The following is a 45,380-nucleotide window of genomic DNA, read 5'->3' on the forward strand; positions in this document are numbered from 1 at the left end:
TTCATTCTGCTGAACAAGAGTGGTCGCCTTCTCCGACAGCCGGGGTTGACCGCCGCTTTCTGGAACGCGACGGGGCCGAAGTTGCCCGGGCAAGCTCGGTGGTCCGCTATGCGCCGGGAAGTGCGTTTCCGGAACACACCCATGACATGGGCGAAGAATATCTGGTGCTTGAAGGAGTGTTTTCTGATGGTGACGGGGATTTCCGCACCGGGTGTTACGTGCGCAACCCTCCGGGCAGCAAGCACGCGCCCTTCACGAAGGATGGATGCACGATTTTTGTGAAGCTGCGCCAGTTCCAAGAAGATGATCGCCAGACCGTCCACAAGCATATTGACGACCTCGCATATGAGCCAACCGGAACGGACGGTCTGACCCGCGCGCAGCTCCATCAGGATGTGTCCGAGACGGTCGTTTCAGAGAGGCTTGCGCCAGGAACCAATTGGGCTGACCGCGGCGATTTTTCCGGCGAAGAGATTTTCGTCATCGAAGGGGAGCTGCTTTACGGCGACACCCTATGCGGCGCGGGCACATGGCTGCGGTTCCCGGCTGGGGCAGAATTGCCCATCCAATCCCCGTCAGGCTGTCGCATCTGGGCCAAACGGGGCCACTTGGGGCATCTCACCTGATCGGCCGGAAAACGCGCCGCCCTGAAATCGGGTTGCTAGAGCGACCCGCATTTCAGGCTGATCTCGTCATCGAAAGGAAACAATAATGACTGAAATCCACTGGATGGCTGCAACTGGCCTCATGACTGCCCTGTTTTGGATGGTCTATGTCTTGAACCGCTTTGCCGTAATCGGGATACCAGCATCGCTGGGAAATCCGAACCCTGAGCATAAGCCCTTGTCGGACTGGGCGCAGCGCGCGACGGCGGCCCATCAAAACGCGATGGAAAACTTTCCGATCTTCGCGGCTCTGGTGTTGGGAGTCGTCGCCCTGAATTTGTCCTCTAGCCTCACGATCACACTCAGCATGCTCTACTTCTTCGCCCGTCTGGCGCACTTTGTCGTCTACACGCTGGGTATTCCGGTCGCTCGGACATTGACCTTCGTCCTTGGGTGGATAGTCCAAGTGGTTCTGGCCATGGTCATCCTCGGGGTCGTTTGATCGTGGCAGCGAAACTCAGAGCGCGCGCCACTCGCTCCGGTGACGTGGCGCATCTCCTAGCTAGAGTCGTCGCGTCCTGTCGCCCTCCCCAGTCGTGCAGCAACGGGGTGGAGTTAGTATTTGTTGCGGGATTGCATCGTGTCTCGACGCCTTAAATTAGGTGCAGGGGAACCGAGTTCTGGCATACCTCTTTGTATATCTGACTTGCAGTGTTTTCTGTCTGTCTGCGAGGCAGGTAGCATTCGTAAAGCGGCAGAGGCTATTGGCGTTGGCCAACCGTCTTTGAGCAGACGCATTCAGAAATTGGAGGAAATGCTTGGGTTGTCGCTCTTTGAAAGGCGTACGACAGGAGTGCGCCTGACGCCTTTTGGATGGCGTTTTATGTCACAATCCCGGATGCTTGTTGCCGGGGTTCAGGACGCTCTAGAATCCGCCTCTATGGCTGGGACTGCTATGACTGGAAAACTGGACGTTGGCATTACAGCCTGCCTTTCCGGCGGACCCGTGCGAAACCTGTTTTCGGCTTTTATCGAAGCCCATTGCGATGTCGCCATTCAGGTGATTGGAGCGTCCAGCAACGAACTCTCCACTCTATTGAACCAACGCCTCGTGGACGCAATCATCACTTCACGTGCGCCAAAGCCAAGTGTCGAAGACAGTGTTTTACTTTCGCGCGAGCGGATGCTTCTTGCGGTCTCGACGGACCACGAATGGTCTGAACGTCATCAAATACTCTGGGAAGAGTTGAATGAGGCTTCTGATGTTCTTTGGGTGACGGAGCCATTTACGGCTTTCGATACACACAGGCTAGGGCACGTTGCGGCTTTCGCAAAATCAGAACTCGTTCACCGAAATCGGCTGAGTCGCGAAGAGATCATGGGTTTGGTCGGTCTGGGGTTGGGCATCACATTTGTCTACGAGCACTGTAGAGGGATTACCTACCCTAATGTCACCTATGTTCCCATTGGGGGTGATGGTGAGCCAACTCCTTTTTCTCTGACATGGCTTCCAGAAAACGATAACCCGGCACTTCGACGATTCATCAGTCTGGCGAAGATCGAAGCAAAGACGAACGGTTCTCTTTCTTGAGCTTAGCGAACCCGCGATCGGTCTTCATGAAACGCTCCAGCATGGGCGCGATGAGCTTGGCCGGTTCGAGTTTGCGCCCGTTCTCAGCCGCAAGAATCTCCGCATAAGCTGTCAGATCCCGATGCACCTGCGCTGGTAGCTCGATCGTCAGCTTGACGGGCTTGTCGTCGCGAATGTCGCCTAGCTTCAACTTGCTCATCGGGCATCTCCTTGCGGTTCGAGGATTAGATCGCGCGTCACCATCACGCGTACCGGAAATCCTGGCCGGATCGTAAGTGTCGGCGGAATCTGAAGCTGGCGCTGGACGATGGCCTCGCCGGCGCGTCCGATCGTGTCCTGCGTGCCGTCTCTGATTGCCTTGGCGATCTCGTCGCCGCCATCTTCGCCGGTCTCAAGCCCAATATTGAGGATGGTCGCCAGACCCGCCGCGCGGAATAGTTGGCCCCAGTGATTGTCGACACCGTCTTCGAGCCCGGCGTATCCGGCCTGATCCGTGCCGGGCTGGCGTTCGAGGACGATGGAGCGACCGTCGGGTAGGATCAATCGGGTCCAGGCGAGCAGCAGACGACGCTGACCGGTTTCCACGCGGCTGTCATATTCGCCCAGCAGGCGCGCGCCTTGTGGGATCAGCAGGAATTGCCCGGTGGGACTGTCATAGACGTTCGCTGTGACCTGCGCGGTGATCTGCCCCGGAAGGTCGGAGCGCAGGCCTGTCAGCAGCGCTGCCTCGATGACCGATCCCGCTTGCAGGACGTAGGGGCTCGGCGGGGATTGTAGCCGATTTGCGGCGGTGGTTCGTCTATCGACCTCACGATCTAGGAAGGCTTCCTGTCGCTCCGTCGTGTCCGGCCTCCGTGCCTGATCGGCAGAAGCCGGGAAGAGACCTTGTAGCCCGGTGGCCGCGGCCGCAACGGGGGCTGCCTGTGGCCTTTCAGCCCCGGTGCCGCTCGATCTCGCGTCGGCAAAGAGCGTCGCGAGCCGCGCGGCTTCGGCCTCTTGCAAGCGCAGTTGTTCTTCCGGATCGACGGCAGGACCGGTCGCAGGAACGACGGGCACGGGCTCACCGCGCCGCTGCGCAGACAGAACCGGACGCCCGAGCTCACCCGGTAGCGGTGGGCCAAGCCGTGGGATCGACGCGTAGTCGCGCGGCAGCCCCAAAAGGCCCTCGGCCTCCTGGACTCGTTCGGTCGAGAACAGTTCGGAAGGTCCATCGCCTGGATCGGAGCCTTGCAAGGCTCCGATCAGGATCGCGCCGATGCCGAGCCCACCGGCGACGACCAGAACCGTGATCGCCTTGCGCGAGAGCCGCATGACACGCGGCGGATCGGGCCGTAGGCGGAGTTCCTTCGCGATGTCCTGTTCGGTGCGTGGCGGCTCTTCGGCGCGGTCGTCTTGTTGCTGATCTTCAGTTCCGGTCATGGGTCAGCGGTCCTCATCGGGACGCCAGGCGGACACCACGCGCTCTTCGCGTTGGGTGCTTCGCTGGACCCCGTCCGTCCGCACGATCCGCACCACCCGCTGGCGATCCCCAAGCCGCAGTTCGGCGGCGGCGAAGAGCCGATCGACGATCATGTAGTTGCGCCGGATACGGTAATTGACGAGCTGACCGTCCCCTTCAGGTCCGATCACGAAGAGCGGCGGCATCTCGCCCTGGCCAATCCCGCGCGGGAACTCGATGAAGACCTGCCGCCCGTCATCGAAGGCGCGGCGCGGCCGCCAGGGCGCGCGGTCGCCGGTGATCCGGTAGCGGAAGTTGAGATCGTCGAGATCGACATTGCGCCCGATGGGAAGGCTCGCCTCTGCACGATCGTTCTGGCGCCGAAGCGCGATCAGGTCGTCTTCGGGGTATTGCCAGGATACGGAGGCCATATAGGCCTGCGGCGTCGCGCGCAGTTCGAGGTGATAGGTGCGCCGGTCGGTGTTGATGACGAGATTGGTCACGAGATCGGGCCGGGTCGGTTTCACGAGCACATGGATGCGGCGGCTGTCGCCGGAGCCACTTTCGGTATCGCCGATGATCCAGCGTGCTGTGTCGCCCACGGCGATCGGGCCGGCGCCGACGAGACTCTCACCCGTCTGTAGCGCGATGTCCGTGACCTGGCCGGGTGAGGTGTAGACCTGATAGAGCGCCCCGGAGCTGTAGGGATAGAGCTGGACGGCGTTGATGAAGCCGTCGCGCACCGGTTCGATCCGGGCGGCGGCATTGGCGTTGGTCACGCGCTCGGTCGGTTCCGCAGCTTCTGCCGGACGGTCGTCGGCATCGACCCGCATGAGCTGGCCGGGCAGCGGTAAAGGCTCGGGTGTCTCGACGATCCGGACTGGGCGCGCCGGTTCAGCAACCAGCGTTGCGGCGACCGGATCATCGTAGCTGATCTCAGGCGGTTTGAAGGTGGCGCACCCGGCCAGCATCGAACCGGCGAGAAGTGTAGTGATGGAAAGTCTGGCGGGCATGCAGGTTTTGCGTATGATGCAATCATTCATTGGGCGTTCTCCCTTGACCAGTTGATGGCGTGGACGAAGACGCCGAGAGGGTTTTTGCGGAGGCGGTCGGCGTCGCGGGGTGGTTGGACGACGACGCTGAGTATGCCGGTCCAGCGTTCGGTGACGGCGAGCTGCCCGTTCACGTAGCGGCGTTCGGTCCAGGCCACGCGGAAGCTGTTGTCAGAAGCCCGGATGACACTGGAGATTTCGGCGGTGACTTGGACCTCGCCGACGCGGGCGAAGGGATCGTTTTCCCGGGCGAAGTCGTTGAGCGCGACGGACCCGCGATCGGTGGTGAAATCGTAAGCGCGGAGCCAGTTCTCGCGGAGCACGATCGGATCGGCGGGAACCTCGCGGACGTTCTCAATGAAGCGTGCGAGGTGGAAAGCGATCTGCGGATCGGTTGGGCGGTAGTTGGCGGTTGCCGGTACCACGGCTTGGGCTGCCCCAAGTCTATCGACCTCGACCACATAAGGGACGATTGTGCCTTGGGTGGATTGCCAAACCAGCGCGAGGCCAAAGGTCGCTGTCGTGGCGAGACACCCGATGGCCATGAGCCGCCAATTGCGGGCTTGGACGCGGGCCGAACCCATCCGCTCGTCCCAGACCTGGGCGGCCTTCCGGTAAGGGGTCACGGGTTCGGGGGTCTTGGCGTATCGCACGCTGGTTCTCTTGAATTTCATGATCTCTCCGAAAGGCTGATGGCAGTGCCCGCGCCGCCGCCATCGCCGGAGCGGATGGCGTGGGCGGCAACGGCGGTGCCGTGTTGCAGGCTCTGCTGACGTTTCATGCGGCGCGCCCAGGCGGGCGGACCGTCATTGGCGGGGGTCGGCATGGATGACGGGGAATTGCTGAACTTGCCGCCGGTGGCTTCGAAGGCAGCGCGTGAGCCGGAGCGGTAGCTGTCGCCGACAGCGCGCTTGAGCGGGCTGACAGCTGTGTTGACTCCGGCCTGGCCGACTGCGGCCATGGCGCTCGCGGCTTTCCCGGCCGTGGACGTGCCCGAGGCTGCGCCGATCCCGAAGGCAGTCGAAGCACCGCCTGCAACGGCAGATCCACCGCGCAGGGCGGCTCCACCGGCGGCCCCGGCCATCTTCGCGCCCGCGAGACCACCTGCGACCACGCCGCCTGCTGCGAGGCCGGCACCGACCGCCGCGCCGGCACCGAGCTGCGGTCCGCCAGAAACGATGCCGTTGGCGATGCCGGGGCCGAAGATGCCGAGCGCGAGCAGCGAGAGCGCCGCGAGCACGACGGCCATCGCATCCTCGATGGTCGGTTCGCCGGTGAAACCGGCAGTGAACTCGCCGAAGATGGTCGAGCCGATGCCGACGATGACGGCAAGCACGAGCACCTTGACACCGGACGATATGACGAGCCCTAGCACGCGTTCGGCCATGAAGGCGGTCTTGTTGAAGAGGCCGAAGGGCACGAGGATGAAGCCCGCGAGCGTCGCCAGCTTGAACTCGATCAGCGTCACGAAGAGCTGGATCGCGAGGATGAAAAAGGAGAGCAGGACCACGATCCAGGCGAAGAGCAGGATCGAGATCTGGATAAAGTTCTCGAAGAAGGAGACGAAGCCCATCAGGTCAGCGATGGACTCCAAGATTGGTTGCCCTGCTTCAAGCCCGACAGCGGCGATCCGGCCCGGCTGCAGGAGCTCGCCCGCACCGATCGCGCCGCCGGTGGCGATGAGGCCGAGACCTGCGAAGCTCTCGAAGACGATGCGCGCGAGCGCATTCCAGTTGCCGATGATATAGGCGAAGACGCCGACGAAGAGCGTCTTCTTGACGAGGCGACCGATGATGTCGTCATCCGCCCCCCAGGCCCAGAAGAGCGCGGCGAGCGTGACGTCGATAACGATGAGTGTGGTCGCGAGGAAGGCGACATCGCCGCCGAGCAGGCCGAACCCGCTGTCGATATAGGTCGTAAAGACCTCCAGGAACCGATCGATGACGCCGACTCCGTCCATGACCTACTCCGGGTCCGAATTGTCGGTGGACGTGCCGAAGAAGCGGCGGCGGTTCTCCTCCCAGGCGGCCTGGCACTCTGTGTCGGCTTCAAGGGCTTCCGGGGTCAGCGAGCGGCAGTGTTGCAAGGTCTCACGCAACGGATCGTCCGAGACCACGGCGGGGCGCTCCATCCGTTCCACTTCCAACGCGCGCTGAAGTTCCATCGCCGCCATGAGCGCGGCAATGGCGCCCAAGGCGATGGCGATGGCTTTCAGCGTGGTCTCAGCGGTCAGCTTCATCGCGGCTTACCGGAACATCCGCACGGTGGTCGGCTCGTAGCCGGAGCCGTAATCGAGGAAGCGCGTGAGGTTCTCGCGGGCCTGCGCTTCGGCAGTTGCGACACGCGCGGCTTCGAGCGATTGCGCCCGGTTCTGCGCGGCGATGGCCGCCGTCAAGTCAGAAATCTGCTGGCTTTGCAATGCGAGGAGTTGATTACCGGCTTGGGTCGCCTGCAAGGCACCGGTCGCGGCCTGGCTGCGGCCGACGAGCGCCTGCATTTCGGTGCGGGCGGTTTCGATGTTGCCCACGACGCCTGCCTGCACCTTGAGGGCGTCTTCGAAACCGGCGACCGAAGTGCGCCAGCGATCCTGTGCGCCCGCGATCATGTCGTCGAAATCGCCGCGCGCGGCTGCCGCGCCGTAATCCTGGGTGAAGGCTTCGTCGATCGTCGCCACATCATGGGCGATGCGCTGTGCTTCGTCCAAGAGCTGCTGGGTTTGCTGCACCGAAGACTGCAGTCGCGACAGCGACGAATATGGCAGGCTCGCGAGATTGCGCGCCTGGTTGACCAGCATCTGCGCTTCGTTCTGGAGCTGGGCGATCTGGTTGTTGATCTGCTCCAGCGTCCGGGCGGCGGTCAGCAGGTTCTCGGCATGGTTGGTCGGATCGTAGACGATCCCGCCGAACCCGCCGCCGAAGAATGCGTGGGCGGGCGGCGCGGTCGCCGGGGTCATTGCGATCGCGCTCGACAGCAACAGGGCTGCGGCGGCGCGCCCTGCCAGTTTACGTGTCTTGGTCGTGAACATCAGTCTTCTCCTTGTCGTCGTTGGCTTCTGGGGTTGCGGATGGGGTGGCTTCGATCACGGCGTCGGAAGGACCGAGCAGTTCGGTCGCCCATCCGAGATCGCACCGGGCGAGCCAGGCGGCGGCAAAACCGTCACGCCCGTGTTTGTCGAGGATCGCGTCGATCGCGGCGTGGTCGGCTTTGGAAGAGGCCGCGGTAAAGGCGAGCGCGACTTCGCCGAGGCCGAGAGCGAAGAGCCGGTTGCCGCGGCGCGACTGGCAGTAATAGTCGCGTTTGGGCGTCGCGCGGGCGACGATCTCGATCTGTCGGTCGTTGAGCCCGAAATTGCGATAGGTCGCGGCGATCTGCGGCTCGAAGGCGCGCTCGTTCGGCAGGAAGATGCGTGTCGGGCAGCTTTCGACGATGGCGGGCGCGATGTCCGAGCCGTCGATGTCGGCGAGCGATTGGGTGGCGAAGACGACGGAGGCGTTCTTCTTGCGCAGCGTCTTCAACCATTCGCGCAGTTGCGATCCGAAGGTCGCGTCGTCCAAGGCAAGCCAGCCTTCATCGACGATAATGAGGCTCGGGCGTCCGTCGAGCCGCGCTTCGATGCGGTGAAAGAGATAGGCGAGGACGGCAGGCGCAGCGGCGGAGCCGATCAGCCCCTCGGTCTCGAAGGCCTGGAAATCGGCACTGCCGAGTGCTTCGTCTTCCGCATCAAGCAGACGGCCAAACGGTCCGCCGAGGCAGAAAGGGGTCAGTGCGCGCTTGAGATCGTTCGATTGCAGGAGGACCGACAGACCTGTCAGCGTGCGTTCTTCGATCGGGGCCGAGGCAAGCGAGGTGAGCGCTGACCAGAGATGATCGCGCGCCACCGGGTCGATCATCACCTCTTCGCGGGCCAATAATCCGGGGGTATGCGGATTTAATGGTTGATATGTGAAGTAGAAAGCGGAAGGGAAAACTAAATCCACAACGGACTAAATGGTTGATAGCTAACCGTGCCGGTCTTTCCAGATCCCCTTCCCTATAGCCATATGTAGGGAACACTTGAAAACTAGGCATATCTGTCTTGACAATAGCCCCGGTACAAGAAGCGGGTGTCGTTGTGCTCAGCCAGCCTTTCTTCGCCAAAAGCAATATTGCCACGAAGAGTGGTAGCCTACGGGCTCAGTACCTCCCCAGTTGGGTCATCGCCCGGCTAGAAGGTATTGAGGCGGCTCGGGGTGCATTGCACCATGTCGCGCCGGTCGGCAAGATGGAAGACTACATTGAGCGGATGTTGCGTAATGTCACGCCCTACTTGAACGAGGTGCACTGACCATGCATATCCAACCTACTCCCTTGAGGTCACAACAAAGCTAATGATCGATCTACTTGTTTTCCTCCCGGCATGTTTCGCACTGAACCTGGCGTTCGGCCCCAATAACCTCGTTGCGATGACACACGGTGCGCAAAAGGGCGTAGGGTTTTCCTTTATGGCAAGCACAGCACGGCTTGCCGTCTTCGTGCCCATGATTGCTGCTAGCGCGCTTGGTTTAGGGATGCTTTTGTCTGCTTCGGCGTTGGTCTTCAACGTGATCAAGATCGTTGGTGCCGCCTATCTGGTCTGGATGGGCATCAAGCTCCTCAGAACAACATCTGGCTCGACTAACCTAAACGCAGATGCAATGAAACCTTCGCTTCGTAAGGCATTCCGTAGTGAGGCGCTGATCGCCATCAGTAACCCCAAAGCAATCCTCATTTTCGCGGCATTCTTCCCGCAATTCGTGGATATAACGAATTACTGGCTGAGCTATGCAACTCTTGGGACGGTTTTTATCGCGCTAGAGGCCGTTGCAATAGCGATATATGCGTCAGCAGGGCGTTTTGCAGCAGCTTTCGCAGCAAACAAGCTGCACTGGTTTCAACGCGCCTCAGGTGGAGGAATGATTGCTTTCGGCATCCTGCTTCTTCTTAGTCGCCAACCTTCGCGTGTTGCCTAGGTTCTTAAGAACGCTTTAGCCAGTTGCTAGTCGTCTTAAGAGAATAACGTATGACCGAAATGCCCGACAACATCCTGCACCTGCCCTCATACCAGGTGCTGGGCTGCAAAGCCACCGACGATGAAATGCACTTCCAGGTAGACGCGCCCGATCCCATTGCTTGCGAGGAATGCGGGGTGCAGGGTGAGTTCGTGCGTTTCGGCAAGCGTGATGTTCCCTATCATGATCTGCCCATCCACGGCAAGCGGGTCACCCTCTGGGTGCTCCGCCGCCGGTACATCTGTCGGGCCTGCGAGGCTACCTTCAGGCCCCAGCTACCGGAGGTGGTGGACGGCTTCCGCATGACACTGCGGCTACATGAATACGTAGAGAAGGAGTCCTTTAACCACCCCTACACTTTCGTGGCGCAGCAAACCGGATTGGACGAGAAGACGGTACGGGACATCTTCAACGCCCGCGCCGCGTTCTTAGGCCGCTGGCACCGCTTCGAAACGCCTCGCATTCTGGGCATCGACGAGCTGTACCTGAACAAGCGCTACCGCTGCATCCTGACCAACATTGAGGAGAAGACCCTGCTCGATCTGCTGGCCACTCGCCGTCAGGACGTCGTGACTAACTACCTGATGAAGCTGAAAGACCGGCAGAAGATCGATATCGTCAGCATGGACATGTGGAATCCATATCGAACGGCGGTCAGGGCGGTGCTGCCACAGGCCCGCATCGTGGTCGATAAATTCCATGTGGTGCGCATGGCCAACGATGCTCTGGAGAAGGTGCGCAAGGGGCTCCGGAAAGAGCTGAAACCAGCCCAGATCCGAACCCTCAAGGGAGACCGGAAAATCCTGCTGAAGCGCGCTCACGAAGTCTCAGACCGGGAGCGGCTGATCATGGAAACCTGGACAGGCGCATTCCCGCAACTGCTGGCTGCCTACGAGCACAAGGAGCGCTTCTACAGCATCTGGGACGCCACCACACGACCCCAGGCAGAAGCCGCCCTGGACGAGTGGATATCCACCATCCCGAAGGGCCAGAAAGAAGTCTGGAGCGATCTGTTTAGGGCGGTGGGCAACTGGCGCGAAGAGATCATGACCTACTTCGAGACGGACATACCTGTCACCAACGCTTTCACGGAGTCCATCAACCGACTGGCCAAGGACAAGAACCGTGAAGGACGAGGTTATTCCTTTGAGGTGATGCGGGCGCGAATGCTCTACACCACGAAGCACAAGAAGAAGGCCCCGACTGCGAAGGTCTCTCCGTTCTACAAGAAAACCATCGGTTACGGACTGCCAGACCTCGCAGAGGAGCTCAACTACGGGGTCGATCTATCAACCATCTGAGGGTAGCATCAGGTTGGTGAGGGGAAGGTGCCCCATCAACCATTAAATCCGCATACCCCAATTTCTCAAGCTGGGTCGCCGTGCCAGAAAGCGCCGTTTGTTGGGCCTTCAGGCTAGCGGCGTTGTAATACTCCAGAACGGCCAGGACATCCTCCGCGCTGATTCTCCAGTGAATTTTATCTTTTCCCATTTTCACTCTTCGCTTGTCCGGGCAGCCAGTGCGTTCAATCCAGCTTCAGGCCAGGTGCTTGGGTTGTGCCTGGCAAGTGGGATAATCCATAGATCTTAGTAGCTCTCCAACAGGAAACCTATGCGCAGCGGACTAGATTCGGCTGAGGATGACTTCAAAAAATGGCTCAGCCCTTCCGTGGTGGTTGACTCCTCGGGTTCTCCTTTGCTGCTGGAACATCGAACCAATGAGGAGTTCGACACCCTCGATCCGTCCAAAACGGTAGACGGTGGGCTTCATTTTGGTACCGCAGTACAGGCCTCCATGCGAGCTGGCAAGGGTTCTCGTGTGATCCGGGCCTATCTGAAGGCGAAGAATATTCGCCGAAGCAAAGATCGCGGCGGAAACTGGAAATCCATTATCGCGAGCGCGAAACGTGCGGGGATGGATGCAATCGTCTATCTCAATCGCTACGAAGGGCTCACCACTGAGGTGATTGAGCGGCTAAGCGCTAGTGGCGACCTCAGCCGGCTCGACGACATGACAGATGCGCAGTTTAGAAAGGTAGTGCCCGAGGCTCGGGACAGTTACATCGTGTTCAGTCAGGATCAGCTTTGGATTCAACGCGAACGCTCTGAATAGACACCCTAAACCCAACCGATAGCGACACCCAACCACAGAAGGAGAATGACCAAATGGCCGATCAACTGGATTACCTCGACGCATTGGCGCTGCGCGTGGCCAAGGGCGACCTTGACTGTGTTGGTGCCCTGAGTCGTGGCGAATACCTCTATGTCGCACTGGCCGCGAACAGCGCCGAGCTGCTGAACCAGAGCAATGACACTATCGCCGAAGCACTGGCCCGCCTGGGGCCTGAATGGACTGCGGCGCTGATCGAGCGCTGGCAGTACAAAGGCAATCCAGCCCGCTACTGAGGGAACTCGTGCCATGCGTGCCGACCTGCTAGACCGCTACATTGCCCGCCTGTGCGCCGAGTCGGCGGGCCTCGATTCACTGCATATTGACGTGCCCTATATGGCCGGCCGCAAGCGCTACGAAGCCGGCAGGCCCTGGCCCAACCCGCTCGGCCTGGTCTACCGCGCGCAGCGTATCGCCCGCCTGGGTTATGCCGACGCCGCGCACGGCCGCCCGGTGCGGAAACTGCGCGACCGCGCTGCGCCGGTTACTAACGTGACCTACCCAGCGCCTGACCCCGTAACCGTAACGAACTGAAAGGAACCCGCTCCATGCGAACCCTGACGCTGCCGCTCAAAGGCGAGTATTTCGACGCGATCAAGGCTGGCGTCAAGCTGGAAGAATTTCGGGCTGCCACACCCTATTGGCGTCGGCGTTTGGAGGGGCAGGGCTTCGACCAGATAGAGCTGACACGTGGCTATCCGAAGCGCGCAGATGACGCACGAAGACTTGTGTTGCCCTGGAAGGGCTATCGCTTGACGACGATCGTTCATCCGCACTTTGGGGCAGATCCAGTCGAGGTTTTCGCCATTGATGTATCGCGCTAAGGAAACGGTTCAGTGAATCCGATCAAGCAGCACTTCCGACTGAAAAAACCATGTGCGAATTGCCCGTTCCTGAAGGAGGGAGCCATTCCGCTAAGCCGCGGGCGCTTGGAGGGGATTATTTCTACCCTGATCGAGGATGATCACTCGACTTTCCAGTGTCACAAGACCGTGCATTCAAACCGGGGTGGCAACTGGGACGATGAGGGGAACTATGAACCCTCGGGGCACGAGTCGATGTGCGCAGGCGCTGCGGCATACCTCATGAAGAAAGGCAGGCCGACCGTGGGTATGAGATTTGCCTTCGCCACTGGAGATGCTGCCCCCAGCGACTGGGATTCAGCGAGAGAAGTCGTGATCGACTGACAGCTTGGGATTTTTCGGGACAATGAGAAGTTGGTGGAAACCAAGGAGGTTTTCACTTATGCAGCTTTTCGAGAACGACCGTCATTCCAGTCCAGTCCTTCATGGCGATGTCATCGACCAATTTTTTGCCCCCGTTCAGTTTGACGCGCTGACGTTGCTGGCCGGCGATTACGAGCGCGAGAAGGCCCGTGTCATTGAGGTACATGGGATCATCACCCAGGAAAAGGTTTCTGGTGTGCTGGGTTATTTCTTCGATGGTAATGGCAATGACCAGTACGGTCGTAGCGCAAGCATTCGCCATACCAGCGCCTTCGGCGAAATATTCCAGCTTGAGGGCGCGCTGAACGAGTTGACCGCAGCCTATTGGCAGCGTGCGCTCAATCAAACTGACCTTATGGAGCACATGCCGCAGGCCCGCCGTAGCCAATGGCACAAAACCCTGAACGCCTGGCGCGACCACAACTACAAACGCGGCGAGAACCCTGAGCTGGATATGCCAGAGTTCAATCTCGACAACCTGCGTGCAACGATTCAAAGCCTCCTCTCCCGCCGTGTTGAATTCTTGGCCGAGCGTGTTGATGGCATCTTCCGAGCCCTGTCGCGTACCCATGTGACCAATCAGCCAGAAGGCTTTTACAAGCGCGCAATCATGAGCCACGTCTATAACGACTGGGGATCGACCGATCATGACCGTGAGGGCTATATCCACGATCTACGCATGGTGGTAGCCAAGTTCATGGGCCGCGATGATCCGTGCCGTGCTTCTACCACTCGCATCCTGCACCTGGCACGGGCAAGCCGGGGCGAGTGGGTTGAGATAGATGGCGGCAGCGTTCGCGTTAGGGCATACAAGGTGGGTACCGCTCACCTTGAAGTCCATCCGGACATGGCATACAGGCTCAATAGCGTGTTGGCGTTCCTGCACCCGATGGCCATCCCGGAGAGCTTCCGCAAGCGCCCAGCAAAGCCGAAGGCATCTGGCTTCAACAGCAAGACACTTTACGAGCGCCCCCTATCGAACGCTGTGACATCGCTGTTCAGCAGCGCTGAGACATACTGCTACCTGGAGAAGACGACCAACTTCCGCCGCGAATACGACCAAATTAACGTACCCAATACGCTGTGTATCTCCGTGCGCGAGCGTGCGGACAGCAAACACCTGCTTGATGAGGTGGGCAGCGTCATGGCGGCTCTGGGCGGGGTTCTGACCACCTGCCCCAAGCATGGCCGCCTAACCTACTGGCAGTTCGACTATGACCCGCGTGACGCTGTTGCAGAGGTTGCCGCACGTGGCAGCATTCCCGACCAGAAGAGCTATCAGTTCTACCCGACCCCTCCGAATCTCGCACAGCGCCTAGTGGACTGGCTGGATATCAGCCTGCTCGACACTGTATGCGAACCTCAGGCTGGCCAGGGCGGCATTGCTGATCTGCTGCCCAAGGATCGCACCCGTTGCGTCGAGGTCAGTCCGCTGCATTGCCAAATACTGAGAGAGAAAGGACACAACGTCATCGAGGGGGATTTCCTCGCCTGGAAACCTGGTACCTCCTTCAGCGTGATCGCGATGAATCCGCCATACAGCGAAGGCCGCTGGCAGGAACACCTCCGTCACGCCGGCACACTTATTGAAACCGGCGGACGACTTGGGGCAGTGCTGCCGACAAGCGCCCGGAGGCTCGCTGCCGATCTGCTACCTGGCTTCAAGCTCGAATTCTCCGAGGCGATTGATAACGCATTCGACGGTACATCTATCAGCGTTCTGCTGCTCAAGGCCACTAGAAAGCCCCTGTAATCACCACACCCGCTTTACCCAGACGGGCGACGGCTATAGCGCGGTGCAGTAAATGCACCTACTTGAGTTGGCAATTTCTCCCGCGCTGGCATGCTTATGCGACAAATCACTGGAGCTTCATCTATGCGCAAATTGTTCATCTACGCCCTTGTTGGCCTCTCGCTGGTCGGCTGCGATTCGTCGCGAGATTCGGGGGGCGCAGCCGGTACCGCTGCTGTCGAGCACGAGCGCACTCTGCGCTACAGCAAAGCAGAAGACGGCTCGACGGTGATTCAAGCTATTCGCATCACAAACGGCCAGCGTGCGGTCGATACAGCAGCTGGGAAGGACGCAGTTCAAAGCAGGGGGGGATTCATGAACCAAGTCGCCTTCAAAGAATGTGGCCGTGTGAACTTTGCCAGCACGGGGCCTGGTGAGGGCGTTGTTCAAGGCATCCATACAGGGCGTGGGATGACTGCTAAATGCAAAATCCGAAACTGGGACGGTCAGTGGCATATTGTTGAAAGCAGATAATCGAAGCGAGCACAAAGGAGTAATCATGGAAGTTGTTGCAATCAAAAGCCTTAGAACACTTAGTCATTCGCAGAAGGAAGAAATACTGCGGATGGCTGAACGCTATAGCCTAGATTTGGTCAACCGACCAATCAGCGCTGATCACCCCATGTTCGGCGTAGTTCGCGCCTGGATGCTGACTGATATCGCCCTTCAGCTTGATCCAGCAATTAGCCTTCAGATCAATTCTGAAGTAGTAATCGCTGTAAATGTTGCATCAAAAGTTATAGGTTTCATGACCCTGAGCCGAGCTAATGACTCCGCAACTGCTTGTGGAATAAATTATATCTGCGTTGATTCAGCACATCGCAATCAGGGGGTCATGACTGCGATGATTGACAGCCTGAAACCACGCTTCACCGATATAGCACTCAGCTGCTTTCCAACACTCGTAGAAGCGTATGAAAAGATCGGATTCGTAATGTGCGAGTCCCAAGGAGCTCAAGTCGCTATGCGTATTGGCGACTCGTACAATATGAATGTCATAGACCCCAATTACTTGAACAGTCAAAGAGCCGTTTCGCTGGAAGCACAACGCTTGATCAACGAGCTCGGCCCTAAGCGAGCAGTCGCTATCAATGATGAGTATGACGCGGAAACAAAGCGCATCTCTAAAGAGGTCACGGCTTTCGTTGAGAAACGCAAAACAGCGGCATCGAAAACGGGCTACTGACCACGGTCGGACTTAGCGGTTCATGACCCATCTACATAGGTTGGTCAGGCAACGACCCGGCCGAGAACTTAGGCCACCTGCCGGGTTGGTTGCCCCTCCCCCTCCCCCTCCTCCCCTACCTCTTCTATTCCAAACATACATGCTCTCGCCGGGCTGGGTCCTCTTCATTCCTGGTAGGGTCAAACAGCTCGAGCGCAACTGTGGGCTATGGTGTGGGACATATCATTTGGGATTTTCCAAACGTCTTATAGGTTCTGGCCTGTAGCCGATTTGTATGGGGATACCTTATCCTCCTACATTCCGGCGAGATCTGGCGCGACCGCAGTATCAGCGCGCCTGCGAACCAACGAGCCGCGAGGAATTCGTAGTGAAAACCCATGATTCGAATGAGCACGCTCAAAGCGAGCCGATTTCTGGTGAGATTTACCACGTCACGCCAACCCGTCATCTCGAGTCCATATTTCGTGATGGCTTACGGCCGCAGATTGGGCCTCGCTCCGCGCTACTCGGTGAGGCCAAGGAAATGGTCTATTTCTTCGGGTCGATGCTGGCAGTAGAGGACGCACTCAGTAACTGGCTTGGTGAAGCGCTCGATGACGAGCCTGGAGCGATTTCCGTTCTTGCCGTCGATCGCTCAGGTTTACACCTCGTTTCAGATGGTGGGTACGAGCTTGCGTGTCCTCACCTCATTCGGCCGGAGAACATTTCTCTCGCTTTTCAGGATGATGTGCCGGCGGATGAAAGGAACGGCCCGGTGACCGGGGGGGCACCTCATGAGCAAACTAACCCCTAAGTTCGTCAAGGATGTCGACCAGCCCGGCTCCTACCAGGACGGAAGGGGGTTGATTCTTCGTGTATCAGCTACCCTGCGGAAGAGCTGGGTCTTTCGCTATATGCTGGCGAAGCAAAGGCACGATCTTGCCCTGGGTACGTTTCCTGCCTTGAGCCTCAGAGACGCACGACTGGAGGCTGACAAGTACCGACTCGATATCGCACGCGGCGTTGATCCAGCCGCTGAACGCGCGAAGGCCAAAGCTGCCAAAGCATCGCGAGCCACAACGAGCCACACATTTCGGGCGTCGGCAGAAAGGTACATACGCACGCATTCGTCGAGCTGGTCCAAGAAGCATCACCAGCAATGGCAGAATTCCCTCACGAAGCATGTCTACCCTGTCATAGGCGGATTTCGGATAGCCGAGGTCGACACGGACGATATCCTGGATGTGCTGACGCCGATCTGGAGCAAGATCTCGGTTACTGCGAACCGCATCCGGAATCGCATTGAGCTCGTGCTCGATGCAGCCAAGGCACTGAAGCTTCGGCAAGGCGAAAACCCCGCACGGTGGCGCGGTCACCTCGACAAGCTCTTGCCCAAGCAATCGCATACGGTAGTCCCCTTCCCGTCTCCGACACCTTCACGAACGGCCGAGCTGCTGGCCAGGCTCGACTCGCTGGATGGTGCAGCAGCTCGTGCTGTTGAGTTCGCAATTCTGACAGCAACACGTAACCAGGAGGTGAGTGGGGCCCAGTGGGCAGAAATAGATTGGGAGGAGAAAATCTGGTTGATCCCGGCAGAACGCATGAAAGCGGGCAAGGCTCACCGGGTACCACTTACTGACCAAATGATCGAGGTGCTACGGCAGCAGGTCGGAAAGCATGCCAAATGGATATTTCTCAACTCCTGGCGCACAGGCCCGATTCCCGGCAACGCAATGGCAAGGGTGCTCGATCAGCTCAAGGTCGATGGAGTGGTACCGCATGGGTTCAGATCTACTTTTCGGACGTGGGCCGCGGAAGAAACCGATCACCAGCGAGAGGTTTGCGAGATGGCTCTCGCACACACCCTCAACAGTAAGGTCGAAGCAGCATATAACCGAGGTGACTTGCTGGATAAACGCCGCGCTCTGATGGAGGATTGGGGTAGATTTCTTGCCGCCAATGCTACCCAGGTGAGGGGTAGAGTGTCGGAAGTTTCGGAGATGCCCCCTGATCCGGGGTCTGACCTGGCCAAGGTCCAGCCGGCTGCCTGACGGAGGAGATGATGGGCGCTCTGCTAGGAGCGCCCGAGTAACAGCCAGCTTATTCGCTGGCTTGGCCGAAGGTGGTGCCTCGAATATTGTTTGCCTCGTCGCAGATCCGAGCTACCTCCAGTAGTGCCTTCAGCGCTCTATCCTCCGTCTCCCTCGTGGCAAAGGCAATCATGAACCCATGCAGCAGGCCGGTGAGCATTGCCCCACTGTCAGCAACGTTTCGGTTCCCTGCAACGGCGGAAAATTGCTCCAGGAGGGCAGCAGGTGCCTTCAGAAGAAATTCCTGGCCGAGGGATTTTCCGATGCTTGCTGCATGAACACACTGGTGAGCCAAAGCTTCTTCAGGCGACATCGGTGTACCGTCATAATGCTCGAATGACGCCTTTACATGGTTGCGGCCGTGCATGCCGGCGGCGATGCTTTCAGCTCCCTGACGGATCTTCTCAACTGCAATACTGGCTATGCTGAAGTCTGTTTGGGCTTCATCCATAACCGCGGCCAACAGGCGTTCATCGACGTTTTCAGTGCTATCCATCTGATCCTCCGTTGATAGTTATTTACCTCCATTTCAAGTTCTCATTCAATTGGAAAAACCCAAGTTCCCGTGGGCAAATCGAGCTCATAAAAAAGGCCGGGATCACCGGCCTTGTATTCTGGAAGCTCAGCGCACGCGCCGGCTCACTGGGTTCGCCATGTCTCGACTACATCAGCGCCATGCTGTTGCTTCCACTCCTTGAGCGTCTTCTGGTTGCCGCCCTTGGTCTCAACGATCTCACCTGTGTTGGGGTTCCGATAGATCTTGACTGCTCGTTGGGCACGAGGTTTGCCAGGCTGATGGGAAACCTGCTTTCGATAGTCCGGGTCAAGAATCGCGATGATGTCACGCAGGTTCTTGCCATACTCAGACATCAAGGATCGCAGCTTTTCCTCGAACTCCATCTCCTTCAAAAGGGCTTCATTTCCGCTCAGCTTCTTCAGTCGGTCCTGAAGCTCCTTGATGGCTTCTTCTGTGGCTCGGTACTCGGTGATGAGGGACATCTTGTCTCCTTGGTTTTGGTTTCATGGCCTGAGCCGTGACGGGATGCGCCAGGCTTGCTAGGGCTGCTGGTTAAATCATGCCTGCCGTTGCAAGGAATGCATAGCCTGCAAGGAATCCGGCGGAAGGCCAGAAGGCATAAAACTGAATGTTGGCGAAGAGTTTCTTCTTCATGTCGTCCAGGAGGGCTAACCCTCCTCCTCCAAGCGGTTGATTTCGGCAATTACGCCCTGCATGTTTTCGATCGCAATTTCGGCGGCTTTCCGGGCCTTGCCGAACAGTGATTCCTTTCCTTCAAGCAGGGAGTCGAGGCGGTTGTTCTCGCGCCGGAGCTGCTTAGCAATGGCATCAAAGTCTTCACCCTCAGGGGGTTTCTTGCCCTGGAGCTTGAGTTCCATGGCTTCGGACTGCTTCAGCATCAGATCGCGAACAACGGTACGCTGAGTCGCGCTTTTTTCGTCGAACCCATTGATGCTTTCGAAAACCTTCACGGCCGCTTTCACACTGGACAAGGCTTTGGTGCCTACTTCGGACTTCCCTGCCTTGGTTTGAGTGGCTGCCTTCTCAGTATTCACGCCAGATGCACCATTGCTGCTCGAGGGAGCATTGTCACCTCCCGCCTGGCCGCCGGCGGCCTCGGCTGTCTTCTCTTCGGTGCAACCTTCAGCCATCTGCTGAGAAATACTCGCCGCCCCATCCGGAGCATCCGGAGCATCCGGAGCATCGTTCGTAGCATCTGAATCATCAGCCGAAGAATTGGACGCGGAGCCACCCTCGCCACCGAAGAGGTTCGGGCCAAAATCCATTATTGTGTCGTCCTGAGGTGTTTGCATGTGGGGTACTCCTTTTCTGTTCGGGCTTTAACCTATGAAATCACCCTTCCAAAAAATCCCAACCCTCACGTCTCCTCAGCGTATCTGGCCTGCATTTTTGCCTTCACCCGATTCTCCAGCCTCTTTGCTACGTCCACAACAAACGCAAGGAACTGAAGATCGAGGCCTTCCTCAACCTCATTCATGATGTCGTCGGCAACGCCCTCAGCTTCTCGACCAAACTGCATTCCTGCATCAGCCATTTCGAACAGTAGCTGAGCCGCTGGCTTTCTCTCCGAGGTATAGAAAATGTCCGACTCTTGCTCGATCGCGGCTATTTGGTTAGCCGGCGCTTCGTGTGCTGAATCAGCATCTTCATCATCGTCAAGCGGCACCGGCGGTGGCAGGTGACTGCTTTTTTCTGGGGGCGGAAGTGACTTATTGGACAACGCAGGTTTCGCTCTGCCCTCCTCTCTCATGTCCTTCGCGGCCTTACGTATTGCCTTAGGCCCGCGGCTACACAACTCTTGCTGAGCCTCTTTCTCGAGCTTAGCCACCTGTTCCGCGGCGGATACGCTCACTTCACCAGATTTGACAGCATCTAACAGCTCTTTGGTGCCGTCCCGGACAACCTTGCAGGCAGAAGACACAGAGCGTGGGCTGATACCCAGGACTTTGGCTGCCTCCTCAATAGCCATCTTTGCGGCTTCCAACTCCTGCCCGGCTGCTTTCTCCAGGTCAACAGTGATAGCGCTGTTCCCACGCAGTGAGGACAGCTCGGCAGCGATCAAAGCCCGTTGTGCTACGGTGAGCTGCCGGCGGTAGAGGTTCAAAGAGAGGACGTAACCCAGGGCATCATCTCCTGTGTATTCCTCTGTTCGTGGTTCGATCAGCAGATCCTTGCAAACGCGATATCGGTTACGCCCATCAAGGATCTTTCCTTCATAGAGAACGATCGGTGCACGCTGTCCGTTGGTATCGATATCTTCAAGCAGGGCTTCGTAGTCATCACCGATGATTAGCGGAAAAAGCTGAGCGTAATCGTGAAACGCCAAATCATAGCTTTGCATAAGCAGCTTCTCGTTCCGGGTTTTATCAAGGAACGATAAGTCGAACACATAAATAAATGACGCCTTTTCAGGTCGTTTTTGCGTCTGAATTTGCGGCCATCTTGCTGGCCTGCCTTCGACATTCGCGCAAAAAAAACCCTGCCGTTTAAGCAGGGGTTGTGATCTACAGAAGCCTAGGACAATAAATCTAAATCAATATTAAATCTTCTCTTGAAGTTGGCTTATTAATTCCTCGAGAGCTTCCTGATCTGGTTTGGTGTCAACGAATCTAAGCGACTTGTCTGAAAGGACTTCCATGACGCCCCATTTCAATTCATGTAAATCCTGGCCCGGCTCCGGTGGCGTCTCCCAGTAGGGAAAGCTTCTGACTACATGAGGCGGCATCTTTGTGATCATGGCTGAATCTCGGTATTTTCTGTCAAGGCAAAGGCTGCATGCTAATCAGTGTATAAATATACAGTCCTGCATCACTACACAAAAACGGCGTCAAAGGTTCGTCATCTTTTCAGCTCGTAAACTGGTTGCAGGACGGCAACACCTATAAAAAGTTGTCTCATAGCACAGCATAAGCTAGGGCCATGTCTACAGCAAACATTAGGCCATCACAGACCATTTAAGGCGTGATAAGTTTCATTAATTTGATGCTTTTTGAGCTTTTCTGACCGCCGTTAAGCCGACCCGCTCCTACAGAAGGAAAGCGAACTGGCGGTGGTAAAAGCATAGGTTATCGCGGAGATCTATGTGGATCATTTCCCGTCCGGAGTATGGGATGGCCCGCGGATAGCCACCCTTTGAGCTTCTGTGCTAAGCCCATCGCGCTCGCCCTACTCTTCGCGCGCGCTCAAACAACAAGGGAAGCGAATGAGCTTGTGCGCGCCCTAGATATCGACTCCAATCGGATCTAGGCATTGGCCACGGTTCATTCGCACTTACTCACTGACACCTTCGGCCTGAGCCAGCCTTGCTTGCGCACCTCTGCCATCGCCGCTTCCAGCTCAGGAATCGAGGAGATGTCGCAAGACACCGTTGGTTTTTTTCCTTTGCGGTCTGTGGGCAACTGCAATATGACCTGTTCAGGATCGCTCAGGGAGACCTTGAATTTTATGCTCGGGAGTGCGCTAAAGATGATGCTCGCCTTCGTTAGGTTCAGCTCGGCTGAAGCCTGCCGCACCTCACCTTCGTGCTCATACGCCAGTGAGATACGGTGTCTGGTTGAATTGCTCATAGATAATCCCTGGCGCTTGGTCTGCGCAAATTTGCGTGACGCTTAATGCTTTGTTTTGAGCCCGCGCCTCGCCTCGGATGAACCGATCCTCGCTGCTCAACATGTGAATCCGCGCAGGGGCCGAACACTTCAGCCAGTGCTCTGAAATCACAGAAAACAGCTCGATACGGCTCAGGCCGAGCAAATGCTCAGGCTCAATCTTTGACAGCTGTGCGAGCGCGGTGAATCGTGTCTGCGGTTGCACCCTGAGCTCTGGTTGCGCGACTGCGGTTGCCATATATCCCTATCTCGAAGTCTGAAAACCATATTCTGTCATGGCATTTCGCCTTCGTGTTCTCGTTTTCTAACCTGTTTCGCGTCTGAAATAATTCATTACAATATTATTGATAATCATTCGTTTGTGATCAGGGAGCGGTCTATGGTCTTCAAGAAGGCCTCAAACTGTTCAGCCAGCCGCTTCGCGTCGACCGTTTTCTCGCATCGAAATTCGACTTTTTTTCCATCTACACGAACCTTGCCTATCCCACTGATTTCTTTATCGGTGAACTTGCCCGGGGTCTTCTGCTGATCACGCGAGGCAACCTCCTTCGCTAACCACCGTAGGGCATGCTCCTGCGTCCATTGATGATCGCGCATAGAGGTAACTGCTTGAAGAAGCAACGCCGGCTCGGTGCGACTGAATTCAATGAAGTCCTTTGCCCATTTCCCGCCGATAAGCCCCGGATTCGTGTCTAGTATTGCTCGCACTTCCTCTGGCAGATCCATAAGGAGAAGGCATCTGCTAACTATCGAATGGTTGACACCTACTCTGCGCGCGAGAGCACGAATCGAGCTTTCCTCCCCTGCTCGCATGATCGCGGCATAGGAACGTCCGCGCTCATACTCGGTTAGAGCTTCCTGTCCCTCGTTGTCGGTCAGGGCCAAGATCTTCGCCATTGCATCCGTAACGGAGCGCACATAGGCAGTCACAGTTTCCCTGCCGAGCAGCTTGTGAGCACGCCAACGACGCTCACCGCCGATCAACTCATAAGCTCCATCGCCTACAGGTCGGACCGTCAACGGCTTCACCAACCCAACAGAGGCGATCGAGTTCGCTAGGTCCTCAATAGCTGCTTCGCTGAAGGTCAAGCGAGGCTGAAAGGGAGATACCCGAATCGAATCGACCTTTACCTCAGCGAGAACGCCGCTGTCACTTGCGGCAACAGACTCATCATTATTAGCTGATGCTGGAGCTAACACTGCGCCCGGACTTGGAGCACTGACCTCCTGTTCTGCCCGCTGTGCGGCAAGCATGTCTGCAACGGAAACCCTGAGATTGGGCTCAGCAATTTCCGTGGGTGGGCGAACCCCCGTGACCCACTGAGGGGGGGCCTTTTTTTGACCTGGGTAATCCTCCGACTTGGCCATATTTCCTCCGAAACCAAGTGGTGGTGCTCCGAGCACCACTGAAATTCTCAAGTTTTAAGTGGTGCTCCGAGCACCAATATTCTTCGCATACACTGCTGGTGCTCGGAGCACCACTTAAATCTAACGGCCCTGGTGCTCCGAGCACCACCTCAATCACTGAGCGGCCAGATCGCGTATTCGTTTCAGCGCCTCACCGAACACGCTGCGCATCGAGTCAATCGTTTTGGAAGACGCACCTTTCCAGACAAGCAGGGGAACGCCTTGATCAAGTGCCTTTCCGTAATCCTCGGAGTAATAGAGTTTTTCCTCTGATACCCGACCAGGGAAAAGATCGTTTAGGACGACCAGGTTATTGAGGATGCGTTTGCGGTTACGGATGAACATCGTAGGGATAGCAAGCACCCCTGGAGAGCGCCGATATGCTTTCGCAAATCGAACCATCCAGTCGTTAAGCCGCATCAGAGCCCTGAACGAAAATTTGTCCATCCGCACGGGGCAGAGGACAAAGTCGCTGGCAACGATGGAGTTCTTGGTGAGCCTGGAGGCGGTAGGCGCGTTGTCGAACAAAATCACATCATACGAGGAGATATCGACCCCTGGGATTTCTCCGCTACGCGCCCGCTCAAGCCACCCGGCATACCAGAAGTCCATGTTGTTTTCGGCATCGAGTGCGACGGCCAGGTCTTCAAGGTACGCATCCGCCGGAATCAGGTGTGGCCCATTTTCACCGAATGGCTTCTTGACGACCTCCTCGAAAGTCATGGGATCAAAACATCTCACCCGGAGATCTGGACTCAGGAGGCTACCAAAGTGGCCGGCGACATAGCGATCGGCAGGTATTCCCATTGCCTCGAGATCTGATAGCGCGAGATCGGGATCGTAGCCAAACACGCTGGACGAATCGCCCTGGGGATCGTTATCAACGCAAAGCACACGTAGACCTGCAAGCTGAAGGAATACCGCAAAGTTGACTGAGGTTGTCGTCTTTCCAGTACCGCCTTTCTGCACGAACGTCGAAATCACAATCTGGCGAGGCAGACCCTTTGCGTAGCCTTTCGCTCGGCGAAGCGCTGCGATGTCAAAAATATCGCGAAGCGTATAAGCCCTCGACGTGACAGTTCCGCGCGGGACCCGTCGAATTTCGATGCCGTTTTCGTCTTCAATGTCTTTGAGGCGACGGGTGGTAAGGCCGAAGCAGTCGGCCGCGAACTGGGGAGGGTAGAGGAGGGTGTCGAAGTCGGTGTAATTGACCGTTTCTTCTTCAAACTGCTCGTTTGACTGCTGCATGACAATCCCTGCATTTGCTGAATACAGGGTGGATGATAATACGTAAAGCCGTATTTTCAAGGCTAAATCACGGTAGGGGTCTTTTTTAGGTTGCTTATCCCGAACTGAAGGCTGCTGGTTCTGCCGGTCAGTTCGGGTTAATGGCTGTTTTTTAAGTATGGACGCGAACTAGATTTTTCATGGAGAGGGCAGGGCAGTTCTATGATCTGGTTAGGCGTACTGTTTTTGAGCTTGGGTACGTGCGCGTTTGAAGTCAGCGCTGATGTAGTTGACTGTGAATTGAGTGTCTAGGGGATGCGATTCGACAACCACCTCGGTGGTGCCAGAGAAGAAGGTCACGTTCTCAAAGCCAAGGCCAAATTCATCAGTGCTGATTTGTAGTTGGTTCCTGAAGCTATCTAACACCTCCTCCAGATGGAGCTTGTCAGCCTTCACCGTAGCGACATCCAGGACCCCTTCAGCGTTAAAGGCCAGCTGGATGTCAGTAACACCATCGAGGTTGACTTCCCACTCTGAAAGGTTCAGTACCGGCCCGCCGGTGTAGGACGTACCAATCTTGTCAATGATGGTGTAGCGCTGCTGGACGTCTACGATCGTCGTAACGCCTACAGCTAGGCTTACCGGCTCCGGCGCTATAGCCGCCATGCTGAGCAGATAAGCTGCGACGCCCGCGTAAGCGGCAGTGTTCATTGGGTTCCTCCAGGTCGTGTTCGGTTTGGATCATTTTCTCCTCACCGACCTGGCGGGTGTGCTGCTTTCCAACCGAATTGTCGTCGGAAAAACGGCACTTGGACTCTGAGTCTGCTTTTGGCTTTGGCTCCTCAACCTCAGAAAAATTAGCTTTCCAGTTTTAAAAGCCTTTTAACTGTTTTTCTCTTGTTGTTCTCTTGTTTTTAAGGGGCTGGAGCCCTAGTGCCACGTGGCTTCCAGAGGAGCATCGACTACAAATTACGGTATTGCGACTACAGATTCCGGCTTTGCGACTATGGATTCCGGCTGACGCGACTACAGATTCCGGCTATGACGACTACAGATTCCGGCCGTTATCCACAGCCTATATGAGGGGGCCTGGGGCTGCGTCTAACGACTACAGATTCCGGCTGTAGGCTTGTGCGCATAGCACGAGTTTGAGTTTTTAAGGCTCGATTTCAAGCAATTTTGTGTGCTGAATTTGCCAAAGCGGCCTGTGTACGCGGGTGTTGTTTTGTAAGTCGTTGTTTTATAAGAATATTTTATTCTTTCCGTCGTTTCTTTGACGTTTCCCCTCGCGTTGCCTTGATTTGGTGTGGAATCGCCAATAAACAGTCCTGCCTGCCCTTCTCGGAGCCAATCGACTACAGATTACGGCTGCTGTGCTAGCCATTTGCTCGATACGACTACAGATTACGGCTATGCCTAGATGGGCGTTACCAGGCAGCAGTGACGCCCAATTCTTTGCTATCGACTACAGATTACGGCTGCGGATCGGAGGTATCGCGCGCCATCGACTACAGATTACGGCTGTTGTACGCGCCGGAGGGGAAGCTAATCGACTACATATTACGGCTGCCACCTATCGACTACAGATCCATGCACCTTCGAGCTATCTGAACAGGTGGTTGGCTGTAAGGCCCATGGTTACTGGAGGTTAGAGATTAGACGACTCCTGGGTATCGACTACAGAGGAATCTCTCTGTAGGGTTCCGTTATTAATCGTAGGGCCAGACATGTCCAATTTACCCAAACCTACTAAACCTGAACCTAAGCCGCTCCGGGTCACGAAATCCAATACGCTGATTACCGCGTCGTACCGACTGACCCTCAACGAGCAGCGGTTGATCCTCGCGGCTATCAGCAAGCTCGATCCACGAAGGCCCATGCCGAAAAAGGTGTCCGTGTCGGCCGTGGACTATTCGGATATCTACGGCGTCCAGCTCAGGCATGCCTATGAGCAGATGAAAGTGGCAGCTGATGAGCTGTACGAGCGCGACATCAAGACCTTTGACGGGTCCGGCATGGAGCGGAAGCGCTGGGTTGATCGGGCCAAATACCTGGATGGTGAAGGTCGCGTTGAGTTGTCGTTCACCATTCATGTCATGCCCTATCTCACGATGCTGTACAGCAAAGTGACTAGCTATGATCTACGTCGGGTAGCCTGCCTGGACTCGAGCCATTCATTCCGGCTGTTCGAGATGCTGATGCAATTTCGGAAGACTGGATGGGCCTACATCGAGGTTGAAGCCTTGCGGGTAGCCCTTGGCTTGTCGGATGCATATCAACGATTCAACAACCTCCGCCAGAGGGTCATAGATCCGGCAGTTGAGGAGCTGAAGACAAAGAGCAATCTGGATGTCAGCTACGAGTTGAGAAGGGAAGGGCGGAAGGTGATCGCAATCAAATTCACCTTCTGTGATCTCGCACAGCTCCCGCTTAATCTGGAACTTGACCCTGAGGATCTTCCACCGCTTCCTGAGTATGACCCTGCCGAAGAAAGCGAATGGCTGGTCACTAAGCCCCTGGGCGAGTTGGCTGAAGCTCAGGAAGCTGGACTGCTGTTCGCTGTTTCGGCGGATGAAGAAGATCAGCCTGATTAGCATGCGTCGTCATCTGACGACCGTTTGTGCCTTTGTGAGCAGTGTCGTCTGTGCCTTTTTTCCGCCCATGTCGTCATTTGCCGCCCTTTTGGTGCCGCTCCCACAAAAAACCCGCCTTAATCAGACTGTGTGAAAACACACTGACGGTGGTTCCAAACAAACGCCCCGACTTGTTCGGGGCGTTTGTTTTTGTGCGCACAGCAGTGAAAAAAGGCTTTTCAGCCCATCAACGCCATCAACTGACGTGTACCAAGCACGTTAATTGCTCTTTTCAGGTTGTAGGCGTTCACCGCCAAGGCCATTTCGGCTCTCGTGCCTTCGAGTTGTCGCAACAAGAAGCGAGCGTTGCCAAATAACCACTGTTTAAGATTGCCGAAGGGGTGCTCCACGATGGATCTTCGGCTGACCATCATTTCGGGGTGCGCCTGCATGCGCCGCTCCATTCGTTCGAAAGCCTCTTCGTGAGCATGGCGTGAGACATAGCGACGCTTGGCTTCGGTGCATTGCGCTTTCAGCGGACAATCGGCGCAGTCACTGACCGCCGCCTGGTAGATACGATCACCCTTGCTGGTTTGCTTGAGTGTCAGCCATTTGCCGGCAGGGCATTGATATCGATCCCGCGATGCATCGTAGGTAAACATGGTTCGGTCGAAGAACGCCTGTTCCTTGCCGCTGGAATTGATTGACCGATTCGGCGGCACATAAGCCGTGATGTTCTCATCTTCACAAGCCCGGAACTGCTTGCCATTCGAGTAGCCCGCATCGGCAGTGACCGTCAGCTCATCTTGCTGCAATTGTTCCTTGGCGGCCTTGGCCATCGGCTCAAGTTGCTTGCGATCATCACTGTCCTGAGTGACTTCATGATGCAGAATCAGGCAATGCTCAGCGTCTACGGCGGTTTGCACGTTGTACGCGACCCGCGGCCCTTTGTGCGTTCGCATCATTCGGGCATCGCTTTCGTGGGTATTGAATTGCTCAAGCTCCATTGATTTCATCAGCGCCTGGCACGTCAGGTTATTGGAGTGCCTGACTTCAAGTTGCACCAAAGCCGTCTTGACCGCACTGCGATCAACCACCTCATTGGCTTCGGTTTTATCCGCCTCATCCAGCTCGGCCAGGTATTGGGCAATGCGTTTATCCAGTTTCTGCTCCTGGTGCTTGAGCCGCTTCAAATTCATATGACGCCGCGAGGAAGCAACCGCTTGAAACTTGCTGCCATCGATGGCCACCAGCTCGCCTGCGATGAGACCTACCGTGCGGCAAAACTGGACGAAGGCACGACAGGTCGCGATAAAGGCTGCTTTGTTGTTTTTGCGAAAGTCGGCGATGGTCTTGAAGTCGGGTTTGAGCCGGTTGATCAACCACATCACTTCGATGTTGCGCTGGCACTCGGCTTCGAGCCGCCGGGATGAGCGAATCCGCTGGAAATAGCCATAGAGGAATAGCTTGAGCTGATCGGCGGGATCGTAAGAGGGGCGCCCGGTACCTTTTGGCAGGGCTTTATCGAAACCCAAGCGCACAAGATCAAGCTTGGCGACGTAGGTGTCGATCACACGAATGAGGTGATCCTCGGGGATCAACTCTTCCAGCGAGACCGGGAACAGGCTGGTCTGGCTGCGGGACTCTCCTTGGATGTAGGTCATAACGAAAAATGCTCCGTATCTTTCGATACGGAGCATTTTCTTGGATCGCCAGGCAGATTGCTAGGTTTTCACACAGTCTGTTAATGGCGGGTTTTTCTTGGCCCGGTCTGGAGCGCGCAGAGCTCAGTAATTAGGCACAAGCGTAAAGAGGCTTCGCCGCCATTGGCATACATCCTCGCCTGTTGCTCGGCCTGCATTTTTGAGTGCGTCGAAAACGCTCAGGGCAAACGACATTGCAGCCTGGTCGTCTTCGTGGAGGTCGACAATCACAACCGGAAACTGGTCGCCGTCATCGGCATCAGGTGTTGCTATGGCGACTGTCTGAATCCCCCAGGTGATGCCATCATCGTAAGGTTCAACAACAAACCGCTTGAGCCGGCGAATCATGCCGTCACGAATCATCTGAATCAGATCGGTGCATGCCGGCTCCGATTGGCGGTGCTGGAAAAGTTGGATGGCTGTCATAAGCTACGGCTCCCTTGATATGCAGTCATCCTGCCAGCAATCCTGTAAATCCCAAACGGAATTCCCCTGGCGTTGTTCTGCGTCGGATTGGTGGCGAACCCTAGCATTCTTCTCCCTCCTGGTTGGGCGTGCTATTTCCCGCGGGAGGTGGTGGGAGATCAACGAGGGTGGGAGTGGCTACGCAAAATGCTGTTTGCATGCCAGAAACATCTCCGTCCCAGCACTCGCATTCGGCATCCCAAGATTCGCGATCAAAGTCGAAGGTTGTCCCGAGATCAACAGCCCCATCCAGGGTGGTGTATGCCCCGCTCAAGGTTCCGTTGATCAGCACCGCGTAGCAATCGTCGCCGATTTGCAATGCTTTCCCTGGATTGGCTTCAAGAAGACGCTGATAGCAAGAAAGGATCTCGTCGTAATTCATGATTGCTGCTCTGATTCCGGGTGTGAGAAGACATTGCCAGCTCTCCAGAAATACCCAAATCCTGTAAAGGACAGAGCTAGCAGCACCCCGCTTGGGTTTGTGCGTGGCTATGCAACCATGGAGCCATATCAGAACGGAGATCCAAGGGATGAACTTCACCCACGAACAGGGGCCAGCGATTAACTCGTTGGCCCGTATCGTCAAGCTGGTGGCTTTTGCTGGAACTGGGAAGACCACCACGCTTGTTGGCTATGCCAAGGCTCGGCCTCAATGTCGTCTGCTCTACCTCTGCTACAACAAAAGCGTCGAGATTGCTGCCAAGCAAAAATTTCCGCCGAACGTGACGTGCAAAACAGCCCACGGCTTGGCTTATGCGTCGATCGGATCGAAGTACAGACACAAGCTCACGAGCAACCTACGCCTGACCGACATCGCAAGGATTATCGGCTCTCAGAACTGGGAATTGGTGCGCAGCGTGCAAGAAACGCTGAATAATTATTTGGCAAGCGCGGATGACGACATCGAGCTCTGTCACTGCCCTGTCAGTAAGCTGAAAACGGAGCGAATGAAGCGCGCCGCCGGCAGCATCGTAGAAGGAGCCAGGCAGCTTTGGGGGCAAATGTGCGACATCCATAACGAGGCTGCGAACATTACGCACGATGGGTACCTAAAGCTCTGGGCTCTCTCGAAACCAAACTTGCGGGACCGTTACGATATCGCGCTTGGAGATGAGGCACAGGACATCAATCCAGTGATTGCAGGTGTGCTTGCGCAGCAGGCGGCATACGGTATGGGTGTGGTCGTTTGTGGTGATGGCCATCAGATGCTGTACCGCTTCAGGGGGGCCGTAGATGCTCTCAATGCAACCTGGCTCGACAAAGCGGAAGTCCATTACCTCACTCAGTCGTTTCGGTTCGGGTCTGCCGTTGCGCACGTCGCCAACATGGTTCTCGCGTTCAAGGGTGAATCCCGCCAACTGGCTGGGCTTGGCGGCGAGACTCGTGTTTCCAAGGCACTACCTGCTGACCTTGAACATCGCACCGTACTCTGCCGGACGGTGGTTGGAGTGATCGAGACGGCGCTGGCCAATGTAGAGACTGGCGCAAAGATCTACTGGGTTGGGGGGATCGAGGGTTACAACCTCCAGGATCTTGAAGACCTACATGCGCTATCGAAGGGGTGGCGTGACCGAGTGAAGGGGAAAAAACTCCTCCAGGAATATCCTGATTACGATCTCTACAAGCAGATTGCCGATGAAAGCCAAGACCCTGAGATGAACCGCTCGATCAAGATCATCGAGCAGTACAGCGCGGATCTCCCAGAGTTATTTGCCAAGCTGCGGCGTAATGCTGTCACCGATGAGCTTGAAGCCACCATCACTCTCAGCACCGCGCATCGTTCGAAGGGCTTGGAGTGGGATGCGGTGCAACTGGCTGAAGATTTCACCTTCGATCCATTCAATCCAGAGAACGAAAAGGAACCATGGATTGATGAGATGAACCTCCTCTACGTCGCGTGTACCCGCGCCATGCGAGTTCTTGCTGTCAACTCGACGATGTTGGAGATCATGAAAGAGTTCGTCGACCGGCGTGACGGCCGCAAGCCAAATACCCCGATGGTTTTCAAGAAGAAGCAGGTAGCTGCCGCGTAGTGCTCCTCGAGCATGCTTCGACTTTCGAAAACCACCCACTGATCACAGGAGATATTCTCATGCCCATTTCTACAGGCCAGGCAGCTTTGCTTCAGCAGCTGCGGGATCAAGGCTATGTAGTCTTGCTCGTTGAGCCGAGCGAAACTGAACACATCAGTCGAGAAAGGTTGGAGAGCCGTTTGCGGGCCGATGCTGCGGATCACATTGAGGATCTGTTGTCCCTTGAGGCAGTCCGAGTTCGTTGAGCTGACACGTAGCAAATAAAGCCCGCCTCGAGCGGGTTTTTTGTGAGCGGATTTTGGGATACTCGATAATACCACCCCTTCAATCGCGAGATGGCTTTCGCACCCTCGGCGTCGCTTCTGGTTAACATGGAGCGGAGGGGGAGGAGGGCGCAAGGGATAGCCGGAGTGAAGGGGTGGTATTATGAGGATGCCTAAATGACTGACGCAATTGTTTCCGCTTACGAGCGCTTGGTCGAAACCGTTGGGGCTTTCAATGAGAAGTGGCCCGCATTGGTTGTCGGCGGGATGATATGGCGCATCCCGCTCCTCACTGAACAGAGGACGCCATCTCGAATCAGTGTCCAGGTGCTGACAGGAAGTGACGCAATCAAGGTCGCTGTAGAGGCGTTACGCGAATTTGAGCGCGATCTCGGCCAGGCTCCAGGTACCGTGCTGCGTTTGCCGGGGTACTTTATCCTCTCCGGATCGATACTCGATGAGGGTAGGGCGGTGAATCGCTGCAAGAGCGAGCTGGTGGACGCGATCGAGGCTGAGCGCGTGTTTCGCAACGTCGCCGTTAGCCGCCGCTCCCACATCATGCGCCAGGCCCTGGGGAAAAATTTCTCTCTCAACCAGCTGAAGCGCGCAATCCAGGTGTTTGATGCGGCCCCAAGACAGATCACATTCACCTGGGCCGGTCACACCTCAGGAAAAGAGCGTGTCACTGTTGGCCACGTCCGTGAGGTACTGCTCGCCGAGGCCCATGAAAAGGCTATGGCCACCGGCGAGCCGGTGGTAAATAGCCCCCAATGGATCGATCTCCGCAGCATCGCGAACATGGCTGAAACCGATGTGTTGGATGTGCCAAAGCCTATCGCTCCGCATCCACGGGCCATGCTGTGGTTTTCCGAACGCAGCCGTTACGACGCAATGCTCCATGCCAACCTCCCATTCTTCGTACTTGACGGGCAACCTGCTGCAAGAATCGTTGGCCTCAAGGACTTCGATAGAGACGCACGATCAGCAAAACGGCCTGACGTAAAGCAGCGGTTACCGGCACTCCCTGGGGGGCGCTTTTTCGTAGCCTCATCCAGTGCGGAATCAGTTGCCCACGAGCCCAGCGCGCCGGATGGGCTTGAGGTGCTATCGACGTACCGAGAGTCGGTCAAAGACGCCGCAGGCCGGAAATAGATTTTCCTTATTTATCAATCAGTTATTCGCATAATAGGGATTATGTTAAACGAATAGCATCCTAATAATTAGGACGCCACGAATATCCCTCATTGATCTGAGCTGTTCAAGCCCCTCTTGAACCGCGTACGCTCCGCTGAGGCCGCTGCATCCCGCTAGCGGCCTGAAATGGAGATAGACAAGATGATGATTGATGGCGTTGAGAAACGAATCGAAGCCGGCGTGAATACGGCCCTGGACATGGTTGAGGTACTGGTTGCAGCTGGCCAGCCCCTCAAAGCTGCGATTGCCACCTCGCGAATACTCACGATGGAGGTTGTCCGCGAGTCTCTGGCAAAGAACCTGGCAAACAAAAGCGGCTCGGTGATTACTCACACCTTGGCCACTACGCCAGCCGAATCTGGGCCGGTACCGGCCCAGCACAGCACCAAAACGAAACAGCACCAGACCGTTGATTGATCATCGAGCCCGGCCGGGAGGTCTTCACGATACACCCGGCCAGGTACACAGTAAGCCCCCCTCGCTTGACTCATCTCCTCAGCACGGGCTGTAGCGCCCCGAAAAGTGCCCTGGGAGCTAACCCTAGCACCAAAGCGCTTCAAGCCACATATGGCCCCTATCGGCAGTTTCCGGCCCGCCTGAATCCCGCGGCTTCGGCGTCCGCAGCGCTTGCAAACTCTACGCGGTTTCGCGTTCCGACCTTTCCGTAGCTCGGACAGCCCACTGGCAGGTGGTAAACATTGCTATTGCGGTTGCCAATCACCGGAGAAAGCCCGCTGGAGGCGTATCCACCAGATACCTGGTGTTCAACTGATTCGCTCCGAATGGCCTGTGCCATTGTGCCGGCTCCCTTCACTCGCATACCGAGACTCCAGGATCTTTCACCTGTCACGAATGGGTTGCTATGCCCCATTACTCTGGCGATCCGCCGGTCACGCTCCAGTTGTGGGAGGAAAATAAAGTGTCATCCTAACTACAGGACCCTGCAACGTAGCAATTCCTGCAAAAATCCATTTAAAACAATGACTTATTTCAATTCTGCCATCTGCAAGCGTTTTGTGGGGATGGAGGCCGGAATCATTAAAGTATCATCCTAATTTTCGCTCAACCTTGGAAAATGCTGAGAATCGTAAAAATAAAGTTTCATCCTTTCCGCTACTAGTTCAAGGCTTTCCCGCCGCTTTCTTCCGGCCGCCGGCAACAACGCTGCTTGGCTGAGGCGATCCACTTGCGCTACCGCTCACTGATCAGATCGCACTTGAACTCGACGAGCAGCCAACCATCAGGCCGAGCGTGATCGCCAAAAAAAAGGTTCATCGCGCTTTCCCGGGGAAGGCAGCCTTGATTTTCAGGAAAAAGTATTCCGAGTCCCGAAAACCATAGGCCATACGCTTGATCACCTTGATGCGGTTGTTGACGCCCTCAAGGACGCTGGTATGCATATGGAAGTTGGCACTGGCGAGGATGCCTCGGGCGTATTTGCGCAGGTTGCGAGCGAAGCGCTGTAGCGGCGCGAGGCCGCTGTCCCGGGCGTGCCGCAACCAGGTTCGCCAGCGGCGCCAGCCCTCTCGTACGCTGGGGGCGAACCAGACATCCTTCAGCGCATCCTTGAGGACATAGACCGTAGCCAGCGGCTGGTTGGCCGCGAGTAGTTCTTGAAGCTGCACGGCTTGTCCGTCCTTCAGGTTGTTGCGATTGCGCAGCAGCAGCCAGCGGCTTTGCTTGACCGCCTTTCGTGCCGGCTTGTCTTCGCGCAGGAGGTTGGCCTGGTCAACCCGGATACGGTCGATCACATCCCGACCGTAGCGCGCGACGACGTGAAACAGGTCGTACACCACTTCGGCTTGCGGGCAATGCTTCTTCACCTCCAAATCAAAAGCCGTGTTCATGTCCATGGCCACCGCCTCTATCTGCTGGCAGTGCTTGCCGAGCAATTCAAAGAACGGGCGGACCGCCTCGCGGCTGTTGCCGTGGCCGACCCACAATACCCGCGTTCGCTCGGCATCCATGATGACCGTGGCATAGCGATGCCCTTTGTGCAGGGCGAACTCGTCCATCACCAGGCGGCGGACACCGGTTGAATCGAAGTTGCCTACCTCGGCTTGAAGGCGTCGTTTATCGAGCGTTTTGAGGGTGTGCCAATGCAGGCCGGTGAGCTGGCTGACGTGGCTGATCGGCAGCAGCCGCAGCAAGCTTTCGAGCCATATCCGTAACCGCTGGGTCAGCCGAGATGCTGGCTCCAACCAGTCGATCCGCTCGGTCACCCGCCCACAACTCAGGCAATCGACTCGGCGCACTGGTAGTTGAAGCAGGACGCGCTGATCGAACAGATCACGATCACGCACCAGACGAATCCGGCGATCGTGAATCAACGGGCTGAACTGGCCACAACGCCCGCACTTAGGAAGAGAGCCGGCTTGAGGTTCAAGCTCAATGAGGAGGGTGTTATCGGTAGATGGGCGACAGGTAACGGCGTCGTAGCCTGGCCAGAAAGCGGCAAGATCAATAGGATGCACGGCGACAGCAGGGACAGGTGAAGGGTGTGTTTGGCGACTGCCAATTTACCTGCTTCCCTGACTGTCAACTCGCTCTTCCCCCAGACTCCGCGAAGAACCAAAAAAAACGGATCATGCGAAATCCTTCGTTGAGTTTGGCGCGGGTTTTTAGCAAATCAGCTGGCCCGCGATCCGGTTGAGAGTGATCCGAAGCGGTCCTTGACGACCGGCACAAATCGGTCAGAAGCGGTCGATGATTCCAATAAATCCGCCCCCTTTTTCCCGTAACTCCTGGCTACCTGCGACCAAGTCTAAGCAAGCTTCTGTGTCAGCTGCCCGATGAATAGCCGCAGCCATTCGTGCTGAGGCTTACTGTTCTTGGCAATGTCCCAAACCATGAAGCATCGAAATGATGGAACCGGAATCGGCGCCGGACAAATACTTAGCCGAGTCATGGCCGAATAGCTCTCGGCGGCGAACGTGGGAATTGTGGCTATCGCGCCGCTGCTGATCAACGTGGTGAGCGCGCCACTGAAGTGGGTGAATGAGGCTATAACACGCCTCGAATAGCCCGCCGCTTCGAACATGTCGTCGATAAAGCCGCGGCGGCCGTCATAGGAAACTCGCACATGGCTTGCCTCGAAGTACTCCTCCAGGCCGATAGGTGTGCCTGCGTTGTCTGCGCCAGGCAGGTACAAGCAGGAGTATGACGAGGAAAACAGCACCTTGGATGAATACCCGCTGCTGAAGTCTTTCGGCTCGCTGCAAATCACTAGATCCATGTCCGGATCTTGTAGCGACTGTTTCCACAGTGAGCTGTTGCTCTGATGGAACGAAAAGCTCACTCCCAGCCCCTGATCCGCTGCGGCGTTAACGATCCGCGGAGCGAGATAGGCCTCAATATCATCGGACAGACCGATGTTGAAAATGTAGCTCGAGTCGTGTGCGGAGAAATCCGGCTCTGCCCCAAGCACGCCTGAGATAGACGTAAGGGCCTCGGCGATCTTCGGCGCCAGCTCCATCGCCCTACGGGTTGGCTGCATTCCGGAAGCGGTGCGGATAAAGAGCTCATCTCCGAAATGCTCACGCAAACGACGCAACGCCGAGCTAACTGCCCCCTGGGTCACATGCAGCATGGCCGAGGCTCGGGTGGCACTGCGCTCGGTCATCAGGCAGTGGAACGTCAGCAGCAGGTTCAGATCAATTCTCGAGATATTACGTACACTAATCCGGCTCATATTTTCTAATCGTTTGCTCTGCGGCCGAGAGGATTCATAGTCTGCTGCCCATACACACCTAAGAAAAGCTGGGGAGCACCGTGGACGCAATTAATAAAAAAGTAAATCCAAGCAGTATCCATACCAAGGGTGAGCAGTCAGACATTCGCAAGCGTGCAATCGCGGTGGGTATCGGCAACTTCATGGAGTGGTTCGACTTCGCCATCTACGGCTACTTCGCTGCCGTGATCGGTATGTTGTTCTTCCCCTCTAGCGCCCCAGGTGTATCGCTGCTGTCGTCGCTGGCAGTGTTCGCCGTAGGCTTCGTATCGCGACCATTTGGAGCATTGATTCTGGGGCCCATCGGTGACCGCCTCGGTCGCCGCGCGGTGCTTATCATCACTGTCTTCGGTATGGGTGTGTGCACCACGATCATCGGACTTTTGCCCACCTATGAGGCAATCGGTATCGCTGCACCTGTCTTGCTGATCGTCATGCGTTTCGTGCAAGGCATGATGGTAGGGGGCGAATGGTCTAGCGCAGGTATCTACATCGTAGAGAGTGCTCCGTCCAACCGCCGCGCGACGGCAGCCAGCGTTATCACTGGAACGGCTGGCTTGGCCTTCTTGTTTGGTACGTTCACCGCCGCGAGCCTCACCTCAACACTCGATGACCAGCAACTGGCGTCCTGGGGCTGGCGGATCCCATTCGTTGCCTCCATCGTGATGACCGGTATCGCCATCTTCATCCGCCGGAAGCTGGGTGATACCCCCGTGTATGAAGAGCTGGTACGTCAACGCGATTCACAACAGTTCGAAGCACCGAGCAAGTCTGTACACCGTCGCGCCTTCATCACTACTTTCGCCTTCTCAGCGCTGTTCGGCGTCTCGCTCTACTACTTCATCACCTACGCCAATAACCACCTGGTCACTACCGTTGGGCTACCACGAAGCAATGCACTATGGCTGTGCAGCATCGCGCTGGTTGTCTATGTCATTGCCAATCCACTGATCGGCCGGCTCAGCGACAGCATCGGGCGACGCAAGCTGCTGCTCAGTGCTGCTGCCGCACTCTCTGTACTGGCCTATCCAATCTTCCTGCTGCTCAACACCGGCAACCCAGTGGCAATCCTCGCAGGATTGATCGTTCTGGGACTACTTGTGGCTGTAACTGCGGTGATGGATGTGGTGCTGCTGGTTGAAGTCTTTCCAGCGTCCATCCGCTCCACGGGAGCAGCGCTCGGTCACAACCTGGCCCTGGCGACACTCGCAGGCCCAGGCCCCTTCATTGCCGCCGCCCTGATTAGCCAGACTGGCGACGCGAACATCCCTGCCGCCTATCTAGCAGCCGTCTCGCTGGCATGCCTCATCGTGCTGTGGAAGACCTTGCCGGAAACCCGCGACAACGACATCACACGTTTCTAGGTTCTTACTGCCCTCAGGAGTTTTTCATGACCAAAATTGCAGTCATCCAGGCCGCCTCTGTTCCTTATGATCCTGCAGCCAGCGTTGAAAAGGCTTCCACAATTCTGCGGCGCGTAGCAGATCAAGGTGCAAGGCTGGCCGTATTCCCTGAAGCGTTCATTGGCGGATATCCCAAGGGGATAGCTTTCGGTAGCGTAGTGGGTAATCGCAGCATCAGCGGGCGTGAGCTGTACCAACGCTATGTCGATGGGGCTGTGACGCTGGATGGGCCGGAACTGGCATTGCTTGCTGAAAGTGTCGAGCACACAGGGGTTACCACTGTGATTGGTGTAATCGAGCGCTTCGGTCGCACCCTTTACTGCACCGCGGTCACCATCGCCCCAGGCCGGGGTATTGCCGGTTACCACCGCAAGCTGATGCCCACCGGCCAGGAACGACTAATTTGGGGCTTCGGTGATGGCTCGACAATCGAGCCTGTAGAAACTGATTTTGGCGTCCTGGGGAGCGTGATTTGCTGGGAGAACTACATGCCAGCACTACGCCAGGCCATGTATGCCCAGGGTGTTCAGATCTACTGCGCCCCGACAGCAGATGACCGTCCGTCCTGGGCCAGCTCCATGGTGCACATTGCTCTTGAAGGGCGTGTTTATGTGTTGTCAGCCTGCCAGGCAATCCGTCTTGGTGAATACCCACAACAGCACCGCGATGCATTCGGCCTGGAGTTCAACGAGGACGATTACGTGATGCGAGGGGGCAGCATGGTTGTAAGTCCGCTCGGAGAAGTACTGGCAGGGCCGGTGTTCGACTGCGAGACAGAAATCTATGCAGACCTCAATATGGATCTGCTTAGCCAAGCCAACTTGGACTTTGATGTCGTCGGCCATTATGCCCGGCCGGACATCTTTGAACTCAAGGTGAACATTGCCCCGCAGGCCCCGGTAACCCTGGAGCGATAAGTACGGGAGCCCGCAGAATTCGGGAAAATTCGTACGCTAAGGTTTTCGCGAGCCAAGGTTGGCTGGGTTTTCAATGACTTAGCGAACCATGGCTAGCGCCGGGCCTTTTCAAACGCGGCCGTGACGGTCTTGGCCAGCGAATCCATCATCGCCTTGCGCTGATTGAAGCGGCCATCAGGCAAATCGATGACCTCATAGGGGTTGTACGCCGGAATCCCAGAAATTTCCGTCAGCCCAGCTCCAGTCCCGCCACGAGCGCATCCAGGTCGATGAACTTGCCGTCAGTCTGGAAGGTGTAATGCCCGTTCAGCAGGATGTGCCGCCAGGCCGCTGGCGACATCTGCGTGATCAACGCCAGCGCCTTGGCATTGCCAGCTGCCTCGTACTTCGTCAGCAGCAGGGACAGGATCGCCGAGTTGTAGAAGATGATCGCGTTGCCGATCAGCCTGGCGCACTGGTTGCTGATCTCGATTTCGATGTCGGTGCGGCCGGTCAATTCCTTCTTCCCACCGACTTGGGCGATGGTCGAGCGTAGCTGGTGATAGGACTCAATGCGGTTCTGCGAGCGGTGAACATTACGCTCCAGTTGCGGGTCGCGCAGGTAGCGCAGTGTGTAGATACTGCGGATGAGCTTGTCGAACTCGAAGATTGCGCGCCGCGTCGGGTTCGGCGCCGTATAGGTGCACAGCTTGCGGATCAGCGTGCCCTGCGTCATTTCCTTCAGGCCCAGTGTGGCGACGATTCGGTCGATGTTCGCCTTCTCACCGACGATGAGTTGCCGGTCGATCTGGCCAGCCGGCCGGATCAGGCATTTCTCGTACAATGCCAGATCATCGGCGCAATACAGCTCCTGCAACTGGTCGTCGAGGTCGGTGAAGCGCGGCTCGAAACGAAGTCCGAACCAGTGCAGGATGGCGAAGTTGGCCTTGTTGATGCTGTGCATGTCGCCGGTGATCGCGCTCGGCACGATGTCCGACGTGTTGCGGTACCAGATGTCGAACACGTGGTGAGCCTCGTACTCGTGTGCGCCTATCAGGTAGCCGTTCAACGGCACGTGATTGCACAGCAGCGTGTAGGCGACGACGCCCTTGCCGCGGCCGAAATATTTGCGCGAGTAGCGCGCCTTCACAGTTGGTCGCTCGACGCCGAATTTCTGCCCATCAACGGCACCGTACAACGAATCGAGGTCGAACGAGTAATGCGGGAAGATCGGCAGTGCGGCGATGGCGTTGCTGATGCAATCGTTGGCCACATGTAGCGTCGCCTGGCGCAGGTACTGCTGGTAGGTACTCTCCAGGACGTGGTACGGGATGTCGCTGGTACGTGCCATAACCTGGTTGCCGTGGTTCATGGCTTGGGCAATGATCACCGCCATCAGACTGTCGGCGTCGGCTACCTTCTTCGCATAGCGTGGCTGCAATGGTGTCAGCGCCGACAGGAACTGGCACTGGCCGTTGACGAAGCGAAACACGTCGGCGACATCGCAGTATGGCAGTTGCTCGTAGAGAGCTTGCTCGCGCGCCTTCTGGTTCTCCCCCTTGGGCTTGCGCCAGGTCAGTCTCTGCGTGTCCTTGTCGTATTCCAGGTGCGTCAGCTTGCCCTGTTTCAGCTCGCGATTGAACGCCACCCATTGCGCACGCAACTCGGCCGCCAGTGCATCGAGCTGGGCACTGACCGGCTGCCGCAGGAAGGGGATGTCCATCTGCGCGAGCACGGCGGCTTTCTCGTCCATCGAAACCAACTCGTCGGACAAATGCCGGTGCTGCAAGCTATCGTCAATGTAGAGCTCGCCCGCCTGGAAGCGTTTCCTGACCTGACGGTAAAGCCAGAATTCGTAACGATCGGCATGCAGGCCTGTCGGCGTGCCTTCGGCATCGAACATCAGCAGGTACGGACGCAAGCGTTTCGGCAGCGTTGCCGCCGGACATTCGTCGAGTGGCCGTTGTGATAGGCGCTGCTGCTTGGCGAACACGCTCTTGGCCCAAGTCAGCGCCGCGAGCCATGGGTTATCGGGGGCCGTGCCGGCGAAGTCGAGCGCGACGTACAGCGGCCGTAGATGGCGTCGAATGCGTTCGGCCAGGCCGTCCACCGCCTGCCAGTGCAGCGCCAGTTTGTTCAGTGGCTTGACGCTCATGCGCTGCGCCGTGTTTTGCAGCAATTCCCTGGACATGATTTTGTAGGCGCGTTGGCGCACCTCGCCGAACGGCGTCGGATCGGCCACGCTGTCGTCCACGTACAGCGACAGCAGGCGGCCAACCTGCGGCGTTTCCTGATGGCGTCGCAGCTGTTCGGCGACAAAGGACTGTTTCGCACCCGTGCGGCTCTCGTCCTCAAGTTTTTTCATGTGGAAGGCCATCGCGTCGACCAGGTTGTCGGTGAGCTGCCGGTAACGTACCCAGGCATAGCACAGCAGGTAGAGCCGGGTCTGCTCCGCCTTCAGGTGGCGCAGGTCATGGACGGTATAGAAGTTCGCCAGGCTCGCGTAGTACAGCAGGTTCTGCTGCGAGATGCCGAGCTTGGGCAGCAGCGCCTTGGCGATCCCGTGCAAGGACTTCAGCGTGGCGCGCTTCTCGCGCTCCCCTGCCATCTGACGCCAGCCGAAATCTTTAGCGTCCTGCTTGAGCGCTGCCAGTTGAGACAGGGTGTCGTCACGCACCAGGAGCTGGCCCAGCGCAGCTTTGGCCGATTCGTCCAACACTTCTGCCAGCAAGCCGCCCAAGCGCCTGCGTTCGGTGGACAGGGCTTCACTGACCAGCTCTTGTAAGGTGGTGTGGCCGGGCCGGATGATTTTGTGCTCGCTGAGCCAAACGATCAGTTCGGCGGCCACGAATCCTGGCATTACGTCGCGCCGCACGATCTGTTCAGCCTGCTGTGCCAGTTGCGGCAGGAAGCTAGCCGCCCACGACCGGTAGCCGAACAGTTCGGCGATCTGACCCCTCTGGCTGTAGTGCTCATGCTTGGTGATCGCCTTGCGTTCGAACGCTTCGCCGTGGAAATAGCGACTCAGCACGAAGGCGCAATCGTCCTCGACCTCATGCCAATCGAAGCGGAAGAAAGCATGCTTGGCCTTGAAGTAGCCGATCTGCAAGACGCAATAGACTTGGGCCTGCAGGCTAGGCCGGCTGCTGGCGAACGCCAGTTCAGATTCGGCCAACGCCAGGTATTCCAGCCGCTGAGCATCGTCGAAGTCCGGTAGGCGGTACAAGGCTTCCTGCTCTGCGTCAGAAAAGACGGTGAGTAGCTTATTCTTGTTGCTCATCGACCGTCCTTCCCGCACCACGCCAACCTGCTCGCGTCAATGTTTCGATCAACGTAGTGCGCTTGACATTGAAGTTGCGGCACACCGCCGCCTTAGACATGCCGCCATCGAGCGCGGCGACGATGGCGTCCAGCTTCTCACCAGTGATCGCCTGCGGCCGGCCGCCGATCCGGCCGCGTTTGCGTGCGGCGGCCAAGCCCGCGACGACGCGCTCCTGAATCAAGGCGCGCTCGTACTGCGCGAGCGCACCGAACACCTGGAACAGGAATTCGCCCGAGGGCGTCGTAGTGTCCAGGTTCTCTGTCAGCGAGCGGAACGCCACCCGCTTGTCCTTGAGCGAAGTCACAATGGCGAGCAGGTGCGACAGCGAGCGACCGAGCCGGTCGAGTTTCCACACCACCAGCACATCGCCGGCTCGAACGAACTCAAGCGCCCGCGCCAAGCCGGCACGGTCATCCTTCGCGCCAGAGGCACGATCCTCAAACAGGTGACGCGGATCGACGCCGGCGGCGAGCAGCGCGTCGCGCTGCAAGTCCGTGCTCTGGCGGTCGGAGTCCGACGACACGCGCATGTAGCCAACCAACATAGGCGGATAACCATCAAAAACAGGTTTCCGCATAATAGTGAATAGCGATAGAGTTTTCCGTACATTTTTGAGGGGGTGTTGCACAGGTAGCACAGCGGCGGCTGACAGCCTGTCGCAAAACAAATGTTTTACGACACCTCCTTGAGGTTGCCGCGTTTACATCATTACCTGAACAGGTATAAAATTCCGTCATGACAAACAAAGAAAAACCGCTCGAATGGATCGCGAGCAGCCACAAGGATTTGATGGCGTTGCCGTCCGACGTGCGTCGCCGTTTCGGTTACGCGCTCTCGTTGGCGCAGATAGGCGATCAGGATGACGCAGCAAAGGTGCTCAAGGGGTTCGGTGGTGCCGGCGTGCTGGAGGTCGTCGAAGACGATGCCGGCGGCACCTATCGAGCGGTATACACGGTCAAGTTTGCGGAAGCGGTGTTCGTCCTGCACTGCTTCCAGAAGAAGAGCAAGAGCGGAATCGCCACGCCAAAGGCCGACATGGACATCATCCGCGCTCGGCTGAAGGTGGCCGAGGTATTGGCACAGGAGCTACGAAATGCAAAAACGAATCATTGAAGGCGTCGAGGTTCAGCGCAGCTCGGGCAACGTCTTTGCCGACCTTGGACTGCCTGACGCTGAAAAGCTCAAGATCAAGACCGGCCTGGTGGTCGAGATCAGGAGGGCCATGCGCGCCCTTGGGCTGACTCAACAAGCGGCGGCCAAACGCATGGGCATCCCGCAACCGAAGGTGTCGGGCATGATGCGCGGCGACTTCACCAATCTATCCGAACGCAAGCTGATGGATTGTCTGAATCGCCTCGGCTACGACATCGAAATCAAGGTACGGCCAGCAGCCGAGCCGATCGGGCATCTAACGCTCGCAACCGCTTAATCGGAGCCCTCCTGATGGCAGCCCGCATCACCGACGACGAATGGGACGAACTGACTCCCGAGAATTTCGATACCACGGCACTGCTGCGTGCAGTCGATGCCGTGGACGTGCTGCGCGGCGATTTGAATGACAGCGCAGACGGCGCACCTCCGCAACTGCGCACCGACCTGTTGAAGCTGCATCAACTGGCAATGGCCGCGTTCAACGAGAGATCACGCAGCCGAGTGGCTGAGCTATTTGATCTCGCCGTGGATCTTCAGGATCAGGTTGATCATCTGATGACCTCGCTGGAACAAGTGCAAGAAACCCTGTCCCGGTTGACGGCGCTCTACCCAGAAAGCCTGTCCTGAATGTTCTTGGAGACAACCACATCATGAGCCGCAGCCGCCGCAAAACGCCCATCGTTGGGCACACGACCTGCCGTAGCGAGCGCGAGGACAAGAAACTCTGGCATCAGCGCTGGCGAACCCACGAGCGCACCGCGCTGGCCAGCGCGTCGCCGGAAGCTCTATGCGCCCATCTGCCTCTACTGGAAAACCAGGTCAGCAACGTCTGGTCGATGGGTAAGGATGGCCGCTCCTACTGGCCCATCAAGCGCCAGGCCGCCACGGCGGATCGCATTGCCAACCACAAGGGACGCAATCCGCAAGAGCGCGCCTCCCTGAAAAAGCGTCTGCTGCGCAAGTGGATGAGCAAATGAACCTGTCCACCATCGAGGCGCTGGCTATCGCTTGGGCGCGAATCGCTGAAGAAGCAGAACTCCCAGCCGGCTACGAGGGCACGGCGACGCCAGAGGCGCATCGGGCCTGCGAGGTGATCCAGGAGCGGATTCGAGAGCACGTCGTCGCCACCAATGACATGCGGCTGTTCGGCCTGCTGCACCTGCTTGGGCAGGCGTCGCTGCGCATGGAGCAAGCGCTGTGGCCGGAAGAATATGCGCGGATGACCCGCGAGGTCGAGGAAGCTCTCCGAGAGGCCGACGACCCCAACGCCAAGTCGTACACCCACGAAGAAGTCATGCAGGCGATGCAGGAACGCATCGACCGAGCGCGAGACAAAGCCATGTTGATCGGCTGACGGAAATTTCGGCGGTTCCGGCTGATCCAAGAATCTTGGCGTGACCTTACCTCCGCTCTACCGCTGGGTGCCAGCCTCGGCGCACGCCTAACCACCCAACTCAGAAAGGAAAATAAGTTGGTAAAACGCATTCCCGTATCCGAGCTTCGTCTCGGCATGTACATCCACAAGCTCGCCGGCTCTTGGGTTCGACACCCATTCTGGCGCGGCAGCTTCCTGCTGACCGAGCCTCAGGATCTCTCTGCCATTCGAGAATGTGGCGTCGGGGAGGTCTGGGTCGACTTGGCCAAAAGCCAAGTCGCCCCAGAGAGCCCAGAGAGCCCAGAGAGCCCCGAGCGCCCAGCGAGCCCAGAGAGCCGG

At 57.2% G+C, this 45,380-nt stretch carries 49 protein-coding genes and 1 pseudogene (1 of these 50 cut by a window edge); 27 read left to right on the forward strand and 23 right to left on the reverse strand.

Annotated features, from left to right (window positions below):
* The 3 genes from QMX91_RS00615 to QMX91_RS00625 all read left to right on the forward strand — a co-directional run.
* On the forward strand, window positions 1-626 hold the 3' portion of the coding sequence (locus QMX91_RS00615) for a cupin domain-containing protein (RefSeq protein WP_081596628.1). It extends 55 nt beyond the left edge of the window; 626 of the gene's 681 nt are visible here — the last part of the coding sequence; its start codon lies off the left edge, out of view; the stop codon is at window positions 624-626.
* An 85-nt stretch (window positions 627-711) separates the two neighbouring features.
* Window positions 712-1,107 (forward strand): MAPEG family protein, encoded by a 396-nt coding sequence (locus tag QMX91_RS00620; protein ID WP_017516415.1) that lies wholly within the window; start codon window positions 712-714, stop codon window positions 1,105-1,107.
* Between the two features lie 138 nt (window positions 1,108-1,245).
* Window positions 1,246-2,196 carry a LysR family transcriptional regulator gene (locus QMX91_RS00625; RefSeq protein WP_161795745.1) on the forward strand — a complete coding sequence of 317 codons (951 nt, stop codon included), beginning with the start codon at window positions 1,246-1,248 and terminating at the stop codon, window positions 2,194-2,196.
* Here QMX91_RS00625 and QMX91_RS00630 read toward each other — a convergent pair.
* From QMX91_RS00630 to QMX91_RS00665, 8 genes and pseudogenes are all read right to left on the reverse strand, one after another.
* Complete coding sequence (locus tag QMX91_RS00630; protein ID WP_017516414.1) at window positions 2,150-2,395, reverse strand: DUF2274 domain-containing protein; 246 nt, start codon at window positions 2,393-2,395, stop codon at window positions 2,150-2,152. The genes QMX91_RS00625 and QMX91_RS00630 overlap by 47 nt on opposite strands.
* Complete coding sequence (locus tag QMX91_RS00635) at window positions 2,392-3,615, reverse strand: TrbI/VirB10 family protein (protein ID WP_017516413.1); 1,224 nt, start codon at window positions 3,613-3,615, stop codon at window positions 2,392-2,394. The genes QMX91_RS00630 and QMX91_RS00635 overlap by 4 nt, the downstream gene beginning before the upstream one ends.
* A 3-nt stretch (window positions 3,616-3,618) precedes the next feature.
* Entirely contained in the window at window positions 3,619-4,677 is a 1,059-nt protein-coding gene (gene trbG, locus QMX91_RS00640; RefSeq protein ID WP_017516412.1) for a P-type conjugative transfer protein TrbG, read from the reverse strand.
* Entirely contained in the window at window positions 4,674-5,363 is a 690-nt protein-coding gene (trbF, locus tag QMX91_RS00645; RefSeq protein WP_099170563.1) for a conjugal transfer protein TrbF, read from the reverse strand. The genes trbG and trbF overlap by 4 nt, the downstream gene beginning before the upstream one ends.
* A complete protein-coding gene (gene trbL, locus QMX91_RS00650) occupies window positions 5,357-6,646 on the reverse strand; it encodes a P-type conjugative transfer protein TrbL (RefSeq protein WP_099170562.1) in 1,290 nt (429 codons plus the stop codon). Before trbL ends, trbF begins: the two co-directional genes overlap by 7 nt.
* A gap of 3 nt (window positions 6,647-6,649) precedes the next feature.
* Window positions 6,650-6,925 carry a putative entry exclusion protein TrbK-alt gene (gene trbK-alt / locus QMX91_RS00655; RefSeq protein WP_025825443.1) on the reverse strand — a complete coding sequence of 92 codons (276 nt, stop codon included), beginning with the start codon at window positions 6,923-6,925 and terminating at the stop codon, window positions 6,650-6,652.
* Between the two features lie 6 nt (window positions 6,926-6,931).
* On the reverse strand, window positions 6,932-7,711 hold the full coding sequence (gene trbJ, locus QMX91_RS00660) for a P-type conjugative transfer protein TrbJ (protein WP_099170561.1): 780 nt from the start codon (window positions 7,709-7,711) through the stop codon (window positions 6,932-6,934).
* Window positions 7,689-8,549: pseudogene (locus QMX91_RS00665) on the reverse strand (conjugal transfer protein TrbE); the annotation flags it as partial. The gene trbJ and the pseudogene QMX91_RS00665, both read right to left, overlap by 23 nt.
* Before the next feature lie 504 nt (window positions 8,550-9,053).
* Between QMX91_RS00665 and QMX91_RS00670 the strand changes: the two are divergent.
* From QMX91_RS00670 to QMX91_RS00725, 12 genes are all read left to right on the forward strand, one after another.
* Window positions 9,054-9,674 (forward strand): LysE family translocator, encoded by a 621-nt coding sequence (locus QMX91_RS00670; RefSeq protein ID WP_014819627.1) that lies wholly within the window; start codon window positions 9,054-9,056, stop codon window positions 9,672-9,674.
* Window positions 9,675-9,724: 50 nt separating this feature from the next.
* A complete protein-coding gene (locus QMX91_RS00675; RefSeq protein ID WP_033939138.1) occupies window positions 9,725-11,014 on the forward strand; it encodes an ISL3-like element ISPst9 family transposase in 1,290 nt (429 codons plus the stop codon).
* Window positions 11,015-11,324: 310 nt separating this feature from the next.
* Window positions 11,325-11,825: a hypothetical protein gene (locus tag QMX91_RS00680; protein WP_099169459.1), complete on the forward strand. Its 501-nt coding sequence runs from the start codon at window positions 11,325-11,327 to the stop codon at window positions 11,823-11,825.
* A 53-nt stretch (window positions 11,826-11,878) separates the two neighbouring features.
* Entirely contained in the window at window positions 11,879-12,118 is a 240-nt protein-coding gene (locus QMX91_RS00685; protein ID WP_033045051.1) for a hypothetical protein, read from the forward strand.
* A 13-nt stretch (window positions 12,119-12,131) separates the two neighbouring features.
* Complete coding sequence (locus tag QMX91_RS00690) at window positions 12,132-12,416, forward strand: hypothetical protein (RefSeq protein ID WP_099169458.1); 285 nt, start codon at window positions 12,132-12,134, stop codon at window positions 12,414-12,416.
* 14 nt (window positions 12,417-12,430) lie between these two features.
* Window positions 12,431-12,706: an RNA-binding protein gene (locus QMX91_RS00695; protein WP_099169457.1), complete on the forward strand. Its 276-nt coding sequence runs from the start codon at window positions 12,431-12,433 to the stop codon at window positions 12,704-12,706.
* Window positions 12,707-12,718: 12 nt separating this feature from the next.
* Window positions 12,719-13,069, forward strand: a complete 351-nt coding sequence (locus tag QMX91_RS00700) for a hypothetical protein (RefSeq protein ID WP_099169456.1) — start codon at window positions 12,719-12,721, stop codon at window positions 13,067-13,069.
* A 58-nt stretch (window positions 13,070-13,127) separates the two neighbouring features.
* Window positions 13,128-14,861 (forward strand): DUF4942 domain-containing protein, encoded by a 1,734-nt coding sequence (locus tag QMX91_RS00705; protein ID WP_282412122.1) that lies wholly within the window; start codon window positions 13,128-13,130, stop codon window positions 14,859-14,861.
* Window positions 14,862-14,984: 123 nt separating this feature from the next.
* Window positions 14,985-15,374: a hypothetical protein gene (locus tag QMX91_RS00710; protein ID WP_102685586.1), complete on the forward strand. Its 390-nt coding sequence runs from the start codon at window positions 14,985-14,987 to the stop codon at window positions 15,372-15,374.
* A gap of 25 nt (window positions 15,375-15,399) precedes the next feature.
* On the forward strand, window positions 15,400-16,086 hold the full coding sequence (locus tag QMX91_RS00715) for a GNAT family N-acetyltransferase (RefSeq protein ID WP_102685585.1): 687 nt from the start codon (window positions 15,400-15,402) through the stop codon (window positions 16,084-16,086).
* Window positions 16,087-16,453: 367 nt separating this feature from the next.
* Window positions 16,454-16,879 (forward strand): hypothetical protein, encoded by a 426-nt coding sequence (locus QMX91_RS00720; protein ID WP_078451031.1) that lies wholly within the window; start codon window positions 16,454-16,456, stop codon window positions 16,877-16,879.
* Complete coding sequence (locus QMX91_RS00725) at window positions 16,860-18,116, forward strand: site-specific integrase (protein WP_023082870.1); 1,257 nt, start codon at window positions 16,860-16,862, stop codon at window positions 18,114-18,116. Before QMX91_RS00720 ends, QMX91_RS00725 begins: the two co-directional genes overlap by 20 nt.
* Window positions 18,117-18,165: 49 nt before the next feature.
* Here QMX91_RS00725 and QMX91_RS00730 read toward each other — a convergent pair whose 3' ends face one another.
* From QMX91_RS00730 to QMX91_RS00765, 8 genes are all read right to left on the reverse strand, one after another.
* Complete coding sequence (locus tag QMX91_RS00730) at window positions 18,166-18,651, reverse strand: hypothetical protein (RefSeq protein WP_023082871.1); 486 nt, start codon at window positions 18,649-18,651, stop codon at window positions 18,166-18,168.
* 143 nt (window positions 18,652-18,794) lie between these two features.
* Window positions 18,795-19,154, reverse strand: coding sequence for a histone-like nucleoid-structuring protein, MvaT/MvaU family (locus QMX91_RS00735; RefSeq protein ID WP_023082872.1), 360 nt, complete (start codon window positions 19,152-19,154; stop codon window positions 18,795-18,797).
* Window positions 19,155-19,340: 186 nt separating this feature from the next.
* A complete protein-coding gene (locus QMX91_RS00740; RefSeq protein WP_023082873.1) occupies window positions 19,341-19,985 on the reverse strand; it encodes a hypothetical protein in 645 nt (214 codons plus the stop codon).
* Between the two features lie 65 nt (window positions 19,986-20,050).
* Window positions 20,051-21,034, reverse strand: a complete 984-nt coding sequence (locus QMX91_RS00745; RefSeq protein WP_023082874.1) for a hypothetical protein — start codon at window positions 21,032-21,034, stop codon at window positions 20,051-20,053.
* Window positions 21,035-21,953: 919 nt separating this feature from the next.
* Window positions 21,954-22,259, reverse strand: a complete 306-nt coding sequence (locus tag QMX91_RS00750; RefSeq protein ID WP_023101938.1) for a hypothetical protein — start codon at window positions 22,257-22,259, stop codon at window positions 21,954-21,956.
* A 390-nt stretch (window positions 22,260-22,649) separates the two neighbouring features.
* Window positions 22,650-23,666 carry a ParB/RepB/Spo0J family partition protein gene (locus QMX91_RS00755; protein WP_023101939.1) on the reverse strand — a complete coding sequence of 339 codons (1,017 nt, stop codon included), beginning with the start codon at window positions 23,664-23,666 and terminating at the stop codon, window positions 22,650-22,652.
* A gap of 153 nt (window positions 23,667-23,819) precedes the next feature.
* Window positions 23,820-24,953, reverse strand: a complete 1,134-nt coding sequence (locus tag QMX91_RS00760; RefSeq protein WP_124097836.1) for a ParA family protein — start codon at window positions 24,951-24,953, stop codon at window positions 23,820-23,822.
* Window positions 24,954-25,163: 210 nt separating this feature from the next.
* Window positions 25,164-25,643 (reverse strand): partitioning protein, encoded by a 480-nt coding sequence (locus QMX91_RS00765; protein ID WP_124097835.1) that lies wholly within the window; start codon window positions 25,641-25,643, stop codon window positions 25,164-25,166.
* 1,016 nt (window positions 25,644-26,659) lie between these two features.
* Between QMX91_RS00765 and QMX91_RS00770 the strand changes: the two genes are divergently transcribed.
* Complete coding sequence (locus QMX91_RS00770) at window positions 26,660-27,526, forward strand: replication initiation protein (RefSeq protein WP_124097834.1); 867 nt, start codon at window positions 26,660-26,662, stop codon at window positions 27,524-27,526.
* 218 nt (window positions 27,527-27,744) lie between these two features.
* On the opposite strand, the gene QMX91_RS00775 is transcribed toward QMX91_RS00770, so the two are convergent.
* The 3 genes from QMX91_RS00775 to QMX91_RS00785 form a co-directional block, all read right to left on the reverse strand.
* Complete coding sequence (locus QMX91_RS00775) at window positions 27,745-29,169, reverse strand: IS1182 family transposase (protein WP_282412123.1); 1,425 nt, start codon at window positions 29,167-29,169, stop codon at window positions 27,745-27,747.
* Between the two features lie 123 nt (window positions 29,170-29,292).
* Window positions 29,293-29,634 (reverse strand): hypothetical protein, encoded by a 342-nt coding sequence (locus QMX91_RS00780; RefSeq protein WP_124097833.1) that lies wholly within the window; start codon window positions 29,632-29,634, stop codon window positions 29,293-29,295.
* 100 nt (window positions 29,635-29,734) lie between these two features.
* The gene (locus tag QMX91_RS00785; protein WP_124097832.1) at window positions 29,735-30,055 is read right to left on the reverse strand and encodes a hypothetical protein; all 321 of its coding nucleotides are present in this window, start codon (window positions 30,053-30,055) and stop codon (window positions 29,735-29,737) included.
* Window positions 30,056-30,203: 148 nt separating this feature from the next.
* Between QMX91_RS00785 and QMX91_RS00790 the strand changes: the two genes are divergently transcribed.
* The 3 genes from QMX91_RS00790 (at window position 30,204) to QMX91_RS00800 (ending at window position 33,580) form a co-directional block, all read left to right on the forward strand.
* A complete protein-coding gene (locus QMX91_RS00790) occupies window positions 30,204-31,706 on the forward strand; it encodes a UvrD-helicase domain-containing protein (RefSeq protein WP_124097831.1) in 1,503 nt (500 codons plus the stop codon).
* A gap of 440 nt (window positions 31,707-32,146) precedes the next feature.
* Window positions 32,147-33,121 (forward strand): DNA replication terminus site-binding protein, encoded by a 975-nt coding sequence (locus QMX91_RS00795; RefSeq protein WP_124097830.1) that lies wholly within the window; start codon window positions 32,147-32,149, stop codon window positions 33,119-33,121.
* 183 nt (window positions 33,122-33,304) lie between these two features.
* Window positions 33,305-33,580 carry a hypothetical protein gene (locus QMX91_RS00800; RefSeq protein WP_086223402.1) on the forward strand — a complete coding sequence of 92 codons (276 nt, stop codon included), beginning with the start codon at window positions 33,305-33,307 and terminating at the stop codon, window positions 33,578-33,580.
* An 854-nt stretch (window positions 33,581-34,434) separates the two neighbouring features.
* Here QMX91_RS00800 and QMX91_RS00805 read toward each other — a convergent pair.
* Both QMX91_RS00805 and QMX91_RS00810 read right to left on the reverse strand, forming a co-directional pair.
* Window positions 34,435-35,637, reverse strand: a complete 1,203-nt coding sequence (locus QMX91_RS00805; protein ID WP_003464938.1) for an ISL3 family transposase — start codon at window positions 35,635-35,637, stop codon at window positions 34,435-34,437.
* Window positions 35,638-35,927: 290 nt separating this feature from the next.
* Window positions 35,928-36,854: a LysR family transcriptional regulator gene (locus QMX91_RS00810; RefSeq protein ID WP_003464940.1), complete on the reverse strand. Its 927-nt coding sequence runs from the start codon at window positions 36,852-36,854 to the stop codon at window positions 35,928-35,930.
* Between the two features lie 80 nt (window positions 36,855-36,934).
* Between QMX91_RS00810 and QMX91_RS00815 the strand changes: the two genes are divergently transcribed.
* Both QMX91_RS00815 and QMX91_RS00820 read left to right on the forward strand, forming a co-directional pair.
* Complete coding sequence (locus tag QMX91_RS00815; RefSeq protein ID WP_003464942.1) at window positions 36,935-38,257, forward strand: MFS transporter; 1,323 nt, start codon at window positions 36,935-36,937, stop codon at window positions 38,255-38,257.
* Between the two features lie 26 nt (window positions 38,258-38,283).
* Window positions 38,284-39,213 (forward strand): carbon-nitrogen hydrolase family protein, encoded by a 930-nt coding sequence (locus QMX91_RS00820; protein ID WP_003464945.1) that lies wholly within the window; start codon window positions 38,284-38,286, stop codon window positions 39,211-39,213.
* Window positions 39,214-39,442: 229 nt separating this feature from the next.
* Here QMX91_RS00820 and QMX91_RS00825 read toward each other — a convergent pair whose 3' ends face one another.
* Window positions 39,443-42,472: a Tn3 family transposase gene (locus tag QMX91_RS00825; RefSeq protein WP_010465834.1), complete on the reverse strand. Its 3,030-nt coding sequence runs from the start codon at window positions 42,470-42,472 to the stop codon at window positions 39,443-39,445.
* A complete protein-coding gene (locus QMX91_RS00830) occupies window positions 42,456-43,058 on the reverse strand; it encodes a recombinase family protein (protein ID WP_010465829.1) in 603 nt (200 codons plus the stop codon). The genes QMX91_RS00825 and QMX91_RS00830 overlap by 17 nt, the downstream gene beginning before the upstream one ends.
* Before the next feature lie 191 nt (window positions 43,059-43,249).
* On the opposite strand from QMX91_RS00830, the gene QMX91_RS00835 reads away from it, so the two are divergent.
* The 6 genes from QMX91_RS00835 to QMX91_RS00860 all read left to right on the forward strand — a co-directional run.
* Window positions 43,250-43,627: a type II toxin-antitoxin system RelE/ParE family toxin gene (locus QMX91_RS00835; protein ID WP_003151133.1), complete on the forward strand. Its 378-nt coding sequence runs from the start codon at window positions 43,250-43,252 to the stop codon at window positions 43,625-43,627.
* Window positions 43,608-43,943, forward strand: a complete 336-nt coding sequence (locus QMX91_RS00840) for a helix-turn-helix transcriptional regulator (protein WP_001172026.1) — start codon at window positions 43,608-43,610, stop codon at window positions 43,941-43,943. Before QMX91_RS00835 ends, QMX91_RS00840 begins: the two co-directional genes overlap by 20 nt.
* A 14-nt stretch (window positions 43,944-43,957) precedes the next feature.
* Entirely contained in the window at window positions 43,958-44,293 is a 336-nt protein-coding gene (locus QMX91_RS00845; protein ID WP_020303034.1) for a hypothetical protein, read from the forward strand.
* Window positions 44,294-44,316: 23 nt separating this feature from the next.
* Window positions 44,317-44,643: a hypothetical protein gene (locus tag QMX91_RS00850; protein ID WP_000091614.1), complete on the forward strand. Its 327-nt coding sequence runs from the start codon at window positions 44,317-44,319 to the stop codon at window positions 44,641-44,643.
* Window positions 44,640-45,020: a hypothetical protein gene (locus tag QMX91_RS00855; protein ID WP_001054412.1), complete on the forward strand. Its 381-nt coding sequence runs from the start codon at window positions 44,640-44,642 to the stop codon at window positions 45,018-45,020. Before QMX91_RS00850 ends, QMX91_RS00855 begins: the two co-directional genes overlap by 4 nt.
* Window positions 45,021-45,176: 156 nt before the next feature.
* Window positions 45,177-45,380: DUF3391 domain-containing protein (locus tag QMX91_RS00860; protein ID WP_282412124.1), on the forward strand; the 204-nt coding region annotated here is incomplete at its 3' end.

This window comes from Pseudomonas sp. PS01299, from assembly GCF_029960145.1.
Taxonomy (GTDB): Bacteria; Pseudomonadota; Gammaproteobacteria; order Pseudomonadales; family Pseudomonadaceae; genus Aquipseudomonas; species Aquipseudomonas putida_A.

Bases quoted from the DNA above. Each gene is read 5' to 3' on its own strand.
- QMX91_RS00620 (WP_017516415.1), top strand. From the start codon at position 712: ATGACTGAAATCCACTGGATGGCTGCAACTGGCCTCATGACTGCCCTG.
- QMX91_RS00630 (WP_017516414.1), bottom strand. From the start codon at position 2,395: ATGAGCAAGTTGAAGCTAGGCGACATTCGCGACGACAAGCCCGTCAAG.
- QMX91_RS00635 (WP_017516413.1), bottom strand. From the start codon at position 3,615: ATGACCGGAACTGAAGATCAGCAACAAGACGACCGCGCCGAAGAGCCG.
- trbG (WP_017516412.1), bottom strand. From the start codon at position 4,677: ATGAATGATTGCATCATACGCAAAACCTGCATGCCCGCCAGACTTTCC.
- trbL (WP_099170562.1), bottom strand. From the start codon at position 6,646: ATGGACGGAGTCGGCGTCATCGATCGGTTCCTGGAGGTCTTTACGACC.
- trbK-alt (WP_025825443.1), bottom strand. From the start codon at position 6,925: ATGAAGCTGACCGCTGAGACCACGCTGAAAGCCATCGCCATCGCCTTG.
- trbJ (WP_099170561.1), bottom strand. From the start codon at position 7,711: ATGTTCACGACCAAGACACGTAAACTGGCAGGGCGCGCCGCCGCAGCC.
- QMX91_RS00670 (WP_014819627.1), top strand. From the start codon at position 9,054: ATGATCGATCTACTTGTTTTCCTCCCGGCATGTTTCGCACTGAACCTG.
- QMX91_RS00675 (WP_033939138.1), top strand. From the start codon at position 9,725: ATGACCGAAATGCCCGACAACATCCTGCACCTGCCCTCATACCAGGTG.
- QMX91_RS00680 (WP_099169459.1), top strand. From the start codon at position 11,325: ATGCGCAGCGGACTAGATTCGGCTGAGGATGACTTCAAAAAATGGCTC.
- QMX91_RS00685 (WP_033045051.1), top strand. From the start codon at position 11,879: ATGGCCGATCAACTGGATTACCTCGACGCATTGGCGCTGCGCGTGGCC.
- QMX91_RS00690 (WP_099169458.1), top strand. From the start codon at position 12,132: ATGCGTGCCGACCTGCTAGACCGCTACATTGCCCGCCTGTGCGCCGAG.
- QMX91_RS00695 (WP_099169457.1), top strand. From the start codon at position 12,431: ATGCGAACCCTGACGCTGCCGCTCAAAGGCGAGTATTTCGACGCGATC.
- QMX91_RS00705 (WP_282412122.1), top strand. From the start codon at position 13,128: ATGCAGCTTTTCGAGAACGACCGTCATTCCAGTCCAGTCCTTCATGGC.
- QMX91_RS00710 (WP_102685586.1), top strand. From the start codon at position 14,985: ATGCGCAAATTGTTCATCTACGCCCTTGTTGGCCTCTCGCTGGTCGGC.
- QMX91_RS00715 (WP_102685585.1), top strand. From the start codon at position 15,400: ATGGAAGTTGTTGCAATCAAAAGCCTTAGAACACTTAGTCATTCGCAG.
- QMX91_RS00725 (WP_023082870.1), top strand. From the start codon at position 16,860: ATGAGCAAACTAACCCCTAAGTTCGTCAAGGATGTCGACCAGCCCGGC.
- QMX91_RS00730 (WP_023082871.1), bottom strand. From the start codon at position 18,651: ATGGATAGCACTGAAAACGTCGATGAACGCCTGTTGGCCGCGGTTATG.
- QMX91_RS00735 (WP_023082872.1), bottom strand. From the start codon at position 19,154: ATGTCCCTCATCACCGAGTACCGAGCCACAGAAGAAGCCATCAAGGAG.
- QMX91_RS00740 (WP_023082873.1), bottom strand. From the start codon at position 19,985: ATGCAAACACCTCAGGACGACACAATAATGGATTTTGGCCCGAACCTC.
- QMX91_RS00745 (WP_023082874.1), bottom strand. From the start codon at position 21,034: ATGCAAAGCTATGATTTGGCGTTTCACGATTACGCTCAGCTTTTTCCG.
- QMX91_RS00750 (WP_023101938.1), bottom strand. From the start codon at position 22,259: ATGAGCAATTCAACCAGACACCGTATCTCACTGGCGTATGAGCACGAA.
- QMX91_RS00755 (WP_023101939.1), bottom strand. From the start codon at position 23,666: ATGGCCAAGTCGGAGGATTACCCAGGTCAAAAAAAGGCCCCCCCTCAG.
- QMX91_RS00760 (WP_124097836.1), bottom strand. From the start codon at position 24,953: ATGCAGCAGTCAAACGAGCAGTTTGAAGAAGAAACGGTCAATTACACC.
- QMX91_RS00765 (WP_124097835.1), bottom strand. From the start codon at position 25,643: ATGAACACTGCCGCTTACGCGGGCGTCGCAGCTTATCTGCTCAGCATG.
- QMX91_RS00770 (WP_124097834.1), top strand. From the start codon at position 26,660: ATGTCCAATTTACCCAAACCTACTAAACCTGAACCTAAGCCGCTCCGG.
- QMX91_RS00775 (WP_282412123.1), bottom strand. From the start codon at position 29,169: ATGACCTACATCCAAGGAGAGTCCCGCAGCCAGACCAGCCTGTTCCCG.
- QMX91_RS00780 (WP_124097833.1), bottom strand. From the start codon at position 29,634: ATGACAGCCATCCAACTTTTCCAGCACCGCCAATCGGAGCCGGCATGC.
- QMX91_RS00785 (WP_124097832.1), bottom strand. From the start codon at position 30,055: ATGAATTACGACGAGATCCTTTCTTGCTATCAGCGTCTTCTTGAAGCC.
- QMX91_RS00790 (WP_124097831.1), top strand. From the start codon at position 30,204: ATGAACTTCACCCACGAACAGGGGCCAGCGATTAACTCGTTGGCCCGT.
- QMX91_RS00795 (WP_124097830.1), top strand. From the start codon at position 32,147: ATGACTGACGCAATTGTTTCCGCTTACGAGCGCTTGGTCGAAACCGTT.
- QMX91_RS00800 (WP_086223402.1), top strand. From the start codon at position 33,305: ATGATGATTGATGGCGTTGAGAAACGAATCGAAGCCGGCGTGAATACG.
- QMX91_RS00810 (WP_003464940.1), bottom strand. From the start codon at position 36,854: ATGAGCCGGATTAGTGTACGTAATATCTCGAGAATTGATCTGAACCTG.
- QMX91_RS00820 (WP_003464945.1), top strand. From the start codon at position 38,284: ATGACCAAAATTGCAGTCATCCAGGCCGCCTCTGTTCCTTATGATCCT.
- QMX91_RS00825 (WP_010465834.1), bottom strand. From the start codon at position 42,472: ATGAGCAACAAGAATAAGCTACTCACCGTCTTTTCTGACGCAGAGCAG.
- QMX91_RS00830 (WP_010465829.1), bottom strand. From the start codon at position 43,058: ATGTTGGTTGGCTACATGCGCGTGTCGTCGGACTCCGACCGCCAGAGC.
- QMX91_RS00835 (WP_003151133.1), top strand. From the start codon at position 43,250: ATGACAAACAAAGAAAAACCGCTCGAATGGATCGCGAGCAGCCACAAG.
- QMX91_RS00840 (WP_001172026.1), top strand. From the start codon at position 43,608: ATGCAAAAACGAATCATTGAAGGCGTCGAGGTTCAGCGCAGCTCGGGC.
- QMX91_RS00845 (WP_020303034.1), top strand. From the start codon at position 43,958: ATGGCAGCCCGCATCACCGACGACGAATGGGACGAACTGACTCCCGAG.
- QMX91_RS00850 (WP_000091614.1), top strand. From the start codon at position 44,317: ATGAGCCGCAGCCGCCGCAAAACGCCCATCGTTGGGCACACGACCTGC.
- QMX91_RS00855 (WP_001054412.1), top strand. From the start codon at position 44,640: ATGAACCTGTCCACCATCGAGGCGCTGGCTATCGCTTGGGCGCGAATC.